General features: G+C 59.7%; 44 protein-coding genes and 2 pseudogenes. 25 read left to right on the top strand and 21 right to left on the bottom strand.

Annotated elements, in window-relative coordinates:
* Positions 1 to 164: 164 nt before the first annotated feature.
* Entirely contained in the window at positions 165 to 332 is a 168-nt protein-coding gene (locus K5R88_RS04955; protein ID WP_192227263.1) for a hypothetical protein, read from the top strand.
* A 128-nt stretch (positions 333 to 460) separates the two neighbouring features.
* On the opposite strand, the gene K5R88_RS04950 is transcribed toward K5R88_RS04955, so the two are convergent.
* Entirely contained in the window at positions 461 to 955 is a 495-nt protein-coding gene (locus K5R88_RS04950; protein ID WP_207284273.1) for an MgtC/SapB family protein, read from the bottom strand.
* 121 nt (positions 956 to 1,076) lie between these two features.
* Here K5R88_RS04950 and K5R88_RS04945 point away from each other — a divergent pair, with 121 nt between their 5' ends.
* The 3 genes from K5R88_RS04945 (at position 1,077) to mapR (ending at position 4,473) form a co-directional block, all read left to right on the top strand.
* Entirely contained in the window at positions 1,077 to 1,310 is a 234-nt protein-coding gene (locus K5R88_RS04945) for a DUF3203 family protein (RefSeq protein WP_226299333.1), read from the top strand.
* 195 nt (positions 1,311 to 1,505) lie between these two features.
* Positions 1,506 to 2,933, top strand: a complete 1,428-nt coding sequence (gene ccoG / locus K5R88_RS04940) for a cytochrome c oxidase accessory protein CcoG (RefSeq protein ID WP_226299332.1) — start codon at positions 1,506 to 1,508, stop codon at positions 2,931 to 2,933.
* A 130-nt stretch (positions 2,934 to 3,063) separates the two neighbouring features.
* Positions 3,064 to 4,473 (top strand): GntR family transcriptional regulator MpaR, encoded by a 1,410-nt coding sequence (gene mapR / locus K5R88_RS04935; RefSeq protein ID WP_223480937.1) that lies wholly within the window; start codon positions 3,064 to 3,066, stop codon positions 4,471 to 4,473.
* A 123-nt stretch (positions 4,474 to 4,596) separates the two neighbouring features.
* Here mapR and K5R88_RS04930 read toward each other — a convergent pair whose 3' ends face one another.
* From K5R88_RS04930 to K5R88_RS04890, 9 genes are all read right to left on the bottom strand, one after another.
* Positions 4,597 to 5,343 (bottom strand): SDR family oxidoreductase, encoded by a 747-nt coding sequence (locus K5R88_RS04930; protein WP_008035597.1) that lies wholly within the window; start codon positions 5,341 to 5,343, stop codon positions 4,597 to 4,599.
* Between the two features lie 240 nt (positions 5,344 to 5,583).
* Complete coding sequence (locus K5R88_RS04925) at positions 5,584 to 7,692, bottom strand: putative bifunctional diguanylate cyclase/phosphodiesterase (protein ID WP_226299331.1); 2,109 nt, start codon at positions 7,690 to 7,692, stop codon at positions 5,584 to 5,586.
* Positions 7,693 to 8,011: 319 nt separating this feature from the next.
* On the bottom strand, positions 8,012 to 9,487 hold the full coding sequence (locus K5R88_RS04920; protein ID WP_008030212.1) for an efflux transporter outer membrane subunit: 1,476 nt from the start codon (positions 9,485 to 9,487) through the stop codon (positions 8,012 to 8,014).
* Entirely contained in the window at positions 9,484 to 12,591 is a 3,108-nt protein-coding gene (locus tag K5R88_RS04915) for an efflux RND transporter permease subunit (protein ID WP_223450229.1), read from the bottom strand. The genes K5R88_RS04920 and K5R88_RS04915 overlap by 4 nt, the downstream gene beginning before the upstream one ends.
* Positions 12,588 to 15,692 carry an MdtB/MuxB family multidrug efflux RND transporter permease subunit gene (locus tag K5R88_RS04910; RefSeq protein ID WP_226299330.1) on the bottom strand — a complete coding sequence of 1,035 codons (3,105 nt, stop codon included), beginning with the start codon at positions 15,690 to 15,692 and terminating at the stop codon, positions 12,588 to 12,590. Before K5R88_RS04910 ends, K5R88_RS04915 begins: the two co-directional genes overlap by 4 nt.
* Positions 15,689 to 17,005, bottom strand: coding sequence for an MdtA/MuxA family multidrug efflux RND transporter periplasmic adaptor subunit (locus K5R88_RS04905; protein ID WP_226299329.1), 1,317 nt, complete (start codon positions 17,003 to 17,005; stop codon positions 15,689 to 15,691). The genes K5R88_RS04910 and K5R88_RS04905 overlap by 4 nt, the downstream gene beginning before the upstream one ends.
* A gap of 177 nt (positions 17,006 to 17,182) precedes the next feature.
* Positions 17,183 to 17,683, bottom strand: a complete 501-nt coding sequence (gene tpx, locus K5R88_RS04900; RefSeq protein ID WP_008030203.1) for a thiol peroxidase — start codon at positions 17,681 to 17,683, stop codon at positions 17,183 to 17,185.
* 277 nt (positions 17,684 to 17,960) lie between these two features.
* Positions 17,961 to 18,968 (bottom strand): hypothetical protein, encoded by a 1,008-nt coding sequence (locus tag K5R88_RS04895; protein ID WP_226299328.1) that lies wholly within the window; start codon positions 18,966 to 18,968, stop codon positions 17,961 to 17,963.
* Between the two features lie 58 nt (positions 18,969 to 19,026).
* Positions 19,027 to 22,329 carry a hypothetical protein gene (locus tag K5R88_RS04890; protein ID WP_226299327.1) on the bottom strand — a complete coding sequence of 1,101 codons (3,303 nt, stop codon included), beginning with the start codon at positions 22,327 to 22,329 and terminating at the stop codon, positions 19,027 to 19,029.
* Positions 22,330 to 22,587: 258 nt separating this feature from the next.
* Here K5R88_RS04890 and K5R88_RS04885 point away from each other — a divergent pair, with 258 nt between their 5' ends.
* Complete coding sequence (locus K5R88_RS04885) at positions 22,588 to 23,013, top strand: YciI family protein (protein WP_223450224.1); 426 nt, start codon at positions 22,588 to 22,590, stop codon at positions 23,011 to 23,013.
* Positions 23,014 to 23,113: 100 nt separating this feature from the next.
* Here the strand turns inward: K5R88_RS04885 and K5R88_RS04880 are convergent, their stop codons facing one another.
* The gene (locus K5R88_RS04880) at positions 23,114 to 24,082 is read right to left on the bottom strand and encodes a hypothetical protein (RefSeq protein ID WP_226299326.1); all 969 of its coding nucleotides are present in this window, start codon (positions 24,080 to 24,082) and stop codon (positions 23,114 to 23,116) included.
* Positions 24,083 to 24,425: 343 nt separating this feature from the next.
* On the opposite strand from K5R88_RS04880, the gene K5R88_RS04875 reads away from it, so the two are divergent.
* The 12 genes and pseudogenes from K5R88_RS04875 (at position 24,426) to K5R88_RS04820 (ending at position 39,647) form a co-directional block, all read left to right on the top strand.
* Entirely contained in the window at positions 24,426 to 25,217 is a 792-nt protein-coding gene (locus K5R88_RS04875) for a hypothetical protein (protein ID WP_192227272.1), read from the top strand.
* 11 nt (positions 25,218 to 25,228) lie between these two features.
* Complete coding sequence (locus K5R88_RS04870; RefSeq protein ID WP_442963903.1) at positions 25,229 to 26,668, top strand: DUF1254 domain-containing protein; 1,440 nt, start codon at positions 25,229 to 25,231, stop codon at positions 26,666 to 26,668.
* A 12-nt stretch (positions 26,669 to 26,680) separates the two neighbouring features.
* Positions 26,681 to 27,628, top strand: a complete 948-nt coding sequence (locus tag K5R88_RS04865) for a SphA family protein (protein WP_226299325.1) — start codon at positions 26,681 to 26,683, stop codon at positions 27,626 to 27,628.
* Positions 27,629 to 27,707: 79 nt separating this feature from the next.
* Positions 27,708 to 28,687: pseudogene (locus tag K5R88_RS04860) on the top strand (AAA family ATPase).
* Positions 28,684 to 29,619, top strand: coding sequence for a DUF58 domain-containing protein (locus K5R88_RS04855; RefSeq protein ID WP_226299324.1), 936 nt, complete (start codon positions 28,684 to 28,686; stop codon positions 29,617 to 29,619). Before K5R88_RS04860 ends, K5R88_RS04855 begins: the two are co-directional and overlap by 4 nt.
* Positions 29,616 to 30,281, top strand: a complete 666-nt coding sequence (locus tag K5R88_RS04850; RefSeq protein WP_226299323.1) for a DUF4381 domain-containing protein — start codon at positions 29,616 to 29,618, stop codon at positions 30,279 to 30,281. Before K5R88_RS04855 ends, K5R88_RS04850 begins: the two co-directional genes overlap by 4 nt.
* A complete protein-coding gene (locus K5R88_RS04845; protein WP_226299322.1) occupies positions 30,268 to 31,260 on the top strand; it encodes a vWA domain-containing protein in 993 nt (330 codons plus the stop codon). The genes K5R88_RS04850 and K5R88_RS04845 overlap by 14 nt, the downstream gene beginning before the upstream one ends.
* A gap of 1 nt (position 31,261) precedes the next feature.
* A complete protein-coding gene (locus tag K5R88_RS04840; protein WP_226299321.1) occupies positions 31,262 to 32,842 on the top strand; it encodes a VWA domain-containing protein in 1,581 nt (526 codons plus the stop codon).
* Positions 32,839 to 34,269 carry a hypothetical protein gene (locus K5R88_RS04835; RefSeq protein WP_226299320.1) on the top strand — a complete coding sequence of 477 codons (1,431 nt, stop codon included), beginning with the start codon at positions 32,839 to 32,841 and terminating at the stop codon, positions 34,267 to 34,269. Before K5R88_RS04840 ends, K5R88_RS04835 begins: the two co-directional genes overlap by 4 nt.
* Positions 34,266 to 35,291 carry an HAD family hydrolase gene (locus tag K5R88_RS04830; protein WP_223416652.1) on the top strand — a complete coding sequence of 342 codons (1,026 nt, stop codon included), beginning with the start codon at positions 34,266 to 34,268 and terminating at the stop codon, positions 35,289 to 35,291. Before K5R88_RS04835 ends, K5R88_RS04830 begins: the two co-directional genes overlap by 4 nt.
* A gap of 70 nt (positions 35,292 to 35,361) precedes the next feature.
* Positions 35,362 to 36,936, top strand: coding sequence for an arylsulfatase (locus K5R88_RS04825; protein WP_008036341.1), 1,575 nt, complete (start codon positions 35,362 to 35,364; stop codon positions 36,934 to 36,936).
* A 197-nt stretch (positions 36,937 to 37,133) separates the two neighbouring features.
* The gene (locus K5R88_RS04820; RefSeq protein ID WP_226299319.1) at positions 37,134 to 39,647 is read left to right on the top strand and encodes a fused MFS/spermidine synthase; all 2,514 of its coding nucleotides are present in this window, start codon (positions 37,134 to 37,136) and stop codon (positions 39,645 to 39,647) included.
* Positions 39,648 to 39,769: 122 nt separating this feature from the next.
* Here the strand turns inward: K5R88_RS04820 and K5R88_RS04815 are convergent.
* Positions 39,770 to 40,440, bottom strand: a pseudogene (locus tag K5R88_RS04815) (DUF3313 domain-containing protein).
* A gap of 213 nt (positions 40,441 to 40,653) precedes the next feature.
* On the opposite strand from K5R88_RS04815, the gene K5R88_RS04810 reads away from it, so the two are divergent.
* Positions 40,654 to 43,008: a tetratricopeptide repeat protein gene (locus K5R88_RS04810; protein ID WP_226299318.1), complete on the top strand. Its 2,355-nt coding sequence runs from the start codon at positions 40,654 to 40,656 to the stop codon at positions 43,006 to 43,008.
* A gap of 131 nt (positions 43,009 to 43,139) precedes the next feature.
* Here K5R88_RS04810 and K5R88_RS04805 read toward each other — a convergent pair whose 3' ends face one another.
* The 4 genes from K5R88_RS04805 to K5R88_RS04790 all read right to left on the bottom strand — a co-directional run bounded on the left by K5R88_RS04805 (position 43,140) and on the right by K5R88_RS04790 (position 47,496).
* The gene (locus K5R88_RS04805) at positions 43,140 to 44,108 is read right to left on the bottom strand and encodes a hypothetical protein (RefSeq protein ID WP_226299317.1); all 969 of its coding nucleotides are present in this window, start codon (positions 44,106 to 44,108) and stop codon (positions 43,140 to 43,142) included.
* Positions 44,109 to 44,197: 89 nt separating this feature from the next.
* On the bottom strand, positions 44,198 to 44,677 hold the full coding sequence (locus K5R88_RS04800; RefSeq protein WP_207284254.1) for a DUF934 domain-containing protein: 480 nt from the start codon (positions 44,675 to 44,677) through the stop codon (positions 44,198 to 44,200).
* A complete protein-coding gene (locus K5R88_RS04795) occupies positions 44,674 to 46,347 on the bottom strand; it encodes a nitrite/sulfite reductase (protein WP_226299316.1) in 1,674 nt (557 codons plus the stop codon). Before K5R88_RS04795 ends, K5R88_RS04800 begins: the two co-directional genes overlap by 4 nt.
* 162 nt (positions 46,348 to 46,509) lie before the next feature.
* Complete coding sequence (locus K5R88_RS04790; RefSeq protein WP_226299315.1) at positions 46,510 to 47,496, bottom strand: glycosyl hydrolase family 18 protein; 987 nt, start codon at positions 47,494 to 47,496, stop codon at positions 46,510 to 46,512.
* Positions 47,497 to 47,800: 304 nt separating this feature from the next.
* Between K5R88_RS04790 and ccoN the strand changes: the two genes are divergently transcribed.
* Positions 47,801 to 49,228 (top strand): cytochrome-c oxidase, cbb3-type subunit I, encoded by a 1,428-nt coding sequence (gene ccoN, locus K5R88_RS04785; protein WP_226299314.1) that lies wholly within the window; start codon positions 47,801 to 47,803, stop codon positions 49,226 to 49,228.
* 14 nt (positions 49,229 to 49,242) lie between these two features.
* Complete coding sequence (locus K5R88_RS04780; RefSeq protein WP_223450210.1) at positions 49,243 to 49,464, top strand: cbb3-type cytochrome c oxidase subunit 3; 222 nt, start codon at positions 49,243 to 49,245, stop codon at positions 49,462 to 49,464.
* A 136-nt stretch (positions 49,465 to 49,600) separates the two neighbouring features.
* Here K5R88_RS04780 and K5R88_RS04775 read toward each other — a convergent pair whose 3' ends face one another.
* Positions 49,601 to 50,095 (bottom strand): hypothetical protein, encoded by a 495-nt coding sequence (locus tag K5R88_RS04775; protein WP_223450209.1) that lies wholly within the window; start codon positions 50,093 to 50,095, stop codon positions 49,601 to 49,603.
* A gap of 69 nt (positions 50,096 to 50,164) precedes the next feature.
* Positions 50,165 to 50,932: an AraC family transcriptional regulator gene (locus K5R88_RS04770; RefSeq protein ID WP_226299313.1), complete on the bottom strand. Its 768-nt coding sequence runs from the start codon at positions 50,930 to 50,932 to the stop codon at positions 50,165 to 50,167.
* Positions 50,933 to 51,010: 78 nt separating this feature from the next.
* Here K5R88_RS04770 and K5R88_RS04765 point away from each other — a divergent pair, with 78 nt between their 5' ends.
* Positions 51,011 to 51,703: an aspartate/glutamate racemase family protein gene (locus tag K5R88_RS04765; RefSeq protein ID WP_226299312.1), complete on the top strand. Its 693-nt coding sequence runs from the start codon at positions 51,011 to 51,013 to the stop codon at positions 51,701 to 51,703.
* A 1-nt stretch (position 51,704) separates the two neighbouring features.
* On the opposite strand, the gene K5R88_RS04760 is transcribed toward K5R88_RS04765, so the two are convergent.
* The 3 genes from K5R88_RS04760 to K5R88_RS04750 all read right to left on the bottom strand — a co-directional run bounded on the left by K5R88_RS04760 (position 51,705) and on the right by K5R88_RS04750 (position 53,896).
* Positions 51,705 to 52,226: a GNAT family N-acetyltransferase gene (locus K5R88_RS04760; RefSeq protein ID WP_223434580.1), complete on the bottom strand. Its 522-nt coding sequence runs from the start codon at positions 52,224 to 52,226 to the stop codon at positions 51,705 to 51,707.
* Positions 52,227 to 52,399: 173 nt separating this feature from the next.
* Entirely contained in the window at positions 52,400 to 53,380 is a 981-nt protein-coding gene (locus K5R88_RS04755) for a LysR family transcriptional regulator (RefSeq protein ID WP_226299311.1), read from the bottom strand.
* A gap of 75 nt (positions 53,381 to 53,455) precedes the next feature.
* Positions 53,456 to 53,896: a carboxymuconolactone decarboxylase family protein gene (locus K5R88_RS04750; protein ID WP_008030139.1), complete on the bottom strand. Its 441-nt coding sequence runs from the start codon at positions 53,894 to 53,896 to the stop codon at positions 53,456 to 53,458.
* A 201-nt stretch (positions 53,897 to 54,097) separates the two neighbouring features.
* Between K5R88_RS04750 and pdxR the strand changes: the two genes are divergently transcribed.
* The 4 genes from pdxR to K5R88_RS04730 all read left to right on the top strand — a co-directional run bounded on the left by pdxR (position 54,098) and on the right by K5R88_RS04730 (position 57,584).
* Positions 54,098 to 55,531, top strand: coding sequence for a MocR-like pyridoxine biosynthesis transcription factor PdxR (gene pdxR, locus K5R88_RS04745; RefSeq protein WP_226299310.1), 1,434 nt, complete (start codon positions 54,098 to 54,100; stop codon positions 55,529 to 55,531).
* A gap of 122 nt (positions 55,532 to 55,653) precedes the next feature.
* Positions 55,654 to 55,947: a putative quinol monooxygenase gene (locus tag K5R88_RS04740; protein ID WP_008042903.1), complete on the top strand. Its 294-nt coding sequence runs from the start codon at positions 55,654 to 55,656 to the stop codon at positions 55,945 to 55,947.
* A 290-nt stretch (positions 55,948 to 56,237) separates the two neighbouring features.
* Positions 56,238 to 56,648 carry a cupin domain-containing protein gene (locus tag K5R88_RS04735; protein WP_008030133.1) on the top strand — a complete coding sequence of 137 codons (411 nt, stop codon included), beginning with the start codon at positions 56,238 to 56,240 and terminating at the stop codon, positions 56,646 to 56,648.
* A 225-nt stretch (positions 56,649 to 56,873) separates the two neighbouring features.
* Positions 56,874 to 57,584, top strand: a complete 711-nt coding sequence (locus K5R88_RS04730) for an ATPase (protein ID WP_226299309.1) — start codon at positions 56,874 to 56,876, stop codon at positions 57,582 to 57,584.
* The last annotated feature ends 87 nt before the right edge of the window (positions 57,585 to 57,671 follow it).

Below are 57,671 nucleotides of genomic sequence, written 5' to 3'. Positions count from 1 at the left end.
GCACAAGGCCAGCGGCCCCGGAATGAACTCACTTAAGTTCCGAGCGATGGGCGCCGGTAAAGTTCACGGGGATTTGCCTGGGTATCCGGTGGAATCAATTCCTGCACGAAGTGGTCAACACACTTAAGCACGACTTGCGCCATGTGCCACTGGAGGCTTCAACGATGAGTATTCCAATCCCGGCAGAAACGCCAGATCCGAACATCGACCAACCGACCATTCCGCCGACTGAGCCACAGCCTGTACCCGAGCAGGACCCGCCGGGCACTACCCCGCCACCGCGTGAAGATCCGCCAGAAACCATCCCGCCGGTAATCGTCAGTCCCGAATGATGCCCGCCAACCTGAATGATGCCGCAACCCCTGTAGGAGCCGGCTTGCTGGCGATAGCGGTCGTCCAGATAACGCAATGTTTAATGTACGGACGCCATCGCCAGCAAGCTGGCTCCTACAGGTCCGTGTCAGTCTTTGTTTTCGAGTAGCTTCACGATCCTCGGCATCACACTGAAAATCCCCAGCGCCAGCAACGTACTGAACACCGCCGTCGCCTCACGCCCCAACCCGGCGGAAACACCAATCGCCGCGGTCATCCACAACCCGGCGGCGGTGGTCAGGCCTTTCACGTGGCCTTCATCACCGTCCTGGTTTTTCAGGATGGTCCCGGCACCGAGAAAGCCGATCCCGGCGATCACGCCCTGCACCACGCGGCTCATGGCATCCGCCTGAGAACCGGACATTTGCGGCACCAGCACAAACAATGCCGCGCCAAGGGCGACCAACATGTGCGTTCGCACTCCGGCCGCCTTGCCCTTGTGTTCACGCTCGAACCCCAGAATCCCGCCCAAAATCGCCGCTATCAGCAATCTGACGGTAATTCGTGTCAGTTGTGAGGCGTCGCCGATGTCGGCGAACTCCGCTTGCAGCGTCACCCAAACCTCATGCCACCAGGCGTTCATGGTGCAATCCTTGTAGATGCTCGATAGAGGATGGACCGCGCCGACCATTAATCGGTTGCACAGAACGATGGCGGCCGCGGGTGCCCTAACAGTCATGAACCCGCAGAAAAAGGACCTCTCCATGACTGTGCGCATCGAAAACCAGACCTGCTTCTTCATCACGCAGAACGGCGAAGAAATCCGTCTGTGCCCCGACGTCACCATCATCACCGACGGCGCCAAGGCCATGTCGGCGGTAGACATCGACGGCCAGCGCATTTACATCACCGAAGCAGAAGCCGATGCATTGACCGTATCAGGCGCAGTGGACGGCCGCCGGCATCTGAAGGCAACCAACAGTGATTCGGTGATTTGACTGACCCGGATCAACATCACGCGCGGGCGCCTGATATAGGCACCCGCGCCCCGTTTTGACGGGTGCATCAACTTGTCGCAGGGCGAGGCCAAACGCTCATCTGATCCGCTTTTTATTGCGATACCTGAGTCTGTTATGCAAACAGATCGCCGCTCATAGTGCTCATGCCTGATGGAGGCTGATGAGCGAAAGACCATGAGCGAAAGAATCCCCGTCCGAACCGTAGAACCCGCCTCATTTGTTAAAAATGAGCCTTCGCGTCCAAAGATGAAGGCCAAGTCCAGCGACAACCTGATCCACACCCGCAGCTTCACCGGCCTGTTCCGAACCCTGCGCTTGAGCGGTGCGGGATTTCTGTTCCTGCTGTTTTTCGGCACCGTGTGGTTGAACTGGGGTGGCCGTCAGGCCGTGCTCTGGGACCTTTCCGAAAGCAAATTCCACATCTTCGGTGCGACCTTCTGGCCGCAGGATTTCATTCTGCTGTCGGCGCTGCTGATCATTGCCGCGTTCGGTCTGTTTGCGATCACCGTATTTGCCGGCCGGGTCTGGTGCGGCTACACCTGCCCGCAGAGTTCCTGGACCTGGATCTTCATGTGGTGCGAGAAGATCACCGAAGGCGAGCGTAACCAGCGAATCAAGCTGCAAGCCGCGCCCTGGGGCGTCAATAAACTGATGCGTCGCTCGGCCAAGCACACGCTGTGGCTGGCGATCAGTTTGATGACGGGCCTGACGTTTGTCGGTTACTTCACGCCGATCCGCCCGCTGGCCGAAGAGTTGCTGACCTTGCAGATGGGCGGTGTCAGCCTGTTTTGGGTGCTGTTTTTCACCGGCGCGACTTACATCAACGCCGGTTGGCTGCGCGAAGCGGTGTGCATGCACATGTGTCCGTATGCACGGTTCCAGAGTGTGATGTTCGACAAGGACACGCTGACCATTTCCTACGATGTCGCCCGTGGTGAAAACCGTGGCCCACGCAAACGTGAGGTGAAACCTGCCGACGTCGGCCTTGGTGATTGCATCGATTGCCAACTGTGTGTGCAGGTCTGCCCGACCGGCATCGACATCCGCGATGGCTTGCAGATGGAGTGCATCGGGTGCGCCGCGTGTATCGACGCCTGCGATTCGATCATGGACAAAATGGGCTATGCCCGTGGCCTGATCAGCTACACCTCGGAGCACGAGTTGCAAGGTGGCAAGACGCATCTGCTGCGGCCAAGGCTGATCGGCTACACCGCGGTGTTGCTGGTGATGATCGGCGCCCTCGCCCTCGCGCTGGTGGAACGGCCGATGGTGTCGCTGGACGTCAGCAAGGACCGTGGTCTGTTCCGCGAGAACAGCCAGGGGCAGATCGAAAACATCTACAGCCTTAAAGTCATCAACAAGACCCAGCAACGTCAGGACTACCGCTTGACCCTGGTCGATGGCGACGGCTTCCAGCTGCAAGGCAAGACCGAACTGAGCCTGGCGCCGGGCGAAATTGTCGACGTGCCGGTGTCCGTGGCGATGACCACCGAACGGCCGAGCAGTAGCTCGCAGAGCATCAATTTCAAGATCGTCGACAGCGATGAACCTGAGATTTATAGCGTGGCCAAAAGCCGGTTTGTTGCGCCGATGAACCGTTGATCCCTTAGACTGCGGTGCTGCCATTCGCGGGCAAGCCTCGCTCCTACGGTACGATGGTGTCTGTAGGAGCGAGGCTTGCCCGCGAAGAAGTCACCTCGATTTCACTGAACCACAATGAACCGGGCACTCGATGAAACGCTACGAAAAATTCGCCGACGACATCGCTGAACTGATCCGCTCCGGCGTCCTCGGCCCCGGCCAGCGCGTGCCCTCGGTGCGCTACGCCAGCCAGACCTACGGCGTCAGCCCGTCCACGGTGTTCCAGGCCTATTACCTGTTGGAGCGCCGTGGCCTGATCCGCGCCCGCCCGCGTTCCGGCTACTTCGTCAACACCCATGCGCCGAGCCCGTTTTCAGAGCCGGTGATCAGCAGCCAGGTCAACGAGTCCACCGAAGTCGACGTCAGCGAACTGGTGTTCTCGGTCCTCGACTCGATCAAAGACCCCAACACCGTGCCCTTCGGCTCGGCGTTCCCCAGCCCGACCCTGTTTCCGTTGCAACGCTTGTCCCGCTCCCTGGCCAGCGCCGCCCGGGAAATGGACCCGCGCATGGTCGTCACCGACATGTCGCCGGGCAACCCGCAACTGCGCCGACAAATCGCCCTGCGCTATATGGTCGGCGGACTGATGCTGCCCATGGAAGAACTGCTGATCACCAACGGCGCCCTCGAAGCGTTGAACCTGTGCCTGCAAGCCGTCACCGAACCCGGCGACCTGGTGGCCATCGAAGCCCCGGCGTTCTACGCCTGCCTGCAAATCCTCGAACGACTGAAACTCAAAGCCGTGGAAATCCCCGTGCACCCACGCGACGGCATCGACCTCGGCGTGCTCGCGCAAACCCTGGAACGCCACCCGATCAAGGCCTGCTGGTGCATGACCAGTTTCCAGAACCCCATGGGCGCCACCATGCCCGAGGCGAAGAAACAGGAACTGGTGGAGCTGTTGCGCAGCCACCAGGTGCCGCTGATCGAAGATGACGTTTACGCAGAACTCTATTACGGGCAGCAGGCGCCAAAACCGGCGAAAGCGTTCGATACCGAAGGGTTGGTGATGCACTGCGGCTCGTTCGCCAAGAGCCTAGCCCCTGGTTATCGCATTGGCTGGGTAGCTGCCGGGCGCTATGCGCAGAAGATTGAGCGGTTGAAGTTGATGACCTCGCTGTGCGCATCGATGCCGGCGCAGGCGGCCATTGCCGACTACCTGCAACATGGCGGCTATGACCGGCATCTGCGCAAACTGCGTTATGCGCTGGAAGAGCAGCAAAGTGCGATGCTGGCGGCGATTGCGCGCTATTTCCCGGCGCAGACTCGCGTCAGCCAACCGGCAGGCGGGTATTTTTTGTGGCTCGAATTGCCGCCGCAGATGGATTCGTTGAAGTTGTTTCAGATGGCATTGGCGCAAGGGATCAGCATTGCGCCGGGGCCGATATTTTCACCGGCGCAGCGGTTCAGGAATTGTATTCGGCTGAATTATGGCAGCCCTTGGGATGAGGCTGCGGAGAAGGCGATGGAGACGTTGGGGCGGATTGTGCGGTCGTTCTGAAGGTTTGATAGTGTTTGGTTTATCGCCTTCGCGAGCAGGCTCGCTCCTACAGTTGACCGTATTCCACTGTGGGAGCGAGCCTGCTCGCGATGAGACCAGAACAGGCACCACAACACTTGAAGGCTAACGCCCGCCTCCAAGATCAACAAACGTCCCCGTCGCATACGACGCCTTATCCGACAACAACCACACAATCGCTTCCGCCACTTCATCCGGCCGGCCACCGCGTGCCATCGGTATTGCCGATTCCAGTTTGCTGACCCGGTCCGGATCGCCGCTCAGTGCGTGGAAATCGGTGTAGATATAGCCAGGTCGCACGGCGTTGACGCGGATACCTTCGCCGGCCACTTCCTTGGACAGCCCGACGGTGAAGGTGTCGAGTGCGCCTTTGGAGGACGCGTAGTCGACGTATTCGTTGGGGGCGCCCAAGCGTGCGGCCACCGAGGAAACGTTGACGATGCTGCCACCCTGGCCGCCATGTTTGGGCGACATGCGCAGGATCGCGTGTTTGGCGCAGAGGATCGGCGCCAGGACGTTGGTTTTGAGAATTTTGAGGATGCGGAATTCGGACATTTCGTCGACCCGGGACTTGTGCCCCACGGTGCCGGCGTTGTTGACCAGTGCGGTGACCCGCCCCAGTTCGGTGTCGACCCGGTGAAACAAGGCGATCACTTCGTCTTCGATGCTGACGTCGGCACGGACCGCGATGGCTTGGGCACCGAGGGCGCGGACTTGCTCGAGCACACGGTGCGCAGCTTCTTCGTCGGATTGATAGTTGATGCAGATCCGATAGCCCTGTTCGGCGGCCAACAAGGCTGTGGCGGCACCGATGCCGCGGCTGCCGCCGGTGATGACGATGACTTTGTCCATGCGAGCTTTCCCCGTTCAAGCGTAAGCAGTCGGGGGCAAGAATAACCGTCATCGACGTTTTTTGCATGGGGTGTGTGGAGACTGGACGGGCCCCATCGCCAGCAAGCCGGCTCCTACAAGGTTTTGTGGCGGGCCTGAACGATCTGAACTACACGGTCCTCTGTAGGAGCCGGCTTGCTGGCGATAGCGCCCTCGAAATCGACGTAACTCTCACGGGGCCCATCGCCGGCAAGCCGGCTCCTACAGGGAGAGTGACTCGGCGGTAAGCGGTAACGCGGCCGCACGCTCCGCTCGAAGGATGTCGACCATGAAGCGCTCCGCCGGCAGCGGGTGCCCCAGCAGGTAACCCTGCAACGAATCACAGCCCAGCTGGGTCAGGAAATCCTGCTGCACGTCGGTTTCCACCCCTTCGGCGACAATCCGCAAACCCAGTGCCTGGCCCAGCGCGACGATGGCGGAAACGATCGCGGCGTCGTCGCTGTCGCGTTCCAGGTCGCGGACAAAACCGCGGTCAATCTTCAATTCGTTGGCCGGCAAACGCTTGAGGTACATCAAACTCGAATAGCCGGTGCCAAAGTCATCGATGGACAAGTCGACGCCCATCTCCGAGAGCTCGTTAAGCACCGTCATGCTCGCATCAGCGTCGCTCATGGCGGTGGTTTCGGTGATTTCCAGGGTCAGGCTGTTAGCGGGCAAATGGTGCGTGGCCAGGGCTTTGGCGACACTCTGAACCAGGCCGGCATGGCAGAACTGCAGGGCCGAGAGGTTCACCGCGATGCGCCAGTCGGTGTAGCCGAGCACGTACCACTCGCGCATCTGGCGGCAGGCTTCGTTGAGCACCCAGTCGCCAATCGGAATGATCAGCCCGGTCTTCTCCGCCAGCTCGATGAATTTGTCCGGCAGCAGCATGCCCTGAGTCGGGTGCACCCAACGCAACAGCGCTTCGGCGCCGACCGGCCGGCCATTGCTGGCGTCGAACTTGGGCTGGTAATAGAGGCTGAATTGTTGCTGGTCCACGGCATTACGCAGGTCTTGCAGCAATTGCAGTTGTTTGCGCGCGTTGCTGTTCATCGAGGCGTCGAAGAAGCTGTAGCCGTTTTTGCCCGCGCCCTTGGCGTGATACATCGCCGCATCGGCATTCATCAGCAGCTCTTCGGCCGTCTGGCCGTTGCCCGGGTAGAGGGCGATGCCGACACTGGCTGAAATCTGCAAATCATGTTCGGCGACACGGAACGAGCGCGCGATCATTCCGACCTGACGGGCCGCCAGGTTCAGGGCGTCATGTTCGTCGCGCAGTTGCACCAGCAAGACAAATTCGTCACCGCCGATCCGCGCCAGGGTGTCCTGGCTGCGCAGATCCTCGCGCAAGCGCAAGCCGACTTCCCGCAGCAACAGATCGCCCATGTGATGGCCGAAGGCATCATTGACCGGTTTGAAACCGTCCAGATCGATGAACATCAATGCAAAACAACCGCCCTGCTCCTGCACCTTCGACATGGCCTGGCCGATGCGGTCGGCCAGCAATATCCGATTCGGCAAACCGGTCAGGGTGTCGTGCAGCGCCAGTTGGGTGAGTTCACGATTGGCTTCGGTCAGCGAACGGGCCAGGTCGGCGGTGCGCGCCTCCAGACGCGCATCCAGAATCGAGGTGAGCAAGGCGATGCTCAACACCGCCAGCGTGGTGATCAAGACCAGGCTGTCCAGGCCCTTGCCGCTTAAACCGTTGACCGCCGCGCCACAAAAACTGCCGTCCGGAAACTGCGCCGCAGCCATGGCGGTGTAATGCATGCCGACGATGGCGATGCCCATGATCACCGCCGCGCCGCCGCGAATCAGCCGGACGTAAGGCGTGTGCTTGCGCAGGCGGAAGGCGATCCATAACGCCGCGCCCGAGGCGCCAACGGCTATCAGCAGCGATGCGCTGAACAGCGTCGGGTCGTAATCGATGCCCGGCTGCATGCTCATGGCGGCCATGCCGGTGTAGTGCATGGCGCTGATGCCGGCACCCATCACCAGTGCGCCGAACGCCAGTTGCCAGGCCGGTAATTGTGGCTGGCTGACCAGCCACAGGGCGAAGCCGCTGGACAGGAACGCGGTCAGCAGCGACAGCGACGTCAGCGTGACATCGTAGCCAAGGTCAATCGGCAATTTGAACGCGAGCATGCCGATGAAATGCATCGACCACACACCAATGCCCATCGCAAAAGCCCCGCCCGCCGTCCACAAATGCACGGCCCGACCTTTGGCGGTGGCAATGCGCCCGGTCATGTCGAGTGCGGTATAGGAGGCGAGAATCGCTACGAAGAGCGAAATGATAACCAGCGTGGGTGAATAGCTACCGATGAGCATTGGATTTCTCGCGACTACCCCGCCGTACTGCTTCCGTTCTCGGGGGGCAAATCGGGCGATTGTACTGATTGCACAAAAGAACGCACTGAGAAAATTAGCAAAGGGCCATCAAGCCGATGAAACGCTTGTTTGATCACCCGCAATACCTCTGAAACGTTACGCCCGAGCCCCAACTCCCCCGCTCTCCTGTAGGAGCTGTCGAGTGAAACGAGGCGGCGATTCTTTCAGGCAATGAAGATCTGGAGCAAGATCAAAAATCGCCGCCTCGTTTCACTCGACAGCTCCTACAGGGATACGGGGGAAAGCGGGAATTCGGGGGTCAGTTGTTGAGTTCGAGCTGGCCGTCCCATCCGCCGCCCAGCGCCGCAATCAATTGCACGCTGGCGATCAGCCGGCTCTGCAACAAGTCCAGCATATTGCGTTCATTGTTCAGCGCCGTGGCCTGCACCACGACCACATCCAGATAAGCAATCAAGCCGGCCTTGTACTGGTTCTGGGTCAGGCGCAGGGATTCACGCGCCGCGTCCAGTGCCTGTTGACGCACGGCGGACTCGTCTTCCAGGACCTTGAGCTGCACCAGGTAGTTTTCCACCTCGCGGAAACCGTCGAGCACTGTCTGACGGTACTTGGCCACGGTTTCGTCATAGGCCGCTTCGCTGCGGTCGACTTCCGCCGAACGCTGGCCGCCGTCGAACAAGGTCATCGCCAGTTGCGGGCCGACCGACCAGAAGCGGTTCGGCACACTGATCCAGTTCGAAGAGGTGCTGCTGCTGTAACCACCGTTCAAACTCAACGTCAGGTCCGGGTAATAAGCGGCCTTGGCCACGCCGATGTTGGCGTTGGCCGCCATCACCGAGCGCTCGGCGGAGGCGATGTCCGGGCGACGTTCGAGCAATTGCGAAGGCAGGTTCAGCGGCACGTCGGGCAGCAACGGGATGTCCGTGGTTTCTGCGAGGCTGAACTCAGCGGGCGGCAGCCCGATCAGTACGGCGATAGCGTTCTCGAACTGGGCGCGCTGCCAGATCAGATCGACCAACTCGGCCTCGGTGCTCTTGAGCTGAGTGGTGGCCTGTGCCACCGCGTCCTTGCCGGAAACGCCGGCGCGGTATTGGTTTTCGGTCATTTTCAGCGAGCGCTGATAGGCCTCGACCGTCGCTTGCAGCAGGCGCCTTTGCTCATCGATCACGCGCAATTGCAGGTAGTTCTGCACCAGCTCCGACTGCTGGCTCAAACGCATTGCCGCCAGATCGGCAAAACTCGCCTCAGCGTTGGCAGTGTCGGCCTCAAGGCCCCGGCGCAGCTTGCCCCAGACGTCGGCTTCCCAACTGACCCCGGCCTGGGCCGTGTAGGTGTTGCGGATGCCGCTGGAGGAACTGCTCAGGCTCGAACTGCTGCTGCCGGTGCCCTGGCTGGAACGGTTTTTCCCGACGGTCAGGTCCACCGTCGGGAAGAAAGCGCCGCGGGCACTGCGCACCAGAGCCTGGGCCTGACGGTACTGGGCTTCGGACTGGGCGACGGTCTGGTTGGCGCTGTTGAGTTTGTCGATCAGGCCGTTGAGCTGTTGATCGCCATACAGCTCCCACCAGGCTCCGCGGGCCAGGGAATCGCTCGGGTTGGCCTGACGCCAACCGGCCGCTTCCTTGTACTGCACCGGCGCGGCGGCCGTCGGGCGCTGGTAATCCGGGCCGATGGCGCAGGCACTGAGCAGCGCCACGCACAGCGACAGGCTCAACAAACGCGAGCCTCGGGCCGTAATCAGCGGTGCAGACAGGTTGATAAGCGAACGGTCAGTCATAGCGGAGTTTCCAGAGCAGCATCAGTACGCACCCCACGCCATTTATTGAAGCGATGGCGCAGTTTGTCGAGATAGAGGTAAACCACCGGGGTGGTGTAAAGGGTCAGCACCTGACTGAAGATCAGCCCGCCGATGATGGTCAGGCCCAGCGGCTGGCGCATTTCCGCACCTTCGGCACGGCTCAGCAGCAGCGGCAACGCTCCGAGGATCGCGGCCAGCGTGGTCATCAGAATCGGACGCAGCCGTTGCAGGCACGCGCTGCGAATCGACTCCAGCGGTTCCAGGCCCTTTTGCCGCTCCAGTTGCAGCGCGAGGTCGATCATCAGAATGGCGTTCTTCTTCACCACCCCGATCAGCAAAAACAGCCCGAGCAACGAGATCAGGCTGAACTCGCCGCCCAATGCATAGATCGACAACAACGCGCCGACCCCGGCCGACGGCAAGGTCGAGAGAATGGTCAGCGGATGAATGTAGCTTTCATACAGCACGCCCAGCACCAGATACACCGCCACCAGCGCGCCAAGAATCATCCACGGCTGGCTCTTTTGCGTGGCGGCAAAGGCATCGGCTGTACCGGCCATTTTCACGATGACGTCTTCCGGCATGCCGAGCTTGGCAATCGCCCGTTCGATGGCTGCACTGCCCTGCTCCACGGTCACGCCTTCGGCCATGTCGAAGGAAATGCTTTCGGAAGCGAACTGGCCTTCGTGGCTGACGCGGTCATCTTCCAGGCTGTTTTCGTAATGGGCGATGGTCGACAGCGGAATCCGCGCGCCGTCGGCGGTGATCACCTGGACCTGCTTGAGGGTGATCGGGTCCTGGGCGTACTTCGGATTGACCTCCATCACCACCTGATACTGGTTAAGGCTGTCGTAGATCGTCGAAATCTGCCGCTGGCTGTAGGCGTTGTTCAACACGGCGGTGACCATGTCCATATCGACGCCCAGGCGTTTGGCCTGATCGCGATCGACGATCAAGGTCACTTGCTGCGCGCCGCGCCCTTCACGGGCATCAATCGCGGTCAGCTCCGGCAACGCCTTGAGCGCGGTGACGACCTTCGGGTACCACTGGCGCAATTCGCCAAGGTCGGCGCTTTGCAGGATGTAGGAATACTGCGAACTGGTCTGTTCACGACCACCGCCAAACTGCAGGTCCTGATCCGCCATCAGCATCAACTGTGCGCCGGGAACCTTGGGCATTTCCTTTCGCAGGCGTTCGATGACTTTTTGCGCGGACAAAGCCCGTTCCTTGATCGGCTTCAGACGCACCAGCATGAAGGCGTTGTTGGTGCCGTTAGTGCCACCAATGAAGCCGGCAACGCTTTCCACTGCCTCATCTTTCAACACGGCACGGCGGAAGATTTCCATTTTCGGCTGCATGACGCTGAACGACAGACCGTCGTCGCCGCGCACGAAACCGATCAGTTGGCCGGTGTCTTGTTGAGGCAAAAATGTCTTAGGAACAACCACATACAGCGCAATGTTAACGCCAACTGTCACGATCAGACTGAGCAACGTCAGACGACGGTGACGCAGCACCCAGTCAAGGCTGGTGGCGTATTTGCCGACCATCCACTCATTGGCGCGCTGGCTCCAGCGCTGCAAACGGTTTTCCTGACCCGGCGTATGTGGCTTGAGCCAACGGGCGCACAGCATCGGTGTCAGCGTTAGCGAGACCACCAGCGACACCACGATGGACGCCGCCAGCGTGATGGAAAACTCACGGAACAGGCTTTCGATGATCCCGCCCATAAACAGGATCGAGAGGAACACCGCCACCAGCGAGACGTTCATCGACAGCAGCGTAAAGCCGACTTCCTGTGCCCCGAGGTAAGCGGCCTTCATCGGCGGCACGCCTTCGTCGATGTGCCGGGAAATGTTCTCCAGCACCACGATGGCGTCGTCCACCACCAGCCCGGTGGCCAAAATCAATGCCATCAGCGACAGGTTGTTCAGCGAGAACCCGTAGAGGTACATCACCGCGAAGGTGCCGACCAGCGACACCGGCACCGCGAGGGTCGGAATCAGCGAAGCGCGGAAGTTACCGAGGAACAGGAACACCACCAGAATCACCAGCGCCACGGCAATCAGCAGGGTCATTTCCGCTTCATGCAGGGTCGCCTTGATCACCGGCGAGCGGTCCATGGCCAGGTTCAGTTTGACGCTGGCCGGCAGCACCGCTTGCAGTGCCGGGAGCTGGGCCTTGATCTCGTTGACGGTCTCGATGATGTTGGCGCCGGCCTGACGGTTGATCACCAGCAGCACCGCCGCGTCGTCGTTGAAGAAACCGCTGTTGTAGCGGTCTTCGACGCCGTCACTCACCTTCGCCACATCCTTCAGGCGCAGCGCCGCACCGCCGTTGTAGTGGATGATCAGCGACTCGTAGTCCTTGGCCTTTTCCAATTGATCGTTGGCCTGAACCTGCCACAAACGCTGACCGTCTTCGACCGAGCCCTTGGGCCGGCGCACGTTGGCGTTGGCGATGGTGTTACGCACATCGTCCAGCGCCACGCCGTACTGGTTGAGCGCTTGCGGTTCGAGTTCGATACGCACCGCCGGCAAAGAGCTGCCGCCGATCTGTACTTCGCCCACGCCCTGCACCTGGGACAGGCTCTGGGACAGGATCGTCGAGGCCAAATCGTAAAGCTGACCCTTCTCCAAAACGTCCGAGGTCAGCGACAGCACCATGATCGGTGCCTGGGACGGGTTGACCTTCTTGTAGGTCGGCATGCTGCGCATCCCGCTCGGCAGCAGGTTGCGCGAGGCGTTGATCGCCGCTTGCACTTCCCGCGCCGCGCCGTTGATGTCGCGGTCGAGGTCAAACTGCAAAATGACCCGGGTCGAGCCCTGGCTGGAGCGGCTGCTCATGGTGTTGACCCCGGCAATGGCGCCGAAGGAACGTTCGAGCGGCGTGGCCACGGTCGAGGCCATTACCTCCGGGCTCGCGCCGGGCAGGCTGGCCTGGACCACGATCACCGGGAAGTCCATTTGCGGCAACGGCGACACCGGCAGCAGGCCGAAGCTCACCCCGCCCAGCAGCATGATCGCCAGGCTCAGCAACATGGTGGCGACCGGCCGCTTGATGAAAGGTCCGGAGAGGTTCATGGCTGCTCGACCACTTCCACGGACTCGGACGTGCGGCCCCAACGACGACCGAGGCGGTCGAAGTACAGGTAGATAACAGGCGTGGTGAACAGCGTCAGCACCTGACTCACCAACAAGCCACCGACCATCACCAGACCCAACGGCTGACGCAACTCAGCGCCAGAACCTGTGGCGAGCATCAACGGCACCGCGCCGAACAACGCCGCGAGCGTGGTCATCAGAATCGGCCGGAACCGCAGCAGCGCGGCTTGATAAATCGCCGTTTCCGGGTCCATGCCCTGATTGCGCTCGGCGTCGAGGGCGAAGTCGATCATCATGATCGCGTTTTTCTTCACGATGCCGATCAGCAGGATGATGCCGATGATCGCGATCATCCCCAGGTCATTGCCACTCAACAATAACGCCAGCAAGGCGCCGACCGCCGCCGAGGGCAGGGTCGAGAGGATGGTGATCGGGTGGATGTAGCTCTCGTAGAGCACGCCGAGCACGATGTACATGGTCACCACCGCCGCCAGAATCAGCAGCAAGGTGCTCGACAGCGAAGCCTGGAACGCCTCGGCCGCGCCCTGGAACTGGGTCTGCACGCCAATCGGCATGCCGATGTCCTTTTGCACTTGCTCGATGATTTGCACCGCATGCCCCAGCGCCACGCCGGGTGCGAGGTTGAAGGACATCATCACCGCCGGGAACTGGCCGATGTGGGTGATCGCCAGTTGCGCCTGGCGCTCTTCGATGTGCGCCAGGCTGGACAGGCGCACTTGCCCGCCATCGGTGGTCTTGACGTGAATCTGGTTCAGCGCATCCGGGCCGATTTTCTCGCCGGACTGCGACTGCAGGACCACGCGATACTGGCTGGCCTGGGTGTAAATGGTCGAAATCTGCCGTTGGCCGAAGGCGTCGTACAGCGCGTCGGTAATGTTCGACACCGATACGCCGACCCGCGAGGCGGCATCGCGGTCGATCACCAGGTAAACCTGCAAGCCTTTGTCCTGAAGGTCACTGGCGACGTCGGTCAGTTCCGGCCGTTGGGCCAGAGCCTCGACCAATCGACTGCTCCACAGGCTGAGCAGCTCGGAATCCGGCGACGACATGCTGAACTGGTACTGCGTGCGGCTGACCCGGTCCTCGATGGTCAGGTCTTGCACCGGCTGCATGAACAGACGGATACCGACCAGTTTGTCGAGTTCCGGTTGCAGGCGGGCAATCACCTCGGTGGCGCTCAAGTCGCGATTGCTGTGTGATTTGAGGTTGATCAGCAGGCGACCGCTGTTCAATGTCGAGTTATCGCCATCGACGCCGATGTAGGACGACAGGCTTTCGACGGCAGGATCCGCGAGGATCACTTTCGCCAGTTCCTGCTGCCGCTCGCTCATCGCCGCAAAGGAAATTGACTGCGGCGCTTCGGAAATCCCCTGAATCACCCCGGTGTCCTGCACCGGGAAGAAGCCCTTCGGCACCACCATGTAAAGGAACACCGTCAGCGCCAAAGTGCCGATGGCCACCAGCAACGTCAGCGGTTGATGCTTGAGAACCCACTTTAACTTGCGCCCGTAAGCCGCGATCATCCAGTCAATTGCTTCGCCGCTGGCCCGGTAGAAACGGCCCTGCTCTTCTTCCTTGGGTTCGCGCTTGAGCAGCCGCGCGCACATCATTGGTGTCAGGGTCAACGACACGACCAGGGAAATCAGGATCGCCACCGCCAGGGTGATGGCAAATTCGCGGAACAGGCGCCCTACCACGTCGGCCATGAACAGCAGCGGAATCAGTACCGCGATCAGCGATAGCGTCAGGGAAATCAGGGTAAAGCCAATCTGCTTGGCGCCCTTGAGCGCCGCGTTCAACGGGCTGTCGCCCTCTTCGATGAACCGGGAAATGTTCTCCAGCATGACGATCGCATCGTCCACCACGAAACCGGTGGCGATGGTCAGCGCCATCAGGGTCAGGTTGTTCACCGAGAAACCGGCGAGGTACATCACGCCGAAGGTGCCGATCAACGACAGCGGCACGGCCACCGATGGAATGATCGTGGCGCTGGCCCGGCGCAGGAACAGGAACGTCACCATCACCACCAGCGCGATGGCGATCAGCAGCTCGTGTTGCACGTCGGTGACCGATGCGCGGATGGTCTGGGTGCGGTCGGTCAGTACGGTGACCTCGAGACCGGCCGGCAGGTTGTCGGTGATGCTCGGCAGCAAGGCCTTGATCCGGTCGACCACCTCGATGACGTTCGCACCCGGCTGGCGCTGAATGTTCAGCAACACCGCCTGATTCTCATTGGCCCAGGCTGCGAGGCGTTCGTTCTCCGCGCCATCGACGATTTCCGCCACGTCCTTGAGCCGCAACGGCGCGCCGTTGGTGTAGGCCAGGATCAGGTTGGCGTAATCCTTGGGCGAGGTCAGTTGATCGTTTGCATCGAGCATCGAGACCCGGGTCGGGCCGTCGAAGTTGCCCTTGGGCTGGTTGACGTTGGAGGCACCGATCAAGGTGCGCACGTCCGACAGGTTCAGGCCGTTGGCCGCAAGGGCCTCGGGGTTGACCTTGATCCGCACCGCCTGACGCTGGCCGCCGGCAATGCTGACCATGCCGACGCCGCTGATCTGGGCGATTTTCTGCGCCATGCGTGTATCGACCAGATCATTGAGCTTGGGCAACAGCATGGTTTTGGAGGTGATCGCCAGGGTCAGCACCGGGGTGTCCGCCGGGTTGACCTTGTTGTACACCGGCGGCGCCGGCAGGTCCTTGGGCAGCAGATTGGTCGCGGCGTTGATCGCGGCTTGCACCTGCTGCTCGGCGACGTCCATGTTGATGTCGAGGCTGAACCGCAGGGTCAATACCGAAGCGCCGCCGGAGCTGGTCGAAGCCATTTGGGTGAGCCCCGGCATCTGCCCGAACTGGCGTTCGAGCGGCGCGGTGACGGCACTGGTCATGACGTCCGGGCTGGCGCCGGGATAGAGGGTCATCACGCGAATGGTCGGGTAATCGACCTGCGGTAACGCCGATACCGGCAACAGCCGATAGGCGATCACGCCGGCCAGAATAATGGCCAGCATGCTCAGGGTCGTGGCGACCGGGCGAAGGATGAACAGCCGCGAGATGTTCATGCGCCGCCCTTTTTCGCCTTGTCGGTGGTCGCCGGCTCAGTCGCGTCGGCCGCCGATTTACCTTGCAGGTGCCCGGTCGGGGTGGTCGGCACATCCTTGGTGTCGTTGACCACTTCCACTTCGCTGCCTTCCTTCAGGCGGTCGGTGCCTTCCAGGACGACACGATCGCCGGCGACCAGGCCTTCGGTAATCACGGTGTTGTCACCATCGCTGGCGCCGACCTTCAACTGGCGGATCGTGACTTTCTTGTCGCCATCCATCGCATAGACGAAGGTGCCGTTGGTGCCGAATTGAATCGCGGCCGACGGCGCGAGTACCACGCCTTTGAGGGTGTCGGCCAGCAGGTGGACGTTGACGAACTGATTGGGGAACAGCGCCTGATCACGGTTTTCGTAGCGCGCCTTGAATTTCAGGGTGCCGGTGGTGACGTCGATCTGGTTGTCGAGGCTCTGCAATACACCGGTGGCCTGTATTTGGGTGTCGCCACGGTTCCACGCTTCAGCGGGCAACTTGGCGCCGCTGCGATAGCGGGCCAGCACCACGTCGAGGCTGTTTTCCGGCAAGGTGAACGCCACGCTGATCGGTTGGGTCTGGGTGATGATCGCCAGCGCCGTGGTGTCGTTGGCCGCCACCAGGTTGCCGACGTCGAGCTGACGCAAGCCCACACGCCCGGTTATCGGCGCGCGGATTTTGGTGAATTCGAGATTGAGCTTGGCGTCGTTGACCGCTGCCTGATTGGTCTTGACCGTGCCTTGATACTGGCCGACCAGCGCTTCGGCGGTGTCCAGGGTTTGCTTGGCGATGCTGTCTTCGCGGTACAGGTTGCGATAACGCTCGACATCGACCTGCGCGTTTTTCAGTTGCGCCTGATTCTGCAACAAGGTGCCTTCGGCTTGCAGCAAAGCGTTCTGGTAAGGACGCGGATCGATTTCCGCCAGCAAGTCACCGGCCTTGACCATCTGCCCTTCTTCGAACGATACCTTGATCAGCTCGCCGCCCACCCGGCTGCGCACATTAATGGTGTTCAGCGCCGTCACGGTGCCCAACGCCTTGTAGTACAGCGGGAAGTCACCCTTGACCGCCGGCGCCACACGCACCGGAACCGGCCCGGTCGCCCCACCGAAACCCGGACGCATGCCACCCGAACGGCCAGTGTGCCCGGCCACGGCTTTTTGTCCGTTGCCTTCTTTTGGCGCAGCACTGCCAGGCCAGAATTTCCAGCACAGGCCAGCGATGACCAACAGGACAAGCAGGCCGAACAGCCAGCGACGAGGACTACGGGGAGCAGAGGATTGCATTGAATGATCAACCATTGGGCGCGTGGGCTTTTTCTACGGGAGGCTGAACGATAAGCACTGGCGGGGATTTAGCAAAGCGCCTTTACCGGCAATTTACCTTCGGCTTACGTAACAGGAGATTTATCTAAGACACTGAAGCACAAATGAAAACGGCCTGGACAGGGCCAGGCCGTTAACAATTGTAAAAGACGCTTATTTCAGAACGGCAAGTGCCGCTTCGTAGTTCGGTTCTTCAGCGATTTCCTTGACCAGCTCGCTGTGCAGCACGTTGTCGTTCTCGTCCAGTACCACAACGGCACGGGCGGTCAGGCCTTTGAGCGGACCATCGGCAATCGCAACGCCGTAGTTCTCGATGAACTCGGCACCGCGCAGGGTCGACAGGTTCTGCACGTTTTCCAGGCCTTCGGCGCCGCAGAAACGGGCTTGGGCGAACGGCAGGTCAGCGGAGATGCACAGCACGACAGTGTTGGCGACATCGTTGGCCTGGGCGTTGAACTTGCGCACCGACGTGGCGCAGGTCGGGGTGTCGACGCTTGGGAAGATGTTCAGCACTTTACGCTTGCCGGCGAAGCTCGCCAGGGTCACGTCGGACAGATTGCCGGCAACCAGGGAAAAGGCTGGCGCCTTGGAACCGGCTTGTGGCAGTTGGCCGTTGACTTGAACCGGGTTGCCTTTGAGAGTGACTTGAGCCATGAACGGAGTCCTTCTGAACGTTGATGTGGAAAATTCGACGAGGCAGAAGTTAAGCATGGATTGCGCTGATGGCCTATGGGCCGATACAAAATAAAGAGGCTGCCAGAAAATTCTACAAAAGCTGTTCAGCGAAAGTCTAGCGCAATCAAGCACAACACGAGTAAAACTGCAAGAATCGTACTGCCAGACATAAAAAAGAGGCCTTAATATATAGGCCTCTTTTTTACTTATACAGCCATCGATGTTTCTTTCATGAAACCAATAACAGCCTGAATAGCTATATCCTTTCCAAATTAACAATACCACGAGATTCTTTTCCATCAAGAAACGCAAATATTACTGGAAGAGCCCCTTTGGGGGCAGTATCTTTCAACCTAATATATCTTTCACTTTTCCCTGGACCACCGATTGGATAAACTACATGGGCGCCAATCATTAGCCATGGCACATGTGGCCCATCAAAATTTTCAGCATCCTGCTCCGGGAACACATCCATCCACTCGGGAATACCATAAATGACACCTATCGCCCCATTTTCTTCGGCATCAAGGGGGCTAACTGAAATTTTATATACCCTATTCGCCTCCATCATTATCGGAAGAAACTCTCCGTGATTAGCTCCATCACTACTGAACGTAGCCCAAGCCTTATAAATTTCAAAATGAATTGTATCCCGATACGATCCACCCCCATCCTGAAGATAAACCGGAACATTGCCAGGATAGCCAGTAATAACTTTCGACTCCTGGGGATTATACTGGATAACATCAGGCTCAAACTGGACCCATTCATCCCGCGCTACAAGCCGTCGCCCCATGCTTTCATGCTCGAACGTAAATACAACATTTTTCTCATCAACGGGTACGGCAATAAAACGACCTCCTTTACCCGCTGCTCTTTCATCACCATTCTCAAGACGAATACGGCAGTTTTTTATACGATCTGCCTCAACATCGACCGAAACAATCAGAGCACCTTGACTTCCTTCTACTCCCAACTCAAGCCTACTTTTACCAACGTAATCTCGCGTCATTAACACCAGCTCGATGACACTACCTCCCGGAACTGAAAGATGTGAACTAATAATTTCGACGACCCCAGGAGGGTCACCGTTCAAGCATCTGAGATCGCACCTACCCGTGAACGATGGTCCATCCTTTCGCCCGAAAACTTTTAATTTATAGCGCTGCCCGCAACGAAGTTCCAGCGTTGGCTTTTCAATATCAATCTCATATTCATTGAGCTGAATAGAGTCGACAAAATCACTTAGCGCTTGATTACCCATTTTTATCATCCTCTGCAATTAGCACGCCGAAAACCATTAAACAAATTTAAACCACGACTCATGCATCATCTTTCAAATCAACATCCAAAACCCTCATCGGAATACCTACTAAAGCCAAACCTTTAACCAACAATCCGAGATTAAACCCAGGGTTGGAAATGGCGCCATTCTTCACCACCCTTACATTTATTTTCGTACCGCCTGCGCTGGGTGGCTTAATGGTGAGCCAATCGCCGACCTCGGAAAATATTTGTACTGAATACCCGACAGTGGAGGGGGCCGAGAAAGAACACTTCCAACCTACAAGAACACTGTCCTCCGTTCTCGGCACCACAATCAACTCATACATCGTGCTAAGTTTCAGGTATGCAGGAACACCGCCATGCTCAACACCTTCAAACAGCACCTTGAGACCTTCATTGCTCGGACTAAAATATTTGAAGTCCCACGGATTAGTTTCCGCTCCACCATAGTCAAGGCAAAGCCGATGCACCTTATTTGAGTCCGCATGCTCTTTCCCTTGAAACTCAACGACACCAGAATCGTTTATCTTTACGGGATTTGGAACAATATCCATTGACGAGTTCTGCCCGTCCGCCCATTTGAATGACACTGTTCTCCCTTTAACAGGACTATCGGCGTTGGCAACAAATGTCAGTCGAGACCTTGGCGACGTGAGCATTATCCCATCGCCATACAAATCGACATCAGTGTCCGGACTACCATCAACCGATAGGGTAATAGCACTCAACTCATCGGAAAGGTTTTTCGATAAAACAACAACCGCCTCCATATCCAGCTTCGCATCCTGCCCGCAAGCAACTTCCGCAATTAATGTACCGCTTCGATTGGCAGGGCCAGTGAACGCCCATTGATACTGAGTTGTTGATTCGCCGAATGGGGGCTGGCAAGTCACATCACTCACAGGCAGCGTGCCCCCTGCGTACTTCATCGCAAGAGGTTTACCGGCAATGGGGCTATTCGCCTTGGGCACCAATGAAAATGTTCCCGGCTGGCCGCGCAACAGCACAACCCCTTGAGCCGGCACTGGCTTGCCGGCAAACAGGAGGTCGGCTTCGTCGCGCAAGTTGGCTGACAGCACGGTACTGAGCGCGAGGGTGATCAGCGTAACGCCGCTCGGACCGGCCACTGTAAAGTGGAAGGTGCCGCTTTTAGTCGCGGGGGCCGTGATGCGCCAGCTATGAGGCTTGGTCGCCTGATCCAGTGCCGGTACGCATTGGAAGTCCCCTGCGACCAAACCGGTGCCACTGCCCCATCGCAAGCTCATCAGCAAATCGGCCACCGGACTGCCGGCTTTCGGCTCCAGGGCCAATGTACGCGGTTTGCCCCGGATGAACACTTTGCCTTCGGCCGGGATGACGGCACCATCAAGCTTGACGGTCACGTCGTCCTCAAGGTTGCGCGACAACAACATGCAAACGGCCAGTTGCCCCAGCGTCGCGCCACCCGGGCCGACCAGTTTCAACTGGAACGTACCGCTCTTGGTGGCGGAACCGGTAATTTGCCAACTATTGAGTTTTGTGGCCAGGTCAAGCGCCGGGGTGCACGTCAGATCTGCTTTGACCAATCCCGTGCCGGCATGCCATTGCAGGCTTTTCATCAAGTTGGCGACCGGGCTGCCCGCGTTCGGCACAAGGGTCAAGGTTCTTGCAACGCCTCTGGTGAAAACCGCACTGTCCGACAGTTCCACACCGTCGACCAAGAACGCGCCCTCATCAGCAAAGTTTTTCGACAGCAATACACACTCTGGCAATTCAATGGGCGTAGTCATGCCCTCGCCAACCAACTCGAACTGGAACGTGCCGCTCTTGTCTGCGGGGCCGGTGATACTCCAGCTGTGGCCTGCGGTGTAGGTGTCGAGGGCAGGTTCGCAATTAAATTCTTCGGCCTGCAGCCCTTCCCCTTTGATCCATCGCAACTTCAGAGGCAGACGGCCCAGTGGACTGCCCGATTTGGCAACCACTGTCAGCGTTTGTGCCTCGCTCCTGAAGAAGACCTGCCCTTCTGTCGGGATTTCTACGCCGCCGATCCGCACATCGGCTTCGTCATTCAGATCAGTCGACAACAAGGCGTTGAGTGCCAGCGTGAGCGGCACGGCAATGCCCTGACACGTGAATATCAGCTGGAAAGTACCGCTCTTGTTAGACCCGGTGACGCTCCAGCGATGATCTGGCGTTGAAACGCCAAAACCAGGGCTGGACACCAAATCTGGTTCATCGAGACCACTGGTGATCACGCCTGTCAGTGTCACCCCAAGGCCATCTGTTACCGAACTGCCCTCCTTGGGCTCCAACGTAATAACGCCGGGCCGACCGCGGAAGAAAAAGTTGACGCCCGACGTGACAGGTTTACCGTCAATCCAGACCTCCACTTCATCAGCGAGATCGCCTGCAAGCACCCGTCCGTCGTGCTCCCAAGGCTGAGTCACTTCCTGGCTATAGATGACTAACCTGACTCGACCACTCTTCTGCTCGTTCGAGGTGACGGTCCATTTGAACTCTCCGGACACTGGATCCGGCTCCTGCCATACAGTGTCCTCAGGCACGGCAACAATGTTCAGCCCTTCTTCATTAATCAGCGCCAGCCTGAGTGTTTTTGCGATTGCCGGCTCGACTTTCACTGTCACTTCATTCGCTTGCCCACGACGCAATAGAACGGGTGAACGCCACGTCACGGGTACTCCGTTGACTTTCAGCTCCGCTTGTTGCCAGGGACTCTCGGCATACACCGTGATTGTAAAACTGTGTTCGGTCCACGTGTCGTTATAGGGGCTGAACACCTTGGCCGTAATCGACTGTTCGCCGTCCGCTGTGAAGGTGTGACTGAACGTGCTCCAGCCCAAGTTATTGGTTTTTTTGCGGCCTGCGGGTTGCCCATTCACGAGCCACTCAACATCGATGTCTTTCAGTAGTTTTTGGGTGTAGGCAGACACTACCTGGACCTCGGCAGTGACTTCTTCACCGATCAGTGGCGCGCCGATCGGATTGCGTTTGCCCTGGAATTCACGCAGGTAATGCCCCAACTTCACCGGAATACTGTAGGGCTCGGCGGTAAACTCGGTCTGTAACCGACAATCGAAGGAGCACACTTCGCCGTCGTCCGGGCAATTGATCTTCCACTCACATCCCTGCTCCAAAAACGTCTGGTACTCGCCGGACGCGGGGACTGCCTGGAACGGAAGGGTTTGCCCGGCAGCGGGATTTACGCTGACGCCGTGTCCGACCCACGGGCTGCTGGCTTCGCCGACTGCGGTGAGCGTATGCCCGCGTTGGCCTGAAGCCCCGTAACAAAAATAAACGGGAGAAATTTCGGTAGCTCCGATTTTAAGGTTCGAGGTCATGACGCGTTTCCGGTAGTTGGAAGTGGACAAAAAAACTGGCCACTCGACTATCGAGAAAAAAAGCAGCTGCGGGTACTGTCAGAAATGACAATGAACAAGATCCATTCACAATAAATGCGCGAGAAAAACCGTTGTCTTGGAATAAGGGATTGAGCCGCGTTGTTCCGATGACGCGCGATACTTTGGGAAGCACTGTCGATTTAAACGTCGGCCAATCGACCATGCTGTGAATTTCTCACATCCATTGGAGACAACCCCATGCGATTCATGATCATTGTCAAAGCCAGCCTCGACTCCGAGGCTGGCGTCATGCCCAGCGAAGAACTGTTGACCGCGATGGGCAACTACAACGAGGAGCTGATCAAGGCCGGGATCATGCTGGCCGGAGAAGGCCTGCACCCCAGCAGTAAAGGCGCGCGCGTGCGTTTTTCCGGCGACAAGCGCACGGTAATTGACGGCCCGTTTATCGAGACCAAGGAATTGATCGCCGGCTACTGGCTGTGGCAAGTGAAGTCGAAAGAGGAAGCGATCGAATGGGTCAAGCGCTGCCCCAACCCGATGCCGGGTACCGAAGCTGAAATCGAGATCCGCCAGGTGTTCGAGGCGGAGGATTTTGGGGCCGAGTTCACACCGGAACTGCGGGAGCAGGAGGAGCGGCAGCGTGAGCAGATGAACAAGCGCTGAGCCTCCACCATAGCGCCACGATCACGTCCTGGTCCTGTGCCATTGAACGGACGTGATCGAGAGCTCGACGTTCACCCGTTTAACCTGATACTTATCAGGGCTAAACGATATTAATGGTTCTTGGAGAACTAGGTTTTCCGCGAACAAAGGTATAGGCAGTAATCACACCGACCAATTCCCCCTGTTTAAACTGTAGAGAGCTGAATGCTTTTTCACCGGTGTATTCAAGTTTCAGACGACTACCGTCTGCCCTTAGCCACTCAACCTTGACCCCCTTTTTCAACTCAAACCCCTTCATGGATCTCGTCGTTAATGTTTTTGAATTTCCAAGCGTCTGCAGAATAATGGTTGTCAGTATGACACCACGGTCTTGATAGCCCACGTCCACTGGCAACTGAATAAATTCTTGCGGACTACTCTCCAGACTCAATTTGATTGACAAGTTTCCATCCGTTTCGTCACCGCAATCCAGGCTCCAACGAGCAACGGGGTCAAGTGCTTGAGATCCTTGTGGCGGTTCAAACACTGGCCCCAGGTTCGGGGGGGTCACTGCATCCGATGACAATACAATGTTCTGCCCTATTAGCGGGCTACCAGGAAGAGGTTCCACCTCAATTAAATTACTGCTATTTCTCACCGCATAAACAACATCGTCAGACTTTATCTCTGCGCCATTAACCCGGATGACTAATTGTTCAATTGGTTTGGGCGACATCACCTGACAGGGGATTTCCAATGGCATAATCAACTGCCGGCTCATTAGGACGAACGCAAAAGCACCGCTCTTCCCAACCTCCGGACTGATCTTATAACTTAATTTTCCGTCGACCAGCTTGTGCCAGAGCTCCAATGCCGGCTCCACCAGGAGTTCAACACCCTCTTTATTATCAACGACCGCCAGATAAATTTCTTCAGCAACTTCCGGTGCAGCTTCTATTTCGAAAGTGCTGTCTTCTCCATAAAGCAGGGCGATTGTCTCGTTCGGCAATACCGGCTTGCCATTGAAGAGTATCGTGGCTTCGTCCCAGGAACGATCGGGGGCTGATTTTTTATTGGGCTGGTTCATCATGGTGTGTTCTCGATAATCGTCGGTGATTGAAAACTGGGCATTTAACTATCAGCGAAAAACACGCCGCCGATAACTGTCACAAATCACAGGTCGCAAAGACTGATCGGCAATATGCCGGCTGCTTTTTATTCGAATACGGAATGCCATCCCACGTTTTGTTTGAAGCGCTTGATTATCATCAACAACCACTTCACAGGCAGAGAAGTGCGCCCTTCGACTGGATTACCCGCCGACAACTGCTAACGTCATCAGACATGTCCTACAGGCTTGATAGGAAAGAGATTACGCATAACGGCCGCCAAGTGCCGAGTAGACCAATGAGCCACCAAGGAACCGGGGAATCATGTCGAACACTCCAGGAGCGAGCGCCCTTTTGTTGGCGGCTTCAATAACGTCCGCCGTGTGTGCCCAGGCGGACAACGCTGACACGGCCAACAAAAGTAACAACCCGTTGAACCTCGCACCGGGGATGAACCTGCAGGACTACTACACCCCGAAGTACTACGACTCGAATATCCACACCAACGATTTGCTGGTGCGCGGGACACTGCCGATTGCGCCCAACGACTTCATCGGCGTCCCGCAATTGCTGCGCGCCACCGCACCGATCAGCACCCGTCCCGATCCGCACGGTGGCTACAGCACCGGCGAAGGCGATCTGAACCTGTTCGATATCTTCCTGCTCAAGACCGAAGGCGTGCAGTTGGGCATTGGCCCGATGATCACCGCGCCCTACGCCGATCGGGACGAGCTCGGCACCGGCAAATGGCAAGCGGGGCTGGCGGCCATTGCGATTGATTCATCGCCCCGTGGCTTGCTTGGTGCGTTGGTGCAATACCAGAGCTCTTTTGCCGGCGACAGCGACCGCCCGCATGTCGAATCGGCCACCCTGCAGCCGTTTGTCATTCACAACCTCGATAGAGGCTGGTACCTGCGCTCCACCGCCATCTGGACCTTCGACCTGAAAAACGACACCCATTACATCCCCCTCGGTCTGGGTGCCGGCAAGGTCTGGAAATCCGGGTCCAATATTCTCAATGCCTTCATCGAGCCGCAGTGGACCGTCGAGCGCAAGGGCGATGGCTTGCCGCAGTTCACGCTGTTCGCGGGGATCAACGTCACCTTCGGCAAATAAGGACCTTATTTATGCACGGTGCAATTCGCGCGGCCGGTTACAGCCTGATGAGCATGTTTGTCAGTTGCGGCGTTGGCGCTCAAGACATCAGCGTCAATCAAAAGACCGGATTCACCGCCAGCCCGGAAGAAGCGCGGGCCATCGCCAAGGAAGCTTATTTGTACGGCTACCCGGTGGTGGAAATGTACAAGACCCTCTACACCCAGGCGGTCGACAAGAAGAGCCCGAACTTCAAGGCACCGCTCAACCGGATCGGCAACACCGCACAGGCTTTCACCGCCAAGGACACGGCCTTCGTCACGCCCAACGCCGACACGCCCTACTCGTTTATCTGGATGGACCTGCGCGCCGAACCGGTGGTGCTGACCCTGCCGCCCATCGAAGAACACCGTTACTACTCGGTGCAACTGATCGACGCCTATACGCAGAATTTTGCGTATCTGGGCACCCGCAGCACGGGCAACGCCGGCGGGCATTTCATGATCGCCGGGCCGAATTGGCAAGGTCAGCAACCGGTTGAAATCGACCGTCTGCTGCGCAGTGAAACCAACATCGCCTACGCGCTGTATCGCACGCAGTTGTTCGACGAAAAAGACCTGAGCAAGGTCAAGAGCATCCAGAAGGGCTACACGATCGAGCCGCTGAGCCACTACGTCAAACAGAAGGCCCCGCCTGCCGCGCCGAAGGTCGACTGGCCCAAGCCCACGCCGACCATGAGCGAAACCCCGGAACTGTTTGGCTACCTGAATTTCATGCTGTCGTTTGCCCCGCCCCAGGACGCGGAAAAAGACTTGCTGGCGCGCTTCGCCAAAATCGGCATCGGAGCCGGCAAGCCGTTCAAACCCAACGAGCTACCTGCCAGTCAGCGCAAAGCCCTGGAAGACGGCATCGCCGACGCCAAGGCCGAATTCGCACAGTTTAAAAAGGACAAGGTCGACAGCCATCAGGTCAGCAGCGGCGATTTGTTCGGCACCCGCGACCACCTCAACGGTAACTACCTGTACCGCTACGCCGGCGCCAACATGGGGATCTTCGGCAACTCTGCCGAAGAGGCGAATTACATCGGCTATTTCGTCGATAAGGACGGTCAGCCGGTCGATGCCTCGAAACACGATTACACGCTGCATTTCGACAAGGGCGCCCTGCCCCCGGCCGACGCGTTCTGGTCGCTGACGATGTACGACGGCAAGAACAAATTGCTGGTCGCCAGCCCGTTGAATCGTTACCTGATCAACTCGCGAATGCTGCCGGATCTCAAGCTGGATGCCGACGGCGGCCTGACCCTCTATGTGCAGCACAAAGCCCCGGCCAAGGACCTGCAAAGTAATTGGCTGCCGGCGCCGAACGGGCCTTTCTACGGTGTCCTGCGTCTGTACCTGCCAAGACCGGAAGTCTCCAGCGGCGAGTGGAAAATGCCCTCGTTGACGCCAGTCATCCCACAAAATCAATAAGCGGAGCCAGCCATGGTCAGGTCTTTTGTGGTACGTCCTTTGTTGGCCCTCTGCGTGGTCGGCAGCAGCCCGCTGGTACTGGCGGCAGAAGGCGGTGGCGGCCGGCCGATGACCGGTTTGCAGGTATTTTCCAATGCCGGGATCGTGCCACCGGAACCCGGCTGGGTGATGTCGTTGAGCAGTTTCTGGTACGACGGCGAGCTCAAGGGCAACGTGCAAGTGCCTATCGTTGGCGCCTTGAGTGCCGGCCTGGACCTGAAAGTGTCTTACACCATGGCCAACTTCACCCATGTCTGGGACACCGGCAAGGGTCGCTGGAACTACGCGTCGGCGATTGGCGTGCCGGTGCAGTACACCGACATTACCGCGAGCGTCACCGGGCCTCGTGGCCGGACGCTGGGAACGGAAGATACCGGCACCCAGTTCGCCGACCTGCTGGTGACGCCCATTGCCGCCGGCTACCACTTCGACGAGGTCAACCACCTCTCGTTGTCCTTGCCGATCTACCTGCCGACCGGCGCTTACAACGATGATCGCCTGGCCAACGCTGGGCAGAACAATTACACCTTCATGCCCACCGTGGCCTTCACTCACCTCGACGGCAAGGGCGGCGAGTTCACCTTGTCCGGGGGGCTTGAGTTCTACACCGAAAACGACGCCACGGACTACAAGAACGGCAACCTCTTCACCCTCGATGCGCTATGGACCCACGGCTTCGGCAACGGCTGGAACGCCGGCATGGCCGCGGGCTACATCCAGCAGCTCACCGACGACTCCGGGTCAGGCGCCAACAGCGGCTTTCGCGGACGCTCGGTGGGCGCCGGTCCGACGGTGGGCTGGGCCGGCAAATTCGCCGACGCCCAGGCCAGCGTCAACGCTCGCTGGATCCCGGAGTTCGACACCAAGAACCGGCCTGAAGGCAACGGATTCAGCGTCAACCTGACTTTGGCGTTCTTCTAGAAGTGAACAGGGATCGCCAGTTTTATCGATCAACCTGCCAACGCCTTTGGCGACTTGAATCTTGAATAAAGGCCCCTCAATGACCGCACTCAACGACCTTAACGCTCTGCAAGCCAGCATCGCCGAAGCGGTGCTGGGCCAGGATCAAGTGATCCGGCAGATTCTGCTGGGCCTCCTCGCTAACGGCCATTTGCTCCTGGAAAGCTTGCCCGGGCTGGCCAAGACCCGCACGGTGAAAGCGCTGGCCAAACACCTGGACGCGAAGATGAGCCGCATCCAGTTCACCCTGATCTTCTGCCGTCGGACATCACCGGGGCCGAAGTGCTGCACCAGATCGATGGCAAGAACGAGATCCGATTCCAGCCCGGTCCACTGTTCGGCAACCTGATTCTGGCCGACGAAATCAACCGCGCACCGGCCAAGGTCCAGGCGGCCCTGCTGGAAGCGATGGAAGAACGGCAAATCACCGTGGCTGGCAACAGCCATGGGCTGCCGGAGTTGTTCATCGTGGTCGCCACCCAAAACCCCATCGAACAGGAAGGCACTTACCCGCTGCCGGAAGCGCAGATGGACCGTTTTCTGATGAAGGTGCTGCTCAATTACCCGAGTGCGGAAAACGAGAGCCAAGTGCTGCGACTACTGCGTGAAGAGGAGTTTGCGACAGGCGCCAAGACCGCGCCGGTGCAGGGTTTCGCGCTGTCGCAGGACGTGATTTTCGCTGCACGCCGGGAAGTCAGCGCCATCCATGTGTCCCCGGCCATCGATCGTTACCTGATCGACCTGATCAACGCCACCCGCCATCCGACGGATTACGACGCGGACCTGGGCCGCTGGATCGCCATCGGCGCCAGCCCGCGCGGCGGCATCGGCCTGGACCGTTGCGCCCGCGCCGATGCCTGGTTGCAGGGGCAGGATTTTGTCTCGCCGGACAACGTGCGCGCCGTGGTGCATCCGGTGCTGCGGCATCGTTTGCAGCTGAGTTATGACGCGGTCGCTGATGGCGTCACGGCCGATCAGGTGCTGGATCGCCTGCTCGATAACGTTGCGATTCCGGCATGAACGTCGACGGTCTGGTCTATGTCTCTCTCGCGCAATTGATGGCGCTGGAATTCAAGGCCCATGACCTGAGTTTCCTCGCACGCCAGCCGCAAGGCAGCATCCTCGCCGGCAACCACGCTTCGCGGCTGCGGGGGCGCGGGCTGAATTTCGATGAGTTGCGCCGCTATCAACCGGGGGACGACTTGCGCCACCTCGATTGGCGCGCCTCGCTGCGCACCGGCAAACCGGTGGTGCGCACGTTCACCGAAGAGCGCGATCGCCCGGCGTTGATCCTCGTGGACCAGCGCATGTCGATGTTTTTCGGCTCGCAACGCAGTTTCAAATCCGCGGTTGCCGCCGAACTCGGCGCACTGGCGGCGTGGATGGTGTTCAACGCGGGCGACCGGGTTGGAGGGTTGGTATTCAACGACTCACGGATCGACGCGATTGCCCCGTTGCGCAGCCGCAAACGGATCGAAGCGCTGTGCAGTCGCATCGTCCAGCAGAATCAGGCATTGAGCGCGGCCAACCCGGACGCCGAGGGCGAGGATCAACTCGATAAAGTCCTGCAACAGTGTCTGGCAGTGGCCGGTCACGATCACCTGATCTGCATCGTCAGCGACTTTGCCGGTGCGGGCGAACGCACCTTGCAACTGATGCGGCAACTGGCGGCGCACAACGATGTGATTGCCATGCAGGTGTACGACCCGCTGGCGTTGAACCTGCCGAAAAACGGCCGCTTGCTGATTACTCAAGGTCAGTTGCAAGTCGAGCTGGCGGTCGAACAACGCAGTGTTCATCAGCCGTTGGGGGATTTTCTCAGCGGTCGGCTCAAGGACGTCGCCACGCTGCTGCGGCGCAGTCAGGTGCCGTTGATGATGTTCAGTACGGCGACTGAGGCGCAGGCACAACTGCGCGCGGAACTGGGCAAACTCGGCGGGGGGCGGCGATGAATCCCAACGTACCGAGCATTGAGCAACTCAAGGAAATGGCCCTGCCGGCGCCCGTCAGTTATGCGCCGCAGACGTGGGGCTGGTGGGTGTTGCTGGCGGTGTTGATGGGCGCCGTGTTGCTGGTGGGTGCACGGCGGTATTGGCAGTGGCGGCGGGATCGGTATCGGCGCGAGGCATTGGTGCGGCTGGCTGAACTGCAAGGCAGCGATGATCAAATCAGCGCCCTGCGCGAACTCCCCGAACTGCTCAAACGTGTAGCCCTGTCGATGCCCTCAAATTGGAACACAACCCCTGTAGGAGCCGGCTTGCTGGCGATAGCGGCGTGTCAGGCGCCTTCAATAGTGACTGACCGGACGCGATCGCCAGCAAGCCGGCTCCTACAGGGTTCAGCGCAGAGTCAGTTGGTTTCAAGAGTGAATGGACGGACGCCTTCGCGAGCAGGCTCGCTCCCACAGGGGGAAGTGGGTGCGCTTGGGAGTGAGGATTGGCAGGCATTTCTGGCGCAGCACAGTGCACAGCCGTTGCCGGCGGATTTCAGCCGGCAATTGGCGTTGCTGGCCTATGCGCCGGATGCAACATTGCTGGCGTTGCCCGATGATCAGCGTCAGCAGCTGTTCGACACCTGCAAACACTGGGTGGAGTCGCACCATGTGGCAGCTTGATTACCCCTGGCTGTTACTGCTCCTGCCGCTGCCCTGGTTGGGTTACCGCTACCTGCCCGACTACCGCGAAGCCCGCAGCGCCGTGCGGGTGCCGTTTTTTGGCGCCATGAGCCGCGCGGTCGGTCAGGCGCCGAGCGCCGCCGGTACACGCAACAATCGCTGGCAATTGCTCCTGAACCTGCTGGTCTGGGCGCTGTTGCTGCTCGCGGCCGCACGGCCGGTGTTCGTGGAAAAACCCATCGAACGCCAGCAACCGGTACGCGATCTGATGCTGGCCATCGACATCTCCCAGTCAATGGAAACCACTGATTTCACCGATGCCAACGGGCAGAAGATCAATCGTCTGGCGGCGGTCAAGGACGTGGTCCACGGTTTTATCGACAAGCGTAAAGAGGATCGCCTGGGCCTGATCGTGTTCGGCAGCGGCGCGTATCCGCAGGCGCCACTGACACTGGATCACGCCAGCCTGTCGCTGTTGCTGGACGACACCGGCATCGGCATGGCCGGACCCAACACCGCCATCGGTGATGCGATTGGCCTGAGCCTGAAGTTGCTGGATCAGGCCCACGAACAGGAAAAAGTCCTGATCCTGCTCACCGACGGCAACGACACCAGCTGCGCCATCACCCCGGATCACGCGGCGTCGATGGCCGCCGCCAAAGGTGTGGTGATTCATACCATCGGCATTGGCGACCCGAGCGCCGAAGGCGAAGCCAAGGTCAACCTGCAAGGCTTGCAGCAGATCGCCGACGCCACGGGCGGCAAGTTCTTCCGCGCCGAAGACCGCACCGCGCTGGATCAGGTCTACAGCACCCTCGACACGCTGACCCCGCACCAGGTGAAAACCCTCAGCCACCAACCGAAAAGGGATCTGTTCTGGTGGCCGCTCGGCGCCGCTATCGGTTTGCTCGCGCTCTACCACCTCGGCGCCCTGCTGCGTCCGCACCTGACCCTCGCGCGTCAGCGGCAGGAGGCTTGAGATGGAGATCAACCTCAGCGACTTGCACTTCCTCCGTCCGCTGTGGCTCTTGCTCGTGCCGTTGGGTGCCTTGCTGCCGTGGCTCTGGAGGCGCAGCCGGGATGTGCAGCGGCGTTTGCGCAGCAACATTGCCGAGCACTTGCTGCCGCACTTGCTGATGACCCCGCAGGACCAACAGCGCTTGCGGCCGGTGCATCTGGTATGCGCGCTGTTGATGTTGGGCGCCCTCGCCGCTGCCGGACCGACCTGGGAGCAGGACCGGCCGGACTTTCTGGAAAATCGTGCGCCGCTGATCATTGCCACCGACCTCTCGCCCTCGATGGACGCCAGCGACGTGCCGCCCAGTCGCCTGGAAGCGGTCAAACACAAACTGCATGACCTGATCCAGCGCCGCGCCGGTGCCCGCAACGCGCTGATCGCCTACGCCGGCAGCGCGCATCTGGTGCTGCCGCCAACCGACGATCCGGCGTTGCTCGATACGTTTATCCAGGCATTGAGCAGTGACCTGATCGGCAAACCGGGGAAGGATGTCGGCGCGGTGATCGACGAGGCCAAACGCCTGTTGGCGGCGGAGAAAACGCCGGGCACGTTGTTGCTGATCACCGACGGCGCCGACACCTCGCAACTCGCCGGCCTGGGCAAGCAACTGAACGACAGCACGCTGCAAGTGTTGATCCTCGCGGTCGGTAGCGAGGATGGCGGGATCATTCGTGACGCCAATGGCCAGCCGCGCACCGACAGTAACGGCCGCCCGGCCCTTGGCAGGTTCGACCAGGCCGCGCTCAAGCAGTTGGCATCAGCCATGGCGGCGCCGCTGGGCAGCCTGACGCTCAATGACAACGATCTGGACTGGATCGAACTGCACGCCCGTCAACATTTCCAGGCGACCAGTGACGAGCAGCGTGAGTTGCATTGGAAAGACGCCGGATACTGGCTGTGCTGGCCGCTGCTGCTGATCGCATTTTTCAGCGTGCGCAAAGGCTGGAGCCTGAACTGGACGGCCGGTTTGCTGCTGGCACTGGGTATCGGTTTTCAGCCCACCAATGCCCAGGCCAACGCTTTGACCGATGCATTTTTTACCCCCGACCAGCAAGGTCGCTGGGCCTTCGAACATGAGCATTTCCCGAAGGCTGCCGCCCTGTTTGTCGATCCGTACTGGAAAGGCATCGCAGCCTATAACGCGGCGGATTTTGACCTCGCGCTGGCGAGTTTTGCGCGACTGGAAACACCCCAGGCGTATTTCTACCTGGGCAATATTTACGTGCGCCGTTTCAAGTTTGATCAGGCCATCGCGGCCTACACCCAGGCGTTGAAGCTGCAACCACAGTTCCCGGAGGCCACGGCCAATCTGGCGTTGGCCATCGCCCTGGAAAAAGACACCGAAAGCGCCAAACAGAACGCGCCTGAGGTCAAACCCGACGAAATCAAGATGGACAAGGCGCCGGGCAAGGGACAAAGCAAAGCCGTGGAGACCGAGCAGGCGACGTCGGACGCGTTGTGGTTGCAGAACCTGACGACATCACCAGCGAAATTCCTCAAGCAGAAGTTCAGCTTGCAGGATCAGGCGGGGGGCAAGCCATGAATCGAGTGATGGCCATCGCCGGCAAGCCGGCTCCTACAGAGGATTTGTGGCGATCACAAAAATTTGATTTCAATCCAATCAACTGTGGGAGCGAGCCTGCTCGCGATGGCGTCCGCTCACTCACCACAACACTTGCCGCCTTGCTCTGCTGCCTGATCACCACATCCGCCTTCGCCGCCGAACCCGAACTGCGCATCCAGACGCGCCTGCAACCCGCTGACCCGGTCATGGTCGGCGGCCTTCTGGAACTGCAACTCGACGTCCTCACCGACAGTTGGTTCACCGACGCCCCCGCCCTGCCCGACCTGAAACTGCCCGGCGCGCTGGTGCTGCCGCCCGACGGCCACGCCGAGCACATCAACCAGACGCTGGACGGCAAGGCGTTCAACGGCATGCGCTACAGCTACCGGATCAGCCCGAATCAGGCCCGGGGGTTCGATATTCCGGCGCTGACCGTGCAGGCCACGCCGGGTCAGGCCAGCGCCCCGTTGAGTGCGCAAAGCAAGCCGCTGCATTTCACCGCCAAGCAACCAGCTGGATTCAAATCCGGCGAACCGGTACTGGTCGCGCAAGGGCTGCGTTTCACGCAAAAAGTCATCGACTCGGCAACGCCTTTGAAGGTCGGCGACAGCCTGACCCGGCAACTGACCTTACAGGCCGACAACGCCATGGCCATGTCGCTGCCCGCGCCGTCACTGGGCGACCTCAGCGGCTTGAGTCGCTACCCGAAGAGCCCGCAAATCAGCAGCCTGGACGACGGCCGGGGCAACTTCACCGGCGGCCAACGCATCGACACCGTGACTTACCGTATCGACAGCGAAGGCCATCACAGCCTGCCCGCGATCGAGCTGAAATGGTGGGACGCCAGCAGCCAGCAAACCCGCATCGCGCAAGTGCCGGCAGTGAGCTTCGAGGCCATCGCCAACAGCGCTTACACGCCTGTGTTCTCGATTGCCGAAGACCTGAAACAAATGGGCGAACACAGTCGTGTGCGTTTTTCCAGGCACTGGCTGGTTGTCTTGCTGCTGCCGGCAGTGCTGCTCCTGGGCTGGTTCGCAAGGCCTTTCATGCATCGCGCTTACCTGTCCGTGCGCGACCGACGCCGAGCCCGATACGCCGCGTGGCTGCAATCCGCCGACTACGCCTGGCGGCAGATTCCACGGCAAATCAACGCCACACCGGCGCAACTCAGCGCCCTGTACCTGTGGCTCAAACGCAGCCGCGGAGGCCTGAAATTGAGCGTCCTCGGACCGCGCCTGCAGGACCTGTTACGCGCCTGTTACAGCCGTCAATCGACCGAAGATCAGGCGCTGCGTCAACTCGGGCAATCCTTGTCTACGCTGCATAGTCAGGCGCGAGGCAGCAACGTCCGGACCGTTCCCGCACTGCGGCCGCTCAACCCCGTCCACGAGAAGGAATTCCCATGACGAACGCGACATCAAGCCACCATCGTTTCGGGTTGACGCTGCTCTTCGCGCTGATCCTGCCGCTGCTGGCGCATGCCAACGAGCCATTGCCGTCGTGGAATGACGGCCCGGCGAAAAAGCACATCATCGAGTTCGTCCAGACGGTCACCGACCAATCCAGCAGGGACTTCGTCAAGCCCGCTGACCGCATCGCCGTGTTCGACAACGACGGCACCTTGTGGAGCGAGCAGCCGATGTACTTCGAGCTGCTGTTTGCCCTGGAAGAGGTCAAGCGCACCGCGCCGCAGCACCCGGAATGGAAAACCACCCAGCCCTTCAAGGCCGTCCTGGAAAACGATCACCAGGCACTCGCCGCCGCCGGCATGGACGGCATCATGAAGATCTTCGGTGCGACCCACACCGGCATGACCACCGAAGCCTTCGACGACTATGCCAAGACCTGGCTGAGCCAGGCCCGGCATCCGAAGACCGGCAAGCCGTACACCGAGATGATCTTCCAGCCGATGCTGGAAATGCTCGACTACCTGCGCGGCCAGGATTTCAAGACCTACATCGTCTCCGGTGGCGACACCGGGTTCATGCGCGCCTTCGCCGAGAAGGTCTACGGTATCCCGCCCGAGCAAGTGATCGGCACCACCTTCGTCACGGCGTTCCAGTTCAAGGACGGCAAAGCCTCGATCGTGCGCACGCCCAAACTGGCCCACAACGACGACGGCCCGGGCAAACCGGAAAGCATCGACGCGGTGATCGGCAAGCGGCCAATCCTGGCGTTCGGCAATTCCGACGGCGACCTGCAAATGTTGCAGTGGACTGCCGCCGGCCCCGGCAAACGATTCATGGGGTTGGTGCACCACACCGACGCCAAACGCGAATGGGCCTATGACCGCAAGTCCGATATCGGGCGCCTGGACAAAGCCCTGGACGAAGCAAAAACCCGTGGCTGGACTATCGTCGACATGGCGTCCGAATGGCGCCGGATCTATCCGTTCGAGGCGGCCGCCACTCCCGAGCAAGTGCAATAAAAAGCGTGACGCAGGACTGCAATAAACGTTTGTCGCACCACGCGACACTAGCGCAAAAGGAGCAAGTCAGATGACTCGCATACGCAAGTGGCTACCGAAACTCGCCCTGGTGGCGGCCTCGGTGATGGCGATTTCGGCGACTGCCGGGGCCGCCGAAAAACCCAATATCCTGGTGATCTTCGGCGATGACATCGGCCAGACCAACATCAGTGCCTACTCCATGGGCGTGGTCGGGTACAAGACTCCGAACATCGACCGGATTGCCAAGGAAGGCATGCTGTTCACCGACTATTACGCGGAGAACAGCTGCACGGCCGGACGCTCATCGTTCATCACCGGCCAGACGCCGTTGCGTACCGGCCTGTCGAAGGTCGGCGTTCCAGGTGCGCCGGTCGGCATTCAGAAACGCGACATCACCATCGCTCAGGCACTCAAATCGCAAGGCTACGCGACAGGCCAGTTCGGCAAAAATCACTTGGGCGACCGGGATGAATACCTGCCAACGAACCACGGCTTTGACGAATTTTTTGGTAACCTGTACCACCTCAATGCCGAAGAAGAGCCGCAACGACCGTATTGGCCCAAAGATGACCCCGAGTGGGTCAAGGCCAACTCTCCACGCGGCGTGATCCACAGCTTTGCCGATGGCAAGATCGAGGACACCGGCGCCTTGACGACCAAGCGCATGGAAACCATCGACGACGAAACCACCGCCGCTGCGCAAGCGTTCATCGAGAAACAGGCCAAGGCCGATAAGCCGTTCTTCGTCTGGATGAACACCACGCGCATGCACGCCTTCACTCATGTGCGTGAATCGATGGCGGGCCAGAGCGGCATGCCAGGCAACGAGTACGCCGACGGCATGCTCGAGCACGACGGCGATGTCGGCAAACTGCTCAAGACCCTCGATGATCTGAAAATCACCGACAACACCATCGTGGTCTACACCACCGACAACGGCCCGAATCAATGGTCCTGGCCGGACGCGGCGACCACGCCGTTCCGTAACGAGAAGAACTCCAACTGGGAAGGTGCCTACCGCGTTCCGGCCATGGTGCGTTGGCCGGGCAAGATCAAACCGGGCGAGGTTTCCAACGAACTGTTCTCGGGCCTCGACTGGTTCCCGACCTTGCTGGCGGCTGCTGGCGACGACGGGGTCAAGGACAAGCTGCTCAAGGGCTGGGCGCCGGCTTCAGGCGGCACCAGTTTCAAGGTGCATCTGGACGGGTACAACCAACTACCGTACCTGACCGGCCAATCGCCTAAGAGTGAGCGCACGCAGTTCTTCTACTTCAACGATGATGGCGTGCTCGTGTCCATGCGCTCCGGAAACTGGAAAGCGGTGTTCTGCGAACAACGCAAACCGGGTGGTTTCGAAGTCTGGGCCGAACCGTTCGTCTGCCTGCGCGTACCGAAAATCTTCAACCTGCGCATGGATCCGTATGAACGTGCCGACGTGGTTTCCGACCAGTATTACGACTGGACGGCCAAGAACGCGTACCTCGTATCGCTAGCGTCCACCCAGGCCGCGAGATTCCTGGAAACCTTCGTCGAGTATCCGCCTAGCCAGAAGCCGGCGAGCTTCAGCATCGATCAGATCCGCGCGGATGTGGATCGGCGGATTGAAGAAAAAGCCAAGAAATAACGTTTGACCGCCGCTCGCCCTGACCGGGCAAGCGGCCCTATTCCATGGTGCAAACACAAACCCTGTAGGAGCCGGCTTGCTGGCGATGGCGTTTTTTCAGGCGACACTTTTATCGACTGGACGGCCGCTATCGCCGGCAAGCCGGCTCCTACAATGGTTTTGTGTTTAATTCGAAATTTGTACAAGGCAATAGCCCTATGTCCTCACGTGTCGCCAGCAAGTCGTCGGCCATTCCTGTTCCTCATGCCGCCTCCCCCGCGCTGCTGATCCCGGCCCTGTTGCTGTTCGTCTCCGGTGCCGCGGCGCTGGTGTATCAGGTGCTGTGGATCAAGCAACTGTCGCTGGTGGTCGGCGTCGAGGTCTATGCAATCACCACCGGTATCAGCGCTTTTTTTGCCGGGCTGGCCTTGGGTGGATGGCTGTTCGGACGCTGGGCGGATCGCTTGCAGCAGCCCGTTCTGCTGTATGCAGGGCTGGAAGTGGTGGTGGCCGTGTTGGGTGTCGGCGCGACCTTCGCCATGAGCCTCGCGGCCAGCCCGTTTGCCTGGCTGGAACAACACATCGGTCTGGCCGCATGGGTATTGCCGTTTGCGTTGGTGGGTATTCCGGCGCTGTTGATGGGCGGCACCTTGCCGGTGCTGGTGCGCTCGCTGGCCACTGACCCGCAGCATCTGGGCAAGGCTGGCGGCCAGCTTTACGCGGCGAACACCGCCGGGGCCATCGCCGGCACCCTGCTTGCCGCATTCGTGCTGATTGCCACCCTCGGCGTGCGCGGCAGTGCCCTGGCCGCCGCGATGCTGAACCTGCTGGCCGCCGCCGGCGCCTTGTGGTTTCAGCGTCACCGTTCACTACCGGCCGTTGCGCCGGCGAAACACACGTCGAGCAAAGCGCCCGACCGACTGGCCTTGTGGCTGTACTCGATTGCCGGCGGTGTGGCCCTCGGTTATGAGGTGGTCTGGTCGCAATCGATCGTGCAGTTCATGAGCACCCGCACCTACGCCTTTGCCGTGGTGCTGGCGACGTACCTCACCGGGCTGTTTCTCGGCAGTGTGCTGCTGGCCCGTCGGGTGGAGCGCATTCGTGATCCCTGGGGAGTATTCGGGCTGCTGATCGCCGGCGCCGGGCTGGTCGCGTTGCTGGAAATCGCCCTGCTCGGTCGCTGGCTGGTGGTCGCGCAAAGCCTCGCCGAAGCCTGGGTGTTGTCGCTGGGTGCGAGTGAATTGCCGGGCATGAGCGCGCGGTTTGCAGTGGCGGCGTTGAGCATCGTGTTTGTGCCGACGCTGTTGTTGGGCGCGGCGTTCCCCCTCGCCCTGCGCCTTAGCGTTGGCCGCGAGCGGGTCGGCCAGGATGTCGGCGCTGTCGTGGCGTTCAATACGCTGGGCGGGATTGTCGGGGTGATGCTCTGCGGATTTGTGCTGATCCCGTGGCTGGGCCTGGTACGCACATTGGGGCTGTTGGCCATCGTCGCCGCCGGGATCGGGTACTTCGCGGTGCGCAAGGGTCACGGGGTCAAGAAAGGTCGGCGCCAAGCGGTGGTGGCTATCGGCTTGTTGTCGGTGGCGGTGGCGGTATTTACCCCGGTGAACAAACTCGCCAGCCTGCTCCCCGGTGCTCGCAACGCCACGCTGGCCTTCTATGAGGAAGGACGCGGCGGGACCGTGGCGGTGGTCACCCAGGGCAAGGGGCAGAAAGCCTTCCAGCGCTTGTACATTCAAGGCGTGTCCAACACCGGCGACGCCATGCCGTCCTTGCGTTACATGCGCATTCAGGCGCTGCTGCCGCTGCTGATCCACAACGGCGAACCGCGCTCGGCGCTGGTGATCGGTTTTGGCACCGGCATCACCGCCGGCGCATTGACCCGTTATCCGGGGCTGGAACACCGGGTGGTGGCCGAGTTGCTGCCTTCGGTGGTCAAGGCTGCGCCGCTGTTCAAAGGCAACTTCAATGCCGCCGCCGATCCCGGCGTTGACGTACGCCTGCGCGACGGTCGCCAGGAGCTGCTGCGCAACCCGCAGCGCTATGACTTGATCACCCTTGAGCCGCCACCGCCCTCCGCTGCCGGTGTGGTCAATCTTTACTCCCGGGACTTCTACCAACTGGCCGCCAGTCGTCTGGAGAAACAGGGGTTGGTCGCGCAGTGGCTGCCGCTGCCCACGCAGAACATCGACGATTCGCGCGCCCTGGTGCGCAGCTTTCTCGATGTGTTCCCGTACGCCAACGTGTGGACCAGCGAGTTCCACGAAATGCTGCTGGTGGGTTCGATGGAACCGATTGCGCTGGATGCGGCGAAAATCAGCGAGCGCTTCCAGCAGGACAGTGTGCGCAGCACGTTGCAGGACGTGGGCATCGGTTCCGCCAACGCCTTGCTCGCCACGTGGGTCACCGATCGCACGGGGCTGGAGCGTTTCGCCGCCGATGCCCCGCCGGTGACCGACGACCAGCCGCGTATCGAATATGCGCCGTGGGTGCGGGCCAAAGAGATCAGTCGGGTGCTCCCCGCCCTGCTGGACTTGCACGTCGCGCCACCGTTAGTGAATGCCGATGCGGGATTCATCGAGCGGATGAATGCGCACCAGCAGCGCTTGATGCAGTTCTATCGGGCGAGCCTGCATGCCTATGACGGCGACCGTGATGCGTGGGCCAGGGATATTCGCGAGGTGATGCGCGGGGATGGGGGGAATCCGTATTACCGGTGGTTTGTCGGGGAGTGATGCGGTGCCCATAAGTACGCTTTCGCGGGCAAGCCTCGCTCCTACAGGTCCGAGTCGTACACATTTTTTGCATCCGACCGCAACTCTGTAGGAGCGAGGCTTGCCCGCGAAGCTTTTTGCGCTTACTTGGATTTGAGCTTCAGATACGACTGATGCATATCCGCAGCCCAGCCATCGATCACGCTTTTCACGTCATCGGCCTTCATCACCTGCGATTCGTTTTCCAGCGGTTTGCCGGTGCCCTTGCGCACGACCTGGGCCACGACTTTATTGCTGCCGCCGTCCAGGAACACCGCTTCGGTGGCCAGGTCGGTCTGCTGATCACGAATACCGCTGGCGGTACTCACCGCCGCTGCCACCAGCGCAATCGGGATCACTTCATAAGGTTTCAGCCCTTCGGTCTTGCTGCTGACGGCAGTGATCGCGGCGCGCACCACAATCACACCCGGGCCAGGGCCTGAGGCCAGAGGCAGGGATTTGCCGATTTCGCGTTTGAGCGCCTGATCGTAATAACTGGTGATTCCGTTCAGGGTGGTCTGAGGGATTTTGCCGTCGGCTGAGGTTTTGGATACAGCTGGGTCGGCTCGATATACACGCTTTGGAATTTCTTGATGTCAACTTTCGGATCGATCCAGCGCATCACTACGGCACCCGAAGGTGACTTGGCTTCCTGGAGTTGGCTGTAATTTTTGAGGAAGCCTGAATACTCGTCTGGCTCGACCTTTTTGCTGGCGCAGCCAACTACGCCGATCGAGGCAATACACAATGTACTCATCATCAATGCAAGCTTCATGCGGTAACTCCTGTAGGGCGGTCGACTACGGTTTGGAAATGGTTTAACAGGTATAGCTAATGCAGCGCGTTTTGTTGTGCAGAATCACAACATTCATCTATCGCCGCGCAGAGGATCACACCTGTCATTTGACAGACGCCCGGCATCCGTCAAAGCTGCATCGAGCTAGAACGCGCGCCTGACGGCAAACGCACCCGGACTATGGAAGTCGCAATGCCGAAACATAAAAATAAAGCAGCCGCCCCAAACCCTGATTCGTCACCGACTTCGTTTTCTCGTTATCTGTTTCCCGTTCTCATCAGCGTGTTGCTCCTGGCGATCGCGGGCATTGGCTGGTTTCTGTTCAGCAGCCAACCGGCCCCGGTGACCTATGCGCCGCCGCTCAGTACACCGGTCATTGCTCCTGAAAAACCCGTGGTCGCCGCGCCGGCGAAGATGGTCGATGAGCAACAGTGCCAGGCTTGCCACAGCGAACAAGTGAAGGACTGGCAAGGCTCGCATCACCAATTGGCGATGCAGGAAGCCAGCGCCGGGACGATGCTCGGCGACTTCAACAACGTTACCTTCAAGGCCGAAAACGAGACGACCCGGTTTTCGCGCAAGAACGACGAATTCTGGGTCAACACACCGGGCATTGATGGCAACAACGCTGACTTCAAGGTCGCCTACACCTTTGGCATCGCGCCGTTGCAGCAGTATTTGATTGAAGTCGGTGACGGTCGGTTGCAGGCGTTGGGCATCGCCTGGGATACCGAGAAACACCGCTGGTTTCACCTCTATCCGGGCCAGGGTGTGAATTTCAAGAACCCGTTGCACTGGAGCAAGCCGAGCCAGAACGCCAATTTCATGTGCGTCGAGTGCCATACCACCGGCTACAAACGCAACTTCGACGCGGCTAAAAACACCTTTGACAGTCAGTGGAACAGCCTTGGCGTGGGTTGTCAGGCGTGCCACGGCCCGGCGTCCAGCCACCTGGAATGGACCGCGAAAAAGACTGATCTGATCCACGCCGGTTTCGCCGTCGACCTCAAAGACAAGGACGCGACCGTCGAGATCGAAACCTGCGCCCGCTGCCACTCACGGCGCGCGCCGCTGGGCGATGGCTTCACCGTTGGCAAGCGGCTGATGGATGACTATCTGCCCAGCCCCCTGACCCGCGAGTTGTATGCGCTGGATGGCAAGATCAAGGACGAAGTGTTCGAACACGGCTCCTTCGCCCAGAGCAAAATGTTCGACAAGGGCGTGCGCTGCAGCAACTGCCACAACCCCCACAGCAACGAACTCAAGGCACCGGGCAACGGCGTCTGCCTGCAATGCCACAACAGCGCCGGCAAAACCTCGGTGGCCGGTGTCGAGGGCAAGGGCTTGCAGGCGAAAAACTACGATTCTGTCGAGCACACCCGCCACGTCATGGGGCAACCGGGTTCGCAGTGCGTGGATTGCCACATGCCCGGCAAGTTCTACATGGGCAATGACTTTCGGCATGACCACAGCTTCAGCATTCCCAACCCTGAGCGGGCGAAAAAACTCGGCACGCCGGACGCCTGCCTGACCTGCCATCAGGGCAAGGCCGGTGACAAAATCACTGAACAATTCAAGCTCTGGAACACCGCAGCCACCGCCCCCCAGGCGCCGCGTTACGACGAAAGCCTGTGGCTGATTCGCAACGGTCAGCCCGGCGCGGCGCAAGCCTTGTACGAACAGCTGCAACGCAGCAACCTGCCGGCGATCCAGCGCGCAACGCTGCTGGCCGAGTTGCCGCTGTACCCCAGCGAACAGGCGTTGAAACTGGCGACTCAGGACTTGCGCAACCCGGCACCGCAAGTGCGTGAAAGCGCCGTTCGGGCGATCAGCGCGTTCCTCCCGCCACCGGAGCGCGCACCACTGCTGACACCGTTACTGGGTGACCCGGTCAAAGCGGTACGCATCGCTGCCGCCCGTGACCTGCTCAGCGTCGCCCGCGATGGTTTGGGCAGCGCTCAGGCGAACTGGAACGCCGCCATCGCCGAGTATGAGGCTGTGCAAAAGAGCCTGGCCGAACGCGCGGAAGCCAACCTCAACCTCGCCATGCTGTATCAGGCCAGCGGTCGCAGCGCTGAAGTTGAAGCGCTGCTGCGCACGGCGCTCCAGCGCGATCCGGACTTTTACCCGGCGCTGGTGACGCTGGTGCAGTGGCTGGAAGCCAGTGGGCGCGGTCAGGAGGCACAGGCCCTGCTGGAACAGGGCATCAAGGAGCATCCGGACGCCGCTTTGCTGTTGCATACCCAAGGGTTGTCGCTGATACGAGCGGGCAAAACGGCCCAGGCCATGCCGGTGCTGCGCAAAGCCGCCGGCCTGGAACCCCAGAGCGCGCAATTCGGCTATGTGCTGGCGGTGGCGCTGCATGACAGCGGCAAGGTCGATGAGGCCTGCGAGGAACTGGAACGGTTGTTGAAGGTGCAACCGGCGAACCGCAATGCGCGGTTGTCGTTGATCCAGTACTACCTGGAAAACGGACAGGAGCCCAAGGCCCAGGTGCTGTTGCAAGGCTGGAAGAAGATGAACATGGGGGATCCGGCGTTGAAGTGATCCGAGGGTTGATTCGAGGGCCCCTTCGCGGGCAAGCCTCGCTCCTACAAGGATTACGCAATACCTGTAGGAGCGAGCGGTGCGGCGATCCGACTTGCCCGCGAAAGCGTCACCATGGTCTTAACCTTGCGTCACCACGAAGAACCACTCTTCAACGCCAACTCCCGCCGACTGTTCGCCCGCATCGCCTTGATCAACGACACCGTGCCCACCAACAGAATCGCGGCGCCGAACAGGAAGTCGATGTTGTACAACTGGAAGTCCTCCAGCGGTCCCACCAACAGCACGCGGATCGCGCCGATACTCACCAGTGTCGCGAGAAAATCGATGCCCGGTTCGTCACGATAAAACACGTGCATCAGCGGCAGGCAGATCACCAGCAACAACAGCAGCACGATCACCTTGAACGAGCCTTTGCGCTCGACACTGAAGGCGCACTCATTGGCCGCGTAGGGCTTGTAATCGTCCTCGCGAACCAATGAATTTTTCTCGTTGATGTATTCGACCCGGTTGTACTTTTGAATCGGCGTGAAGGTGTTGGACATCTCCATGAGGGTGGTGATGCGTTTGAACTTCAGGTCGATCCGTTCATTGCCCTTGAGGATGTACAGCACCGGTTTGTAGCCGTAGCGCCAGGTGTCGAACGGAAACGCCGCCGCCCGCCCCTGCACGCCGATGGGCCGGGATTCAAGCTCGGCGTAGGCACTTTTGTCGAGCGAAGAGAGGTTGCGACTCAGCGGTTTGATCCTGACCTGCTCAAGGAAGATCGGCGTGACGCCGTAGGACCATTGAAGAGGTTCCAGGCGCAGGCGCAACTCGTTGCGGCCCAGGTCATACCGTTCGAAAGTGCGCTCGGAGACGATGACCGCACCCGAGAGCATGAAATCGCCCCGTACGTTGTTGGTGATGCGCAGGGTCAGGTGATCCTTGCCCAGCGCCGCCGCATCGCCGGCCGGTGGCGTACCGCACCAGGCGGAACTGTCGGCTGACGCCCCGAGTTGCCCGTCACGGTTCTCCTGGAACAGATACACATAACTGCCCCACAGGGCCGCCATCAGCAACACTGCGACCAGCCCTAAAACTTTCTTGCCCGCGCTCAAACCAGACTCCTTTCTTTGACCCGCTTCCTTATGAGGCGCGGACTCTATCAAAACGGGGTCCCCGGCCAAAGCAAAAAGTCGTGTGGTTGTCAGCGCCGCCGAAACAACGGTCGTGGCTCGATCACCGAGCGGCCATACAACACGCTCATGCCGGCGAGGCCCTTGAGCGCGTCTTCGGCGGACTTGTCCTCGCGCACCGCGAAGCTGTCGAAACCGCATTGGCGCATGTGGCTGAGTTGATCGCGCAGGACATCGCCAACCGCGCGCAATTCGCCGGTCCAGCCCAATCGGGTACGCAGCAAATACGCCTGGCTGTAACCACGACCGTCGCGAAAACTTGGGAAATCCAGCGCAATCAGCGGCAGTTGGTCGAACCACGGCTTGAGGCTTTCCACCTCATCGTCCGGCCCCAGCCACACGCCCTGCTGCCCGGGTTCCTCCAGCCAGCAGGCCAGCGGCACTATCACCGGACCTGAAGGTAATCCGGTGGCTGGATCCCTGACCAGGGTCCACGGATCGGCGCTATCGATCCGCGCCACACCGGCCTCCAGTCGTAGCAGATTGTTCATGCCGACACCTCCAGCAACTTCGGATAGACCGCCTCTTTGAACGGCTCCAGACCAAGGCGCTGCAACGTGTCGACGAACAGTTCCTCACTCTCGCGGTAACGCACGAACGTGGCGATGATCCGCTCGATCACGTCGGGCACTTCAGCCGCGCTGAAGGACGGGCCGATGACTTTGCCCAACGCGCTGTTCTTGCCCTGAGCGCCGCCGAGGGTGATCTGGTACCACTCGCTACCGTTCTTGTCGACGCCAAGAATGCCGATATTGCCGATGTGGTGGTGGCCGCAGGCGTTCATGCAACCGGAAATGTTGAGGCTGATGTCGCCCAGATCATGCAGATAATCCAGGTCGTCAAAACGCGCCTGAACGCCTTGCGCAATGGGGATCGACTTGGCGTTGGCCAATGCACAGAAATCGCCGCCGGGGCAGGCGATGATGTCGGTCAACAAACCGACATTGGCACTGCCCAACCCGTGCTCGCAAGCCACACGCCAGAGCGTGAACAGGTCCGACTTCGGCACGTCCGGCAGGACGATGTTCTGTTCATGGGCAATGCGGATTTCGCCGAAACCGAATTGCTCGGACCACGCGGCCACGGCATCCATTTGTTCGCCGGTGACATCGCCCGGCGGCGAAGCACTGCCCGGTTTGGTCGACAGCACCACACTGGCGTAGCCCGGCACCTTGTGCGGCTGGACGTTGCGCGAGACCCAGCGGGCGAATGCACTGTTTTCGGCCAGACGGGTGCCGAACTCCAGGTCGGTACTGGACAGCGAACGGTAATCCGGCGGCACGAAGGCACTGGCGACACGCGCATATTCATCGCCGGTCAACTGCGCCGGACCGTCCTTGAGATGCTGCCACTCCTCCTCCACTTCCCTGGCAAAGGCGTCGATCCCGAGTGCCTTGACCAGAATCTTGATCCGCGCCTTGTACTTGTTGTCCCGCCGACCGTGGCGGTTGTAGACCCGCAGCACCGCTTCGACATACGACAGCAAATGCTGCCACGGCAAGCCTTCGCGAATCTGCAGGCCAAGAATCGGCGTGCGTCCCAAACCACCGCCAACGATCACCCGCAGGAGCATTTGTCCGTCGGCGCCGGGGTAAAGATAAAGGCCGATGTCGTGCATCATGATCGCCGCGCGGTCCTGTACGGCCGAGCAGATGGCGATCTTGAATTTGCGTGGCAGGAACAGGAACTCCGGGTTGATCGTCGACCATTGGCGCAGGATTTCCGCCAGCGGTCGTGGGTCGATCAACTCGTCCGCCGCGACCCCGGCGAAGGCTTCGGTGGTGATATTGCGCACGCAGTTGCCGGACGTCTGGATCGCGTGCATTTCTACCTGGGCCAGGCGTTCGAGGATTTCCGGTACCTGGGCCAGTTCGATCCAGTTGAACTGCATGTTCTGCCGGGTGGTGAAGTGGCCGTAGCCACGGTCGTAATCCCGGGCGATGCTCGCCAGCGTACGCATCTGTTGCGCACTGAGCGTGCCGTAGGGAATGGCCACGCGCAGCATGTACGCGTGTTTTTGCATGTACAGGCCATTCTGCAAGCGCAACGGCAGGAATTCCTCTTCGCTCAACTCGCCTGCCGTAAAGCGTTCGACCTGATCACGAAACTGCGCAACCCGCTCGAAGACCAGCGCCCGGTCATAGTCGTCGTACTGATACATGTGGCTACCTCATCAGGATGGGACGGGCTCTGTGGCTCGTTTTCGATGAGGCGACTATGAGGGGCACCGGAAAAACATTACAGATTCAGGCAGCGACAAAAAAACCATATCAGCTTGAATGAACGATTGTGCCGCTGCTCTTTATCGACGGTGTTTCAGCCATTATTGGATCATCGATGAATAGTATCTTTTGAAGCGCCAGTCATACGGGTCTCCGTTCTTGTTAGTCCCGCAATCCCAGTTGATCGACCAGGTCATCAGGCCTTTGACTGGATTGCCATCGGCCTTCAGTTTGTCAAGTGCCCATTTCGCGAAATTTGGATCGACAACAAAGCCGTTCGCTGCCGCATCAATACTGCTGGGCAAGCCAATAAGGAATTTATCGGCCGGGATTTTAACGAAGCCATTTTTCCCGGTTACCAGCGCGGTGGTCAGGTAGTACAGGAATTCTTTCTTGCGCACACCGTCGTTCTGCGTGAGCCATGAAGGGTTGAGCTCCGGAACAGAAAGCCCATCACCGGCCTGGTTGTAATACTGCGGGGAAATCCAATCAAAATAGTTCGCCAAGGCGTTCAGATACGGCACGTACTTGCCCCCGGTTCTCAGATACGGGAACTCCGGCGCCATGGTGATAAGAAAGTGCTTGCCTTGACTCTTGTAGTAATCGCGGACCCGTATCAGCGCCGCCGGAATTACCGTGTTGTTGTCGGCAAAGTCGATCGCGGTCTGCTCCAGATCGATATCGAGCCCATCGAAACCATAAACTTCAACCAATCGGATGATTTCATTCGCGAGCGCCTGCTCTTCGCCTTTTTTCAAGGCGATGTGGGCATCGGCACCACCCAATGAAATCAACACCGCGCGACCTTGCTTGTTGAGTACGCCGACCTGGCGCCGAAACTCCTCATCAGACAGGTTGTAGGGCTTGAATGTCGGGATGCCAGCGCCCTTCATGAACGCTACCGCTACCACGTTGTATTCGACAGGGATGTCCTCCAGTGGCACCTCTCCCGTCAATCCGCCTTGATACCCGGCACTCGGCCCCCAGTTATGCCAAAACCCCATGAAGACTTTTTTCTTGCTGAAATCAGGCATCTCGGACGCGTCATCGGCTGGCGCCTTGGGGCCTGTATAAGTGAAAGTTGTCATTGGTTCACCCTTGAGTTCAGAACATCCTGTATGAAAGTGCCCCTCCTGATCGCCATGACCGGCAGGGCTGACTTGCCTTGAACGCAACCACTGGAACTCACCACTACCCAATGCGTCAGCGAGTTTATTAAAGCGCTGGATTCAATCCGCCGATACTGTCAACTCTGACAGGTACGGCGCCTTTATCTGATCCGTATTAATTGCGCTTTCCTGAATCTGTTTTGTTTTCGATGAGGTTTCTACAGTTCACGGCATGCCAGTCCGGGTGGCCTGGCAAGACTTTGCAACCGTGGAAGCATTGACCATGAGCACAGCAACAATCGGACAGGCCTATAACTACAAGGTCGTCCGCCAATTCGTCGTGGCGACCATTTTCTGGGGCGTCGTGGGGATGGCAATGGGGGTGTGGATCGCCTCGCAACTGGTGTGGCCCGAGATGAACCTCGACCTGCCGTGGACCTCGTTCGGGCGTTTGCGTCCGCTGCACACCAGCCTGGTGATTTTCGGCTTTGCCGGCAGCGCGCAGTTCGCCGCCAGTTATTACGCAGTGCAGCGTACCTGCCAGGTGCGGCTGTACTCGGACACCCTCGCCGCCTTCACCTTCTGGGGTTGGCAATCGGTCATCGTGGTGATGCTGATCACCCTGCCGCTGGGCTACACCACTACCAAGGAATACGCCGAGATCGAGTTCTCCGGCGCGGTGTGGATGACCGCGGTCTGGGTGGCGTACGCCATCGTGTTTTTCACCACAGTGGTGCAACGCAAAACCCATCATATTTACGTCGGCAACTGGTTTTTCGGCGCGTTCATCGTGGTGATCGCCATGTTGCACGTGGTCAATCACCTGTCGATTCCGGTGGACTGGTTCAAGTCCTACCCGGTGTATTCCGGCGCCACCGACGCCATGGTGCAGTGGTGGTACGGGCACAACGCGGTGGGGTTTTTCCTGACGACCGGGTTCCTCGGGATGATGTATTACTTCGTGCCGAAACAGGTCGGGCGGCCGGTGTACTCCTATCGCTTGTCCATCGTGCACTTCTGGGCGTTGATCACCCTGTACATCTGGGCCGGCCCGCACCATTTGCACTACACCGCGTTGCCGGACTGGGCGCAGTCATTGGGCATGGCCATGTCGCTGATCCTGTTGGCGCCGAGCTGGGGCGGCATGATCAACGGCATGATGACGCTCTCGGGTGCCTGGCATAAATTGCGCACCGATCCGATTTTGCGTTTTCTGGTGCTGTCGCTGGCCTTCTACGGCATGTCGACTTTCGAGGGGCCGATGATGGCGATCAAAACCGTGAACGCCCTCTCCCACTACACCGACTGGACCATCGGCCACGTGCACGCCGGCGCCCTCGGTTGGGTGGCGATGATCACCTTCGGCGCGGTCTACCACATGATTCCGAAAGTCTTCGGCCGCGAGCAGATGTACAGCACGCCGTTGATCAACCTGCACTTCTGGCTGGCGACCATCGGCACCGTGCTGTACATCGCCTCGATGTGGGTCAACGGCATCACCCAGGGCCTGATGTGGCGCGCGATCAACGACGACGGCACGCTGACCTATTCCTTCGTCGAAGCCTTGCAGGCCAGTCATCCGGGATTTGTGGTGCGGTTTGCCGGCGGCGTGTTCTTCCTCAGCGGCATGCTGCTGATGGCGTACAACGCCTGGCGCACGGTACGGGTTTCCGACGTGGCGATGGCTGAACGTGATGCACGGATTGCCTGAGGCGAGGAGCTGAGATGTTCGAGATCGTGTTGAATATCGTGGGTGTTGCGGGGCTTTGGCTGGCGGTCGAGTACTGCCTGAAGCAGCAGACGGCAGAAAGTCTGGAGGAAGCGAGCCTGATCCCGTTTGCCGATGACCCGGAGGTGGCTCGACGGGTGGAGTTGGCGACGGGGAAAGTGGTGAAGGCGGTTGCGCCGGAAGTGGCAAAACCGGGCTGGGTGAATCTCGAAATCTGATGCACCGCAGATCCATTGTAGGAGCGAGACCGGCTTGCCGGCGATAGCGGTGGTTCAGCCAACATTTATGTTGATTGCCGAACCGTCATCGCGAGCAGGCTCGCTCCCACAGGGGAAAGGTGAAAGTCCGGAGAGATCAGCTCCGATCGCGGGGGATCAAGCTCTGCAACTGCTGCGCCAGAAAATTCGCGTCGAAGGCAAAGGTGTCCGGGTCCTTCAAGCCATTGGTCTTGCGCCATTGCCAATTGTTGGACGGCGGCAGGCACACCAGCGAAATGCTGCCATACCGCGCGGCGGTCAGGCCCATCACCGCCAGGGAAATCTGCCCACCGGTACCCATCACATCCGGCACGAACTCCACGGGTTTGCCGGCGATCACGATGCCCAGTTTCTCGGTCTTGAACGTTGACGTCTCGACCGGAACGCTCGGCCCCGAGGCGACATACGCCTCGCGGCTGACTTCCAGCAGGTTCGGCGCCCGGACCGGTTCCAGCCATTGCTGGATCTGATCAAACAGCTCGCCAATGCGCGTCGCCCACACGGCCGATTGCGACTCGAACAATTGTTTTTTGTGCGCTTCGCTGTCTGCGTAGTGGCGAAGCATCTCGCCCAGTTGTTGTACGTCGTCCATTGCGGTGTTCCTTTGTTGAAACAGTGCTGCGGACTTTGAGCATGGCAGATGCGCGCGGCGGGCGTACGACTAAAAGCGTGAGCGGTATTGACTGGGGGTCATGGCGAGGAATTTGCGGAAGGCGCTGCCCATGTGCGACTGATGGGCGAAACCGGCATCAAGGGCGATGTCAGCCAGGCTCAGACCGGTGTGCTCGATCATCCGCCGTGCCGCCTGCAGTCGTACTTCAACGAGGTAAGCGTGCGGTGTCAGGCCGATGGCGCGGGTAAAGTCTCGCAGAAAGCGCAGCTCGTTCTGGCCGTAGGCCGCCGCCAGTTGTTGCAGCGTGAGGGGCTGGTGGAATTGTTCTGCGATCAGGTCCAGCACTTGGGCGAGTGCGGCTGGCGCGGGCCGATGAGCCATTTCGACCTGCGGTTGCGCCAACCCCACAAATCCCAGGGCACATTGCTCCAGTGCCAGTAGGTCGGGTTGTGGCGCCAGCAACAAACGCCGCACTTCGCGTGCCAGGCTCAGCGCCTGTCGATTGCCGCAAGACTGTACGCGATGGCCAATGGCAGGCAAATGTTCATCGGCAAACGATTCGTCCAGCTGCATCAGCAAGTATTCGCCACCGCTGGACGATTCGGAAAACACTTCGACGCCCACCGGGGTATACGCCAGAACACCGGGCAACGTATCGAAATCCACCCGCCGATCCGAGTCAATCGCGTGCACACCCTGCTGGCGCTCCAGCGTCACCCCGATGGTGCGCGACTGCGCCGGATCGCGTGCGCTGTAAGCGGCACGGGGCAGAAGTTGCAAGCTGACTTTAGCGCCCGGCAGCCGTTGACTCAGCATGTGAAATTTCCTGATAGAAAGCCGTGAAGCGCCACGGGATACTCCCAGACAAAGGGTTGCCATCAACAGGAGCACGCCATGCGCACCATCGGCCTTATCGGCGGCATGAGCTGGGAGTCCAGCGCCGAGTATTACCGCCTCATCAACCAACAGGTACGCGACCGGCTCGGGCCGTTGCGTTCGGCGAAACTGCTAATGTACAGCGTCGACTTCGGGCCTGTCGAACAGGCCCAGCACGCCGGTCGCTGGGACGATGCGGCGCTGATTCTGGTGGATGCCGCGCGGCGGCTGGAGGCTGGGGGCGCCGATTGCGTGGTGCTGTGTACCAACACCATGCACAAGGTCGCCGGGCAAATTCAGGCGGCGATCAACATTCCGTTCCTGCACATCGCCGACCCGGCCGGACAGGCGGCGGTGGATGCCGGCGCACTGAACGTCGGGTTGCTGGGGACTGCGTTCACCATGGAACAGGACTTTCTCAAGGAGCGCCTGACGTCGATGGGGCTGACCGTACTGGTGCCGGACGCCGAGGAGCGTCAAGCCGTGCACCGGATCATCTACGACGAGTTGTGCGTCGGGGTGATCAGCGAGGCCTCACGGCGGATTTATCAGCGGGTGATCGAATCCCTGAGCCAGCGCGGCGCCCAGGTCATCATCCTCGGTTGCACCGAAATCGGCCTGCTGATCAAACCCGAACACAGCACCCTGCCCCTGCTCGACACCACCGAACTGCATGCGCAGGCGGCGGTGGCGTTTGCACTGGGCGAGTGAATCAACCGGCCTTGGGCATGCGGCGCAGACGCGCCATGCTCAAGGTGTCCACCAACACTCCGTCACGCACGGCGTAGTCCCGAAACAGGCCTTCGGTTTCAAAACCAAACTTGCGGTACAAACCGATGGCTGCTTCGTTGTCGGCGTACACCGACAGCTCGACCCGTTGCAGATTCATCCAGTTGTCGGCGATGTCCAGCGCGGTGGCCAGCAGCTTCGAGCCAACACCCTTGCCCTGCCACGCCTCAGAGACACCCATGCCGAAATTGGCAGCATGACTGCGGCGGATGCGCGAAAACTGTTCGAGGCCGATGTTGCCTATCACCCTCCCCTGACTCAGCGCCACCAGTTGCACATGCCGTTCGTTGCCCGGATCCAGGCGTTTGCGCCAGACCTCGATGGACTGAAACGGCATTTGCAGCACTTGCCGGGTAATCGCTGGTTCGTTGTAAAGCGCGGTGATGCCTTCGAGGTGGGACTCGTTGAAGCGTTCAAGCGTAATGACAGCGTCAGTGACGGGCATGGGTGATTCATCCTTGATACAGACATGGCCGCTCACTCTACAACGCAATCTTCCAGCATGACGAGAACCTACTGTAGGAGTGAGCCTGCTCGCGATAGCGTCCGGACAGTCAACATCAATGTTGAATGTTATGGCCCTATCGCGAGCAGGCTCACTCCTACAGTTGGTATTGCTCAGGCTTCGAACCAATCCCGGCGCTCATTGAAGGTGTTTTGAATCAGTTCGACGATCATCTGCACCTGAGCTTCATCCTGCGACTGCGCATTGACCGCCATCCACACCTGGCGCTGCATCGGCTGGCCAAACAACCCCGGCAGAGCGATCAGACCACGGTCGAAATGGCTCATGTAACCAGGCAGCAAACCGATACAGGCGCTGCATCGGATCATCTCCAGCATCAGCTCATAGGCATGCAACTGCACCACCCCGGCGAGTCGCTGGTCCACCAGCGCATTCCACGGCACAAAGCTCTCGACCTGACGATGAGGCTGCCATTGCACCAGCAGGAAATCGGCGAGGTCATCGAGATTGTCCGGGCGTGACGCAGTGCGTGAATAACGCTTGGCAATGTGCGGCAGGTAGTCGAGCCGCGCCAGGCGTCGCGGCTCGCCGACGGCAAAACTCGGGCCCGGCAGCGGTGAATCGGTGCCAGCCAGCCACACCACCACATCGGCGCTGACGGCGCGCAGGGCCAGCTCGCTGTCGAGGGAAATGATCTCCAGACGCACGCTGGCGTTGCGGCGCAGCAAGGCCACCAGGTCGCGACCGAGGATGTCATGCAGGATCGATTCGGCGACGGCCAGGCGCACCAGGGGCTGTTCGATCACCGGCAAGTCGCGTTCATGGGCCAAGGCAATCAGCTGCGCCTGAAGCTGCAATCCTTCACGACTGAGGGCGACACCATTGTCGCCATGGCTGAACAGCGAGCACTGCAGTTGCGCTTCGAGTTGCGCCAACTGCTTGCGCAGCAACGTCGCCTTGATGTTGAGACTGCGCGACGCCTGCATGTAACAGCCGCAGCGGGCACTGACCATGAACGCTTGCGCCAGTTGCGGATCAAGCGCGGCGGCCTGCGCCTGTATGGATGACGAGGTGTCTACCGGCGAGCGGTATTCGGCAGGGCTTTGGCGCCCAGCGGTTTCCATGAATGACATCAATGACTCCCTGTCGATCTGTCCTTTGAAAACCTCATCCTGCGCAACGTTCATGAACCTGATGTGACAGCGTCATCACGCGCTGGGGGACTGGCGGAAACTCACCGCCAGGCGATTCCAGCTGTTGATGGTCGTGACGGCAATGGTCAGGTCGACCATCTCGCTCTCGCTGAACTGCTCCCGGGCCTGGGCGTAGACGTCGTCCGGCACATGGCTTTGCGAGAGCAAGGTGACCGCTTCGGTCCAGGCCAGCGCCGCGCGCTCGCGTGGGTTGAAAAAGCCGCTGTCGCGCCAGACCACAATCGAATACAGACGCCGGTCGGTCTCGCCGAGGCGTCGCGCGTCCACCGAGTGCATGTCGGTGCAGAAGGCGCAGCCGTTGAGCTGCGAGGCGCGGATCTTGATCAGGTGCAGCAGCGCCGGCTCGATGCTCAGGTTGCTGGTCAGCGCCTCCATGGCGATCATCGCTTTCATCGCTTTGGGCGACGCGCTGTAGTAATCCAGACGGGAAGTCATGGCGTGCCTCGTGGATTGATAGATGTTTTCACGGTAAGCGCTGATGCGCCGGCGTTACAGATCCAATTGCGCGAAATACCGGTGGACCACTCCGAGCAGACCAATCCGCGGTTTTTCCCCCACGCAACTTCTGCACGGCGACGCTTGCGCGTAATCTGGCCCGACGCACACGCGCCTTAACCGCCCAGGAGCCCCGCCGGTATGGAACTTCATGTTGTCATCAACGGCCGCAAGGACCTGGCAGGCCAGTTGTACAACCAACTGCGCAGCGCCATCGAATCCGGTCGTCTGGCAGCCGGGACGCAATTACCGCCCAGCCGTCTGCTGGCCGAACAGCTGGGCATCTCGCGCAAGACCATTTCCGACACGTACGCACAACTGACCTATGAAAACTTCCTGACCGGGGTGATCGGCAAAGGCACCTACGTCAATGCCCGGACGGCCAAAGCGCAACCCAAGCAAAGCCATTCGCAGTTGGCGAGTGCCGAAGTCATCGAGTCGTGGCGCAATTTGCCGGTGTTTTTGCGTCATCCGACGCTGGAAGGCTCGCTGCGTTATGACTTCATCGGTGGCGCTACCAGCAAGGGCCAGTTTCCGCAGGACGATTGGCGGCGCTGCACCTCCCACGCGCTGCGTCAGATGTCCGGTTCCAAGGGCTTCTACAGCTTGCCTGAAGGCCTGCCGTCGCTGCGCAATGCGATCGCCCGGCACATCGCGTTTTCCCGTGGGGTGAATTGCCAGGACGAAGACGTGGTGGTGTGCAACGGTGCGCAACAAGCGCTGGACCTGATCTCCCGCGTGATCACGCGCCCCGGCAGCATCGTCGCCATGGAAGACCCCGGTTACCCGCCCGCGCACCTGCTGTTCGGCAGCCACGGCGCCACGGTGATCGGCGTACCGGTCGACGCAGACGGCATCCAGGTCGACCAAATCCCCCTTGGCACCCGGCTGATTTATGTCACGCCGTCCCACCAGTTTCCGCTCGGCATGCCGATGAGCCAGGCACGTCGCGTGGCGCTGCTGGAGCGCGCCTACGAGTTGGGCGCGATCATCATCGAGGACGATTACGACAGCGAATTCCGCTACGAAGGCCGGCCCACCGACTCGCTGCAAAGCATGGATGAGCGCGGGATCGTCGCCTACGTCGGGACCTTTTCGAAAACCCTGCTGCCGGAACTGCGCCTCGGCTACGCGATTTTGCCGCCGGCGATTCTCGAAGCGGTGATCCGCGCCAAGCAACTCACCGACCTGCACACCTCCACCCTGCCCCAATGGGCACTGGCCAAATTCATTGCCGAAGGCTGCCTGCTCAAGCACATCCGGCGCTGTCATACGATCTACGCCGGGCGTCGCGAACGCATCCTCACGCGTATCGCTGGTGACCTGTCTCCCTGGCTCGAAGCGATCCCGAGTACGGCAGGTTTTCACATGGTGCTTATGTGCAAAGTGCCTATCGATATGCCATTGCTGATCGAACTGGCGAAAAAGGTCGAAGTCGGGCTGTATTCCATCGACACCTTTTACTACCAGCGGGCCCCGCAGGCTGGGCTTCTCATGGGGTTTGGTGCCATCGAAACCCTGGACATCGACACCGCGCTGGACCGCTTGCGTGACATTTTTCAGCAAATCGCCTGAGCGATTGGTCTGGGTTTTTATCCGGCAATTGGCTATTGGCGGTCCGCAAGTGCAGGCCTATCCTCGTAAGCGTTATCCCTCAATGAGCAGGATTCGTCCGGCCTGATTCAGGAGTGTGAGCAATGTCCAACGAAGTGATCAACACCGTAAAGGTGCAGGCCGCAGCCGGCCGCTCGGACGAACTGGGTAAGCAACTGCAAAAGATTGTCGAAACCCTGCGTGAACAACCGGGCTGCGAATCCTATATGGTCGACCGCTGCCCCGAGGACAGCAACCGCTGGAACGTCAGCGCCCGCTGGCAATCGGAAGCGGCCATGCAATCGCATTTCAACACCCCACAGGCGCAAGGTTTCATCGACCTGATCGATTGCCAATTGGCGAACGCCGTGGACTTCAACAGCTTCCCGATCCGTTAAACACCCCCCTGTAGGAGCCGGCTTGCTGGCGATAGCATCACCGCGGTGTACCTGATGCACCGCGGTGATGCTATCGCCAGCAAGCCGGCTCCTACAGGCGTTCCATTCACCGCGGTGTGCCTGATGCACTGCGGTGATGCTATCGCCGGCAAGCCGGCTCCTACAGGTTTTGCATTGCCTTGCGTAAATCCGGATTGGTCCCCTGACCTTCTGCTGAATTGGCTGTTTGATTGCGGTCACTGGCGGACTAACGTTGTTTGCGACAACTAACCCCCCGCAGGTGATGAATCATGAAAGTTTTGCGTTTATTGGCCACCCCGCTTGCCGTCCTCGCCCTGAGCGTTTCTGCCTCGGCATTCGCCCACGACCCTTCGGAAAAAGTCACGATTCTGCAAGATGAAGTACTGAAGAACGTCCCGGGCAAAAAGGCGCTGATGATCGAAGTCGACTACAAGCCGGGCCAGTCCTCCATCGCCCACAAGCACGAAGGCACCGCAATGGCGTATGTGATTTCGGGCTCGATCACTTCCCAGGTGAAAGGCGAGCAACCGAAAACCTACAAGGCTGGCGAGTACTGGTATGAAGCCGCCGGTTCGGAGCATCTGGTCTCGAAAAATGCCAGCGCAACCAAGCCGGCCAAACTCCTGGTGTTCATGGTGTTGTCCCCCGACGAGAAAGTGCTGATCCCATTGGAAAACTGATAGCTGAACGTACAGCCATAAATAAACAGGCCCGAATCGAAAGTTCGGGCCTTTTTATTGCCTGACGCAATTAACCGACAACTTTTAAACCAAACAATACTATTGGCCACCTGACAAGTTCATGAATTGGCTATTTCATTCAGCCGCCACAGGTTTAGTCTGAAGTCACTGCCGACACCGGCAACTTTAACTTCCGACTCAAGTTGTTTCACTGGAGAGACACCCATGAAACTTGCACTTGTCAGCACCTTGTCGTTTGCCGCTGTTTTAACCGGCTGCTCAATTCCCACTGCACCGACGGCAGTTTCTTCACTCGACGGTATCTTCAGCGCACCCGTCGGCCGCAGCAACGCCACCCATGTCGCCAGCGGCGGACAGGTCTCGCTGGGCATCGTCTACAGCCGCAACACCCAGACTAACCGCGCCTACCTGCAGGACTATCAGGCCAATGCCGGCACCGGTTTCGGCCAGAATCTGCTGGTACAACCGATTCACGATGCCTACGTCGCCACCTCCAAACCCGACCTGGCGGTGGATTGGGTCAAGGCCTCGTTGCAGCGCCAGTTCGGCTCGGTCACGGTGTACCCGGACATGCAAAGCCTCAGGGCGGCGAAACCGGACGTGGTCGCGATTGTCGACACCCGCAGCCAATTGATCACCTCACGCAGCTCGGATATCAAGGCCGATGTAAGTGCGGATTTTTATGATACCAACTTCAATTACATCGGGACTGCACAAGGGCATGACGCCAAAGCATTGAGCCCGGTGTGGGCGGACTATAAACGCAGCGAAGAGATCGTGGCGGATATTAATGAACAGCAGAATGTGCAAGTTCGGGCATTGCAGAAGTTTGACCAGTCGCTCAGTAATTTATTGACCGGGCCGACAGATAAAGTGTCGATGATCGATAATAAAGCTGGCTGGAAGTTGTATTGAGGCAGATGGCCCCATCGCCAGCAAGCCGGCTCCTACAGGTTTTGTGTCGAGCACAGAATATGTGGACGACGCGAAACATGTAGGAGC

It is taken from the genome of Pseudomonas sp. MM213 (assembly GCF_020423045.1).
Lineage (GTDB): Bacteria > Pseudomonadota > Gammaproteobacteria > Pseudomonadales > Pseudomonadaceae > Aquipseudomonas > Aquipseudomonas migulae.
The sequence above is the reverse complement of the archived record's forward strand: the minus strand, read 5'-3'. Positions and strand labels throughout refer to the sequence as shown.

Bases quoted from the DNA above. Each gene is read 5' to 3' on its own strand.
- K5R88_RS04955 (WP_192227263.1), top strand. From the start codon at position 165: ATGAGTATTCCAATCCCGGCAGAAACGCCAGATCCGAACATCGACCAA.
- K5R88_RS04950 (WP_207284273.1), bottom strand. From the start codon at position 955: ATGAACGCCTGGTGGCATGAGGTTTGGGTGACGCTGCAAGCGGAGTTC.
- K5R88_RS04945 (WP_226299333.1), top strand. From the start codon at position 1,077: ATGACTGTGCGCATCGAAAACCAGACCTGCTTCTTCATCACGCAGAAC.
- ccoG (WP_226299332.1), top strand. From the start codon at position 1,506: ATGAGCGAAAGAATCCCCGTCCGAACCGTAGAACCCGCCTCATTTGTT.
- mapR (WP_223480937.1), top strand. From the start codon at position 3,064: ATGAAACGCTACGAAAAATTCGCCGACGACATCGCTGAACTGATCCGC.
- K5R88_RS04930 (WP_008035597.1), bottom strand. From the start codon at position 5,343: ATGGACAAAGTCATCGTCATCACCGGCGGCAGCCGCGGCATCGGTGCC.
- K5R88_RS04925 (WP_226299331.1), bottom strand. From the start codon at position 7,692: ATGCTCATCGGTAGCTATTCACCCACGCTGGTTATCATTTCGCTCTTC.
- K5R88_RS04920 (WP_008030212.1), bottom strand. From the start codon at position 9,487: ATGACTGACCGTTCGCTTATCAACCTGTCTGCACCGCTGATTACGGCC.
- K5R88_RS04915 (WP_223450229.1), bottom strand. From the start codon at position 12,591: ATGAACCTCTCCGGACCTTTCATCAAGCGGCCGGTCGCCACCATGTTG.
- K5R88_RS04910 (WP_226299330.1), bottom strand. From the start codon at position 15,692: ATGAACATCTCGCGGCTGTTCATCCTTCGCCCGGTCGCCACGACCCTG.
- K5R88_RS04905 (WP_226299329.1), bottom strand. From the start codon at position 17,005: ATGGTTGATCATTCAATGCAATCCTCTGCTCCCCGTAGTCCTCGTCGC.
- tpx (WP_008030203.1), bottom strand. From the start codon at position 17,683: ATGGCTCAAGTCACTCTCAAAGGCAACCCGGTTCAAGTCAACGGCCAA.
- K5R88_RS04895 (WP_226299328.1), bottom strand. From the start codon at position 18,968: ATGGGTAATCAAGCGCTAAGTGATTTTGTCGACTCTATTCAGCTCAAT.
- K5R88_RS04890 (WP_226299327.1), bottom strand. From the start codon at position 22,329: ATGACCTCGAACCTTAAAATCGGAGCTACCGAAATTTCTCCCGTTTAT.
- K5R88_RS04885 (WP_223450224.1), top strand. From the start codon at position 22,588: ATGCGATTCATGATCATTGTCAAAGCCAGCCTCGACTCCGAGGCTGGC.
- K5R88_RS04880 (WP_226299326.1), bottom strand. From the start codon at position 24,082: ATGATGAACCAGCCCAATAAAAAATCAGCCCCCGATCGTTCCTGGGAC.
- K5R88_RS04875 (WP_192227272.1), top strand. From the start codon at position 24,426: ATGTCGAACACTCCAGGAGCGAGCGCCCTTTTGTTGGCGGCTTCAATA.
- K5R88_RS04870 (WP_442963903.1), top strand. From the start codon at position 25,229: ATGCACGGTGCAATTCGCGCGGCCGGTTACAGCCTGATGAGCATGTTT.
- K5R88_RS04865 (WP_226299325.1), top strand. From the start codon at position 26,681: ATGGTCAGGTCTTTTGTGGTACGTCCTTTGTTGGCCCTCTGCGTGGTC.
- K5R88_RS04855 (WP_226299324.1), top strand. From the start codon at position 28,684: ATGAACGTCGACGGTCTGGTCTATGTCTCTCTCGCGCAATTGATGGCG.
- K5R88_RS04850 (WP_226299323.1), top strand. From the start codon at position 29,616: ATGAATCCCAACGTACCGAGCATTGAGCAACTCAAGGAAATGGCCCTG.
- K5R88_RS04845 (WP_226299322.1), top strand. From the start codon at position 30,268: ATGTGGCAGCTTGATTACCCCTGGCTGTTACTGCTCCTGCCGCTGCCC.
- K5R88_RS04840 (WP_226299321.1), top strand. From the start codon at position 31,262: ATGGAGATCAACCTCAGCGACTTGCACTTCCTCCGTCCGCTGTGGCTC.
- K5R88_RS04835 (WP_226299320.1), top strand. From the start codon at position 32,839: ATGAATCGAGTGATGGCCATCGCCGGCAAGCCGGCTCCTACAGAGGAT.
- K5R88_RS04830 (WP_223416652.1), top strand. From the start codon at position 34,266: ATGACGAACGCGACATCAAGCCACCATCGTTTCGGGTTGACGCTGCTC.
- K5R88_RS04825 (WP_008036341.1), top strand. From the start codon at position 35,362: ATGACTCGCATACGCAAGTGGCTACCGAAACTCGCCCTGGTGGCGGCC.
- K5R88_RS04820 (WP_226299319.1), top strand. From the start codon at position 37,134: ATGTCCTCACGTGTCGCCAGCAAGTCGTCGGCCATTCCTGTTCCTCAT.
- K5R88_RS04810 (WP_226299318.1), top strand. From the start codon at position 40,654: ATGCCGAAACATAAAAATAAAGCAGCCGCCCCAAACCCTGATTCGTCA.
- K5R88_RS04800 (WP_207284254.1), bottom strand. From the start codon at position 44,677: ATGAACAATCTGCTACGACTGGAGGCCGGTGTGGCGCGGATCGATAGC.
- K5R88_RS04795 (WP_226299316.1), bottom strand. From the start codon at position 46,347: ATGTATCAGTACGACGACTATGACCGGGCGCTGGTCTTCGAGCGGGTT.
- K5R88_RS04790 (WP_226299315.1), bottom strand. From the start codon at position 47,496: ATGACAACTTTCACTTATACAGGCCCCAAGGCGCCAGCCGATGACGCG.
- ccoN (WP_226299314.1), top strand. From the start codon at position 47,801: ATGAGCACAGCAACAATCGGACAGGCCTATAACTACAAGGTCGTCCGC.
- K5R88_RS04780 (WP_223450210.1), top strand. From the start codon at position 49,243: ATGTTCGAGATCGTGTTGAATATCGTGGGTGTTGCGGGGCTTTGGCTG.
- K5R88_RS04775 (WP_223450209.1), bottom strand. From the start codon at position 50,095: ATGGACGACGTACAACAACTGGGCGAGATGCTTCGCCACTACGCAGAC.
- K5R88_RS04770 (WP_226299313.1), bottom strand. From the start codon at position 50,932: ATGCTGAGTCAACGGCTGCCGGGCGCTAAAGTCAGCTTGCAACTTCTG.
- K5R88_RS04765 (WP_226299312.1), top strand. From the start codon at position 51,011: ATGCGCACCATCGGCCTTATCGGCGGCATGAGCTGGGAGTCCAGCGCC.
- K5R88_RS04760 (WP_223434580.1), bottom strand. From the start codon at position 52,226: ATGCCCGTCACTGACGCTGTCATTACGCTTGAACGCTTCAACGAGTCC.
- K5R88_RS04755 (WP_226299311.1), bottom strand. From the start codon at position 53,380: ATGTCATTCATGGAAACCGCTGGGCGCCAAAGCCCTGCCGAATACCGC.
- K5R88_RS04750 (WP_008030139.1), bottom strand. From the start codon at position 53,896: ATGACTTCCCGTCTGGATTACTACAGCGCGTCGCCCAAAGCGATGAAA.
- pdxR (WP_226299310.1), top strand. From the start codon at position 54,098: ATGGAACTTCATGTTGTCATCAACGGCCGCAAGGACCTGGCAGGCCAG.
- K5R88_RS04740 (WP_008042903.1), top strand. From the start codon at position 55,654: ATGTCCAACGAAGTGATCAACACCGTAAAGGTGCAGGCCGCAGCCGGC.
- K5R88_RS04735 (WP_008030133.1), top strand. From the start codon at position 56,238: ATGAAAGTTTTGCGTTTATTGGCCACCCCGCTTGCCGTCCTCGCCCTG.
- K5R88_RS04730 (WP_226299309.1), top strand. From the start codon at position 56,874: ATGAAACTTGCACTTGTCAGCACCTTGTCGTTTGCCGCTGTTTTAACC.